The organism is Streptomyces sp. AC555_RSS877, assembly GCF_019049245.1.
GTDB lineage: Bacteria > Actinomycetota > Actinomycetes > Streptomycetales > Streptomycetaceae > Streptomyces.
Map to the genome: position 1 here is coordinate 1 of NZ_JAGMUK010000074.1, position 57062 is coordinate 57062.

Annotated in this window: 52 protein-coding genes and 4 pseudogenes (1 of these 56 running past the window's edge); 32 read left to right on the plus strand and 24 right to left on the minus strand. The window is 70.2% G+C overall.

Annotated features, from left to right (window positions below; translation table 11 throughout):
• The 13 genes from KUM49_RS30095 to KUM49_RS30155 form a co-directional block, all read left to right on the plus strand.
• Window positions 1-962: ABC transporter substrate-binding protein (locus KUM49_RS30095; protein ID WP_308406799.1), on the plus strand; the 962-nt coding region annotated here is incomplete at its 5' end.
• On the plus strand, window positions 955-2100 hold the full coding sequence (locus KUM49_RS30100) for an ABC transporter ATP-binding protein (protein WP_217240123.1): 1146 nt from the start codon (window positions 955-957) through the stop codon (window positions 2098-2100). The genes KUM49_RS30095 and KUM49_RS30100, both read left to right, overlap by 8 nt.
• Window position 2101: 1 nt before the next feature.
• Window positions 2102-3034 (plus strand): ABC transporter permease, encoded by a 933-nt coding sequence (locus tag KUM49_RS30105; protein ID WP_217240124.1) that lies wholly within the window; start codon window positions 2102-2104, stop codon window positions 3032-3034.
• Window positions 3031-3897 carry an ABC transporter permease gene (locus tag KUM49_RS30110; RefSeq protein ID WP_217240125.1) on the plus strand — a complete coding sequence of 289 codons (867 nt, stop codon included), beginning with the start codon at window positions 3031-3033 and terminating at the stop codon, window positions 3895-3897. Before KUM49_RS30105 ends, KUM49_RS30110 begins: the two co-directional genes overlap by 4 nt.
• Window positions 3894-5285 carry an aminotransferase class III-fold pyridoxal phosphate-dependent enzyme gene (locus tag KUM49_RS30115; RefSeq protein ID WP_217240126.1) on the plus strand — a complete coding sequence of 464 codons (1392 nt, stop codon included), beginning with the start codon at window positions 3894-3896 and terminating at the stop codon, window positions 5283-5285. Before KUM49_RS30110 ends, KUM49_RS30115 begins: the two co-directional genes overlap by 4 nt.
• Window positions 5286-5309: 24 nt before the next feature.
• On the plus strand, window positions 5310-6263 hold the full coding sequence (locus tag KUM49_RS30120; protein ID WP_217240127.1) for a succinylglutamate desuccinylase/aspartoacylase family protein: 954 nt from the start codon (window positions 5310-5312) through the stop codon (window positions 6261-6263).
• Window positions 6260-7720: an aldehyde dehydrogenase gene (locus KUM49_RS30125; RefSeq protein WP_217240128.1), complete on the plus strand. Its 1461-nt coding sequence runs from the start codon at window positions 6260-6262 to the stop codon at window positions 7718-7720. Before KUM49_RS30120 ends, KUM49_RS30125 begins: the two co-directional genes overlap by 4 nt.
• Window positions 7717-8655 (plus strand): aldo/keto reductase, encoded by a 939-nt coding sequence (locus KUM49_RS30130; RefSeq protein WP_217240129.1) that lies wholly within the window; start codon window positions 7717-7719, stop codon window positions 8653-8655. Before KUM49_RS30125 ends, KUM49_RS30130 begins: the two co-directional genes overlap by 4 nt.
• A gap of 57 nt (window positions 8656-8712) precedes the next feature.
• Window positions 8713-9384, plus strand: a complete 672-nt coding sequence (locus KUM49_RS30135; RefSeq protein ID WP_217240130.1) for a haloacid dehalogenase type II — start codon at window positions 8713-8715, stop codon at window positions 9382-9384.
• Window positions 9385-9432: 48 nt separating this feature from the next.
• A complete protein-coding gene (locus KUM49_RS30140; RefSeq protein WP_217240131.1) occupies window positions 9433-10716 on the plus strand; it encodes an FAD-binding oxidoreductase in 1284 nt (427 codons plus the stop codon).
• A gap of 233 nt (window positions 10717-10949) precedes the next feature.
• Complete coding sequence (locus KUM49_RS30145; RefSeq protein ID WP_217240132.1) at window positions 10950-12155, plus strand: NAD(P)/FAD-dependent oxidoreductase; 1206 nt, start codon at window positions 10950-10952, stop codon at window positions 12153-12155.
• Window positions 12156-12300: 145 nt separating this feature from the next.
• A complete protein-coding gene (locus tag KUM49_RS30150; RefSeq protein WP_217240133.1) occupies window positions 12301-13197 on the plus strand; it encodes an RNA polymerase sigma-70 factor in 897 nt (298 codons plus the stop codon).
• Between the two features lie 134 nt (window positions 13198-13331).
• On the plus strand, window positions 13332-14198 hold the full coding sequence (locus KUM49_RS30155) for an AraC family transcriptional regulator (protein ID WP_217240134.1): 867 nt from the start codon (window positions 13332-13334) through the stop codon (window positions 14196-14198).
• Between the two features lie 163 nt (window positions 14199-14361).
• Here the strand turns inward: KUM49_RS30155 and KUM49_RS30160 are convergent, their stop codons facing one another.
• Window positions 14362-14829 (minus strand): nuclear transport factor 2 family protein, encoded by a 468-nt coding sequence (locus tag KUM49_RS30160; RefSeq protein WP_217240135.1) that lies wholly within the window; start codon window positions 14827-14829, stop codon window positions 14362-14364.
• Window positions 14830-15269: 440 nt separating this feature from the next.
• Between KUM49_RS30160 and pnuC the strand changes: the two genes are divergently transcribed.
• Window positions 15270-15950, plus strand: a complete 681-nt coding sequence (gene pnuC / locus KUM49_RS30165; RefSeq protein ID WP_217240136.1) for a nicotinamide riboside transporter PnuC — start codon at window positions 15270-15272, stop codon at window positions 15948-15950.
• Between the two features lie 97 nt (window positions 15951-16047).
• Here the strand turns inward: pnuC and KUM49_RS30170 are convergent, their stop codons facing one another.
• The gene (locus tag KUM49_RS30170; protein WP_217240137.1) at window positions 16048-16596 is read right to left on the minus strand and encodes a hypothetical protein; all 549 of its coding nucleotides are present in this window, start codon (window positions 16594-16596) and stop codon (window positions 16048-16050) included.
• Window positions 16597-16835: 239 nt separating this feature from the next.
• Between KUM49_RS30170 and KUM49_RS30175 the strand changes: the two genes are divergently transcribed.
• Window positions 16836-17729, plus strand: a complete 894-nt coding sequence (locus tag KUM49_RS30175; RefSeq protein ID WP_217240138.1) for an alpha/beta hydrolase — start codon at window positions 16836-16838, stop codon at window positions 17727-17729.
• Between the two features lie 91 nt (window positions 17730-17820).
• On the opposite strand, the gene KUM49_RS30180 is transcribed toward KUM49_RS30175, so the two are convergent.
• Window positions 17821-18093, minus strand: a complete 273-nt coding sequence (locus tag KUM49_RS30180; protein WP_217240139.1) for a hypothetical protein — start codon at window positions 18091-18093, stop codon at window positions 17821-17823.
• Entirely contained in the window at window positions 18093-18326 is a 234-nt protein-coding gene (locus KUM49_RS30185) for a hypothetical protein (protein ID WP_217240140.1), read from the minus strand. Before KUM49_RS30185 ends, KUM49_RS30180 begins: the two co-directional genes overlap by 1 nt.
• 406 nt (window positions 18327-18732) lie before the next feature.
• On the opposite strand from KUM49_RS30185, the pseudogene KUM49_RS48730 reads away from it, so the two are divergent.
• Window positions 18733-18987: pseudogene (locus tag KUM49_RS48730) on the plus strand (ABC transporter permease); the annotation flags it as partial.
• Here KUM49_RS48730 and KUM49_RS30190 read toward each other — a convergent pair.
• Window positions 18968-19585, minus strand: a complete 618-nt coding sequence (locus KUM49_RS30190; RefSeq protein ID WP_374200216.1) for a TetR/AcrR family transcriptional regulator — start codon at window positions 19583-19585, stop codon at window positions 18968-18970. The pseudogene KUM49_RS48730 and the gene KUM49_RS30190 sit on opposite strands and share 20 nt — an antisense overlap.
• 93 nt (window positions 19586-19678) lie before the next feature.
• Between KUM49_RS30190 and KUM49_RS30195 the strand changes: the two genes are divergently transcribed.
• From KUM49_RS30195 to KUM49_RS30215, 5 genes and pseudogenes are all read left to right on the plus strand, one after another.
• Window positions 19679-20128, plus strand: coding sequence for a VOC family protein (locus KUM49_RS30195; protein WP_254402014.1), 450 nt, complete (start codon window positions 19679-19681; stop codon window positions 20126-20128).
• 164 nt (window positions 20129-20292) lie between these two features.
• Window positions 20293-21321 (plus strand): annotated as a pseudogene (locus KUM49_RS30200) (TerC family protein); the annotation flags it as partial.
• Window positions 21322-22020: 699 nt separating this feature from the next.
• Complete coding sequence (locus tag KUM49_RS30205; RefSeq protein WP_217240141.1) at window positions 22021-22248, plus strand: hypothetical protein; 228 nt, start codon at window positions 22021-22023, stop codon at window positions 22246-22248.
• Between the two features lie 348 nt (window positions 22249-22596).
• Window positions 22597-23292: a DUF485 domain-containing protein gene (locus KUM49_RS30210; protein WP_217240142.1), complete on the plus strand. Its 696-nt coding sequence runs from the start codon at window positions 22597-22599 to the stop codon at window positions 23290-23292.
• Entirely contained in the window at window positions 23289-24893 is a 1605-nt protein-coding gene (locus tag KUM49_RS30215) for a cation acetate symporter (RefSeq protein ID WP_217240143.1), read from the plus strand. The genes KUM49_RS30210 and KUM49_RS30215 overlap by 4 nt, the downstream gene beginning before the upstream one ends.
• Before the next feature lie 132 nt (window positions 24894-25025).
• On the opposite strand, the gene KUM49_RS30220 is transcribed toward KUM49_RS30215, so the two are convergent.
• From KUM49_RS30220 to KUM49_RS30275, 12 genes are all read right to left on the minus strand, one after another.
• Window positions 25026-26276, minus strand: a complete 1251-nt coding sequence (locus KUM49_RS30220; protein WP_308406801.1) for a diacylglycerol kinase family protein — start codon at window positions 26274-26276, stop codon at window positions 25026-25028.
• A 139-nt stretch (window positions 26277-26415) separates the two neighbouring features.
• On the minus strand, window positions 26416-26901 hold the full coding sequence (locus tag KUM49_RS30225; RefSeq protein WP_217240145.1) for a hypothetical protein: 486 nt from the start codon (window positions 26899-26901) through the stop codon (window positions 26416-26418).
• 37 nt (window positions 26902-26938) lie between these two features.
• On the minus strand, window positions 26939-27403 hold the full coding sequence (locus tag KUM49_RS30230) for an SHOCT domain-containing protein (protein WP_217240146.1): 465 nt from the start codon (window positions 27401-27403) through the stop codon (window positions 26939-26941).
• A gap of 146 nt (window positions 27404-27549) precedes the next feature.
• Window positions 27550-28413 (minus strand): YhjD/YihY/BrkB family envelope integrity protein, encoded by an 864-nt coding sequence (locus KUM49_RS30235; protein WP_217240147.1) that lies wholly within the window; start codon window positions 28411-28413, stop codon window positions 27550-27552.
• A 3-nt stretch (window positions 28414-28416) separates the two neighbouring features.
• On the minus strand, window positions 28417-29766 hold the full coding sequence (locus KUM49_RS30240; protein ID WP_217240148.1) for a hypothetical protein: 1350 nt from the start codon (window positions 29764-29766) through the stop codon (window positions 28417-28419).
• A 119-nt stretch (window positions 29767-29885) separates the two neighbouring features.
• Entirely contained in the window at window positions 29886-30545 is a 660-nt protein-coding gene (locus KUM49_RS30245; RefSeq protein ID WP_217240149.1) for an HdeD family acid-resistance protein, read from the minus strand.
• 596 nt (window positions 30546-31141) lie between these two features.
• Window positions 31142-31339 carry a hypothetical protein gene (locus tag KUM49_RS30250; protein ID WP_069925412.1) on the minus strand — a complete coding sequence of 66 codons (198 nt, stop codon included), beginning with the start codon at window positions 31337-31339 and terminating at the stop codon, window positions 31142-31144.
• Window positions 31340-31501: 162 nt separating this feature from the next.
• Complete coding sequence (locus tag KUM49_RS30255) at window positions 31502-32035, minus strand: hypothetical protein (RefSeq protein ID WP_217240150.1); 534 nt, start codon at window positions 32033-32035, stop codon at window positions 31502-31504.
• A gap of 18 nt (window positions 32036-32053) precedes the next feature.
• Window positions 32054-33682, minus strand: coding sequence for an MFS transporter (locus KUM49_RS30260; protein ID WP_217240151.1), 1629 nt, complete (start codon window positions 33680-33682; stop codon window positions 32054-32056).
• Window positions 33683-33873: 191 nt separating this feature from the next.
• A complete protein-coding gene (locus KUM49_RS30265; RefSeq protein ID WP_217240152.1) occupies window positions 33874-36570 on the minus strand; it encodes a LuxR C-terminal-related transcriptional regulator in 2697 nt (898 codons plus the stop codon).
• Between the two features lie 213 nt (window positions 36571-36783).
• Window positions 36784-38220: a DUF2252 domain-containing protein gene (locus tag KUM49_RS30270; protein WP_217240153.1), complete on the minus strand. Its 1437-nt coding sequence runs from the start codon at window positions 38218-38220 to the stop codon at window positions 36784-36786.
• A gap of 141 nt (window positions 38221-38361) precedes the next feature.
• The gene (locus KUM49_RS30275; RefSeq protein ID WP_217240154.1) at window positions 38362-38688 is read right to left on the minus strand and encodes a carboxymuconolactone decarboxylase family protein; all 327 of its coding nucleotides are present in this window, start codon (window positions 38686-38688) and stop codon (window positions 38362-38364) included.
• A gap of 357 nt (window positions 38689-39045) precedes the next feature.
• Here KUM49_RS30275 and KUM49_RS30280 point away from each other — a divergent pair, with 357 nt between their 5' ends.
• Both KUM49_RS30280 and KUM49_RS30285 read left to right on the plus strand, forming a co-directional pair.
• Window positions 39046-39201, plus strand: coding sequence for a hypothetical protein (locus KUM49_RS30280; RefSeq protein WP_217240155.1), 156 nt, complete (start codon window positions 39046-39048; stop codon window positions 39199-39201).
• A gap of 81 nt (window positions 39202-39282) precedes the next feature.
• A complete protein-coding gene (locus KUM49_RS30285; protein ID WP_217240156.1) occupies window positions 39283-39651 on the plus strand; it encodes an amphi-Trp domain-containing protein in 369 nt (122 codons plus the stop codon).
• Between the two features lie 255 nt (window positions 39652-39906).
• On the opposite strand, the gene KUM49_RS30290 is transcribed toward KUM49_RS30285, so the two are convergent.
• Window positions 39907-41208, minus strand: coding sequence for an MFS transporter (locus KUM49_RS30290; protein WP_217240157.1), 1302 nt, complete (start codon window positions 41206-41208; stop codon window positions 39907-39909).
• A 97-nt stretch (window positions 41209-41305) separates the two neighbouring features.
• Between KUM49_RS30290 and KUM49_RS30295 the strand changes: the two genes are divergently transcribed.
• From KUM49_RS30295 to KUM49_RS30320, 6 genes are all read left to right on the plus strand, one after another.
• Window positions 41306-41686 (plus strand): helix-turn-helix transcriptional regulator, encoded by a 381-nt coding sequence (locus KUM49_RS30295; protein ID WP_217240158.1) that lies wholly within the window; start codon window positions 41306-41308, stop codon window positions 41684-41686.
• A 587-nt stretch (window positions 41687-42273) separates the two neighbouring features.
• Window positions 42274-43179 (plus strand): NADP-dependent oxidoreductase, encoded by a 906-nt coding sequence (locus KUM49_RS30300; protein ID WP_217240159.1) that lies wholly within the window; start codon window positions 42274-42276, stop codon window positions 43177-43179.
• A gap of 89 nt (window positions 43180-43268) precedes the next feature.
• On the plus strand, window positions 43269-44330 hold the full coding sequence (locus tag KUM49_RS30305) for an alkene reductase (protein ID WP_217240160.1): 1062 nt from the start codon (window positions 43269-43271) through the stop codon (window positions 44328-44330).
• A gap of 11 nt (window positions 44331-44341) precedes the next feature.
• Window positions 44342-44821 (plus strand): MarR family winged helix-turn-helix transcriptional regulator, encoded by a 480-nt coding sequence (locus KUM49_RS30310; protein ID WP_217240161.1) that lies wholly within the window; start codon window positions 44342-44344, stop codon window positions 44819-44821.
• Between the two features lie 234 nt (window positions 44822-45055).
• Entirely contained in the window at window positions 45056-45967 is a 912-nt protein-coding gene (locus KUM49_RS30315) for an SDR family oxidoreductase (protein WP_217240162.1), read from the plus strand.
• Window positions 45968-46159: 192 nt separating this feature from the next.
• Window positions 46160-46525 (plus strand): VOC family protein, encoded by a 366-nt coding sequence (locus KUM49_RS30320; RefSeq protein WP_254402015.1) that lies wholly within the window; start codon window positions 46160-46162, stop codon window positions 46523-46525.
• Window positions 46526-46643: 118 nt separating this feature from the next.
• Here the strand turns inward: KUM49_RS30320 and KUM49_RS48740 are convergent.
• A pseudogene (locus KUM49_RS48740) lies at window positions 46644-47210 on the minus strand (beta-galactosidase); the annotation flags it as partial.
• 235 nt (window positions 47211-47445) lie between these two features.
• Here KUM49_RS48740 and KUM49_RS30330 point away from each other — a divergent pair.
• Window positions 47446-48357: a MerR family transcriptional regulator gene (locus KUM49_RS30330; RefSeq protein ID WP_217240164.1), complete on the plus strand. Its 912-nt coding sequence runs from the start codon at window positions 47446-47448 to the stop codon at window positions 48355-48357.
• A 241-nt stretch (window positions 48358-48598) separates the two neighbouring features.
• Here KUM49_RS30330 and KUM49_RS30335 read toward each other — a convergent pair whose 3' ends face one another.
• Both KUM49_RS30335 and KUM49_RS30340 read right to left on the minus strand, forming a co-directional pair.
• Entirely contained in the window at window positions 48599-50080 is a 1482-nt protein-coding gene (locus KUM49_RS30335; protein ID WP_217240165.1) for a ricin-type beta-trefoil lectin domain protein, read from the minus strand.
• A gap of 426 nt (window positions 50081-50506) precedes the next feature.
• Window positions 50507-51538, minus strand: a complete 1032-nt coding sequence (locus KUM49_RS30340; RefSeq protein WP_217240220.1) for a LysR family transcriptional regulator — start codon at window positions 51536-51538, stop codon at window positions 50507-50509.
• Window positions 51539-51632: 94 nt separating this feature from the next.
• On the opposite strand from KUM49_RS30340, the gene KUM49_RS30345 reads away from it, so the two are divergent.
• On the plus strand, window positions 51633-52790 hold the full coding sequence (locus tag KUM49_RS30345; protein ID WP_217240166.1) for a nuclear transport factor 2 family protein: 1158 nt from the start codon (window positions 51633-51635) through the stop codon (window positions 52788-52790).
• 181 nt (window positions 52791-52971) lie between these two features.
• On the opposite strand, the gene KUM49_RS50330 is transcribed toward KUM49_RS30345, so the two are convergent.
• Together KUM49_RS50330 and KUM49_RS50335 are read right to left on the minus strand one after the other, a co-directional pair.
• Window positions 52972-53778: a VCBS repeat-containing protein gene (locus tag KUM49_RS50330; protein ID WP_308406809.1), complete on the minus strand. Its 807-nt coding sequence runs from the start codon at window positions 53776-53778 to the stop codon at window positions 52972-52974.
• Between the two features lie 86 nt (window positions 53779-53864).
• The gene (locus KUM49_RS50335) at window positions 53865-54923 is read right to left on the minus strand and encodes a serine protease (RefSeq protein ID WP_308406802.1); all 1059 of its coding nucleotides are present in this window, start codon (window positions 54921-54923) and stop codon (window positions 53865-53867) included.
• 237 nt (window positions 54924-55160) lie between these two features.
• On the opposite strand from KUM49_RS50335, the pseudogene KUM49_RS30355 reads away from it, so the two are divergent.
• Window positions 55161-55283: pseudogene (locus KUM49_RS30355) on the plus strand (IS5/IS1182 family transposase); the annotation flags it as partial.
• A gap of 220 nt (window positions 55284-55503) precedes the next feature.
• On the opposite strand, the gene KUM49_RS30360 reads toward KUM49_RS30355, so the two are convergent.
• Window positions 55504-57062 carry the 3' portion of a PQQ-binding-like beta-propeller repeat protein gene (locus KUM49_RS30360; RefSeq protein ID WP_217240167.1) on the minus strand. Its footprint extends 829 nt past the window's final position, so 1559 of the gene's 2388 nt are visible here — the last part of the coding sequence; the start codon falls outside the window, past its right edge; its stop codon occupies window positions 55504-55506.

Below are 57062 nucleotides of genomic sequence, written 5' to 3' on the forward strand. Positions count from 1 at the left end.
CGCTGGTCGTGCGCAACAGCGGTGGCACGTACGGCGAGGCCAACCAGAAGGCGGTCTACGACGCGTTCACCAAGGAGACGGGCATCCAGATCAAGGTGGTGAACATCGCGTACGCCCAGTTGCTCGCCCAGATCAACCAGGGCCGCCCGCAGTTCGACGTGATCGACACCTCGATGGCCGACGTGGTGCGCTTCAAGGACGAGGACGCGACCGAGGCACTCGACTACGACCGGTTGAAGAGCACCAAGAACGCGGGCATCGCCGAGTCCCTGATGATGTCCCACGGCATCGGCAAGAACTACTGGGCCAGCGTCATGGCGTACCGTACGGACGCCTTCGACGGCAAGAAGCCTGAAAACTGGGCCGACTTCTGGGACACCAAGACGTTCAAGGGCAGCCGCGCCCTCCAGGCCCGCGACGCCGACCTGCCCGAACTGGAGTTCGCCCTCCTGGCCGACGGCGTGCCCCTGGACAAGCTGTACCCCCTTGACGTGGAGCGCGCCTTCAAGTCCCTCGACAACATCAGGGGTTCCGTCCGTAAGTACTGGGACACCGGTGCCCTGCCCGGCGTCCTGCTGGGCCGCCAGGAGGTCGTCGCCACCAGCGTCTGGCACGGCCGTCTCGACGCCCTGATCAAGGGCGGCTCGCCGCTCGCCTACCAGTGGAACGGTGCCCGCCGGCAGAGCAACGGCTTCTGCATCCCCAAGGGGACCGCGAACCTCGACGCCGCCTACCAGCTCGTCGACTTCGCGCTGCGTCCCGACATCCAGGCCGCCTACGCCGAGGTCTATCCGATGGCCCCGGTGGTGCCCGCCGCCTACAAGAAGCTCTCCTCGGCCGCCGCCGGGAACCTGGCCAGCTCACCCGAGCACCTGAAGTCCGGGTTCGACCTGGACGTCGAGTGGTGGATCAAGAACGAGGCGGCCGTGTCCAAGCGCTGGCAGGAGTGGGTCAATGCCTGAGCTGCACCTGAAGTCCCCGCACCAGTCGTCCCCGGCGGTCTCCCCGCCGGCGGGGACCGGCACCGGAAAACCCCTCACTGTCACGGACCTGCGCAAGACGTACAGCGGCGTGACCGCTGTCGACACGGTCTCGATGGAGATCGCGGGCGGCGAGTTCGTCACCTTCCTGGGGTCCTCCGGTTCCGGCAAGACCACCACACTGATGATGATCGCCGGGTTCTGCGAGCCCGACTCCGGCAGCATCGTCGTCGGCGGCCGTGACGTGACCCGCCTCGCGCCGCAGAAGCGCGGCCTCGGCTTCGTCTTCCAGCAGTACCTGCTCTTCCCGCACATGACGGTCTGGGAGAACGTCGCCTTCCCGCTCCAGCTGCGGGGTGTGCCCAAGGCGGAGCTGCGCCGCCGGGTGGGGGAGACCCTGGAGATCGCCGGGCTCTCGGCCATGGCCCGGCGCCGGCCGCGTGAGCTGTCCGGTGGCCAGCAGCAGCGTGTCGCGCTGTGCCGGGCGCTGGTCTACCGGCCGCCGGTGATCCTCATGGACGAGCCGCTCGGTGCCCTGGACAAGAAGCTGCGCGACCAGCTCCAGACCGAGATCAAGCGTATCCAGCAGGAACTCGGCCTCACCGTCATCTATGTGACGCACGATCAGGAGGAGGCGCTGGTCCTGTCCGACCGGATCGCGGTGATGCGGGACGGGCGCATCGACCAGTTCGACACCCCGCGTGAGCTCTTCGAGCGCCCGCGCACCCCGTTCGTCGCCGACTTCCTCGGCGCGGCCAACTTCCTGCCCGGCACCGTCCAGCAGCAGACCTCCGAGCGCACCGTCGTGAAGCTCGACACGGGAGGCCTGCTCAAGGCCCGCCCGCAGTCGGGAGTGGAGGGAGCACGGGTACGGGCCGCGGTGCAGCCCGGCCGGCTCCGGCTGTGCACGCCGGGCGACGGGTTCTGTACCGGGACCGTCGAGACGGTCACCTATGTCGGCACCCTCGTCCGCGTCACCGTCCGCCCCGCGGGCGACGCCGACACCGGCCTGGTACGGCTGGAACTCCCGGCCGGACAGGCCCCGGTCATCGGCGAACAGGTCAGCCTGACCGCCCACCCCGACGACGTCAGCGTGTTCGCGGTGGAAGGAGGCGGGTGACATGGCCGGATCCGTTCTCGCCCCCGCGCCTCCCGCCCCGGGCCCCAAGGCCCCCGCCGCTTCCCAGGGACGGCTGCGCCGTGCGCTGTCCGAGCGCCGCACCCGCTTCGGACTGCTCAACGCCGCCCCCGTGGTCATCTATCTGCTGGTGCTGTTCGTCTACCCGATCTTCAGCACCCTGCTCCTCAGCCTCAAGGGCGAGGACGGCGGCTGGACTCTGCACTGGTACGCGAACGCCCTCCAGGGGTCCAACCTGCAGGTCCTTTTCACCACCCTGCGGATCTCCGCCGAGACTTCGCTGTTCAGCCTCGTCATCGGATTCCTGCTGGCCGCCGCCGTCTCCCGGCTCAAGCCGCTGTGGGCAGGCCTGGTGATGATCATCGTCATCGTGCCGCACTTCATCAGTGCCCTGGTCCGCACCTACGGCTGGATCATCCTGCTCGGTGAACACGGCGTCATCAACAACGCCCTGACGGACCTGGACGTCCCGGGTGCTCCGTTCCAGATGCTCTACAACGAACTCGGCGTGGTCATCGGCACCACCTCGGTGATGCTGCCCTACACCGTGCTGCTGCTGTACGCGGTGATGCGCGGCATCGACCGCAGGCTGCCGGCCGCCGCGGCCAGCATGGGCGCGGGCAGGCTGACGATCTTCCGCCGGGTCTACCTCCCGATGGTCGCTCCCGGCCTGGTCAACGCGGGCATCCTGTGCTTCATCCTCTGCCTCGGCTACTACCTGACCCCCGCCCTCATGGGTGGTCCGAAGCAGACCATGGTCGCCTCGCTCATCAGTGAGCAGGTGATGAAGCAGAACCAGTGGAACGGCGCTGCCGCGCTCGGCATCATCCTGCTGCTCCTCACCTTCGGAGGTCTGCTCCTGCTGCGGCTGATCAAGGCCGTGAGCGAAGCCGCGAAGAACCGAGGTATCTCATGATCGCGCTGCGCTCGACACTGGCCGGACGGATCTTCCTGACCGTCGCCTCCACGGTGATCCTGCTGTTCCTCGCCCTGCCGATCGTCCTCATCGTCGTCACCTCCTTCGGCAAGGACGCCTTCGGCGCCTTCCCGCCGGACTCCTGGACGCTGGGCTGGTACAAGGTGCTGTTCGCCGACGGCAGCAAGTGGCCGGCCGCGCTGTCGCTGAGCGCCCTGATCGCCTCACTGACCACCGTGTTCTCGCTCCTCCTGGGCATCACGGCGGCCACGGCACTGGTCCGCAGCAACCTGCCGCTGCGCTCGGCGGTGTACGGACTGGTCCTCGCCCCGCTGGTGATCCCCCAAGTGGTCATCGCCCTCGGCCTGTTCCTGCTCTTCGAGCCGGCCGCCATGCTCGGCAGTCCGATCGCCATCGCCCTCGGCCACACCGTGCTCGCCTCACCGATCGCCGTGATGATCCTCATGGCCACACTGAAGGGCATCGACGAACGGCTGGAGGACGCGGCGGCCAGCATGGGCGCGAACCGGCTCACCGTCGCCCGGCGCATCACGCTCCCCCTGGCGATGCCCGGCATGATCGCCGCCGCGGTCTTCTCCTTCATCACCAGCTTCGACGAGTTCTTCATCTCGCAGTTCCTGTCCTCGGTGGACACCACGACCCTGCCCGTCCAGGTATTCAACGTCCTCCAGTTCGATGTCGACCCGTCCGTGACGGCCATCAGCGCGGTGCTCATCGCGATCGCCGTCCTGGCCCTCGTCCTGGTCGCCGCCGTGCGCCGACTCGGCGGTGGCGGAAAGCAGGAGGGTCTGCTGCCGACGGAGCCCGCGGTGGGCCTGTCCACCGGGAGTGAGACCTCATGACCACCAGCACCCGCACCCCGGCCGGTGAACTGTCCGCCACCGCGGCCAGACACCTGCTGCTCAACATGACCCCCAACGGCTCGCTCGGCCCGGAAGGCGAGAACCTCCTCGTCATCCGGCGGGGCGAGGGCCCGTACGTCGACGACGCCGACGGCAGGCGCTACATCGACGGCCTGTCCGGGCTGTACTGCTGCCAGCTCGGCTACTCCTACGGCCCCGAGTTCGCCGAGGCGGCGGAGAAGCAACTGCGTGAGCTGTGCTACAGCCCGCTGTGGACCTCCTCCGCGCACCCGACGGCGATCGAACTCGCCGAGCGGCTGTCCCGGATCGCCCCCGTGGACATCGAGCACACCTTTTTCTCCAGCGGCGGCGCCGAAGCCGTCGAGACCGCCTGGAAGATCGCCCGCCGCTACCACGCGCTGCGCGGCGAACCGGGCCGCACCAAGGCCATCTCTCGGCGCGGCGCCTACCACGGCCTGACCATCGGCACCCTGTCCCTGACCGACGACCCCGGCCTGACGGAGCCGTACGGCCCGCCGCCGATCGACACCCGGTTCGTGGCCAACACCAACCGCTTCGGTCTCGCACCGGAATACGCGGACGACGGCCTGTACACGGCCCGGCTGCTCGCCGAGCTGGAGGACGCGATCCTGGCCGAGGGCCCGGAGACCGTCGCCATGCTCATCGCCGAGCCGGTGCAGAACCGGGGCGGCTGCATCACCCCGCCCCAGGGTTACTGGCAGGGTCTGCGGGCGCTGGCCGACCGGTACGGCTTCCTGCTCGTCGCCGACGAGGTGATCACGGCTTTCGGCCGGGTCGGGGAGTGGTTCGGCGGGGACCGCTACGGCGCCCGCCCGGACATGGTCACCGTCGCCAAGGGCATCACCGCCGGTTACGCCCCCATGGGGGCAACGCTGGTCAGCAATGGCGTCGTCGAGGTCATCAACCGGCCCGGCGTGGTCCTCAACCACGGCTACACCTTCGGCGGGCACCCGCTGAGCGCGGCCATCGCCCTGCGCAACCTGGAGATCATGGAGCGGGACCGGATCCTGGAGAACGTCCGTGACCTCCAGGACCACCTGGCGGGCCGGATGGCATCCCTCGCGGACCTGCCGATCGTCGGCGACGTCCGGGGCGCCGGGTTCTTCTACGCCTGCGAACTCGTCGGCGACCACGAGGACGGCGGCTTCGGCGACACCGCCCGCGCCGACCTGATCGCCGACCTGATCCCGCGCCGGCTGCGTGAGGCCGGCCTCCTCGCCCGCGTCTACAACCGGTCCGCGCCACTGGTCCAGATCGCGCCCCCGCTGATCAGCGACCGGGCCCTTCTCGACCGTATCGCCGACATCCTCGCGGAGACCCTCGCCGAGGCGTCCGCCCGCATCTGATCCATGTTTCGGAAAGGAAACGACATGTACTCCATCGGTCCACTGACCGTCGCCCCCGGCGAGCGCGCCCAAGGCCTCATCCCGGTCGGCACCAGCAGCTACGGTGTGGAACTCGGCATCCCACTGATCGTCGTCAACGGCGCCCAGGACGGCCCGGTCCTGTGTGTGGACGCCGGCGTGCACGGCGACGAGTACGACGGCCAGGAAGCCGTCCGCCGCGTGGTCGCCGAGATCGACCCGGCCACCCTGCGCGGCACGCTCGTCGCCATCCCCTGCATGAACACCCCGGCCTTCGAGGCGGCGGCCCGCACCAGCGGCCTGGACCACCTCAACCTCAACCGCATCTTCCCCGGTGACGCGGACGGCTCGTACTCGCTGCGCCTGGCCGCCACCTTCGTCGAACAGGTCGTCCCCGCCATCGACGCCCTGGTCGACCTGCACACCGGCGGCACGTTCGGTGAGATCGCCCCGCTGGTCATCCTTCAGGGCGGCTACGAGGAACTGGCGACGGACATGGCCCTCGCGGCCGGGCACGAGCTGGTCTGGAAGGGCGGCAAGTGGGGCGGCACGGTGCGCCACCCCACCCTCGCGGCCGGCAAGCCCGCCATCACCATCGAGGTCGGCGGCGGCACCTACCGCGAGGAGAACGTCACCCTGCACATGCACTCCATCCGCAACATCCTCCGGCAACTCGGCATGATCGACGGTGCGGCGGAGTTGCGGGACACCTACACCGCTGTCTCCGGCACTTTCGCCCGCTCCGACGCCGGCGGCTTCTTCGTCGGCCACGCCGAGCCGGGAGACACCTGCAAGGAAGGCGACCTGATCGCCCACATCGTCGACCACTACGGCAACACGCTGGAGGAGGTCCGCGCCCCGCAGGACGGCATCGTGCTCTGGGTCCGCCGGATCCGTACCGTCCGCCCCGGCGACGAAGTCGTCATCTTCGGCGAGGTGCAGGGGGAGATCCGGCCATGACCGGCGAACTGCGGTTGACCGAGCTGCTGATCGACGGCAAGCAGGTGCCCGCCGCCGACGGACGCTCCTTCACGGTCCTCGACCCGTCCGACGGTACGGTCATCACCCATGTCGCGCTGGCCGGCAAGGCGGACGTGGACCAGGCGGTCGCGGCGGCACGCTCGGCCCTCACCTCTCCCGAATGGGCCCGCATGCGGGCCGCCGACCGGGGCCGCATCCTCTACCGGATCGCGGAGGCCATCCGCTACCAGGGCGAGCGGCTGGCCCGCCTGGAGAGCCAGGACGTCGGCAAGCCGCTCCGCCAGGCCAAGGCCGATGTCGAGGCCGCCGCCCGCTACTTCGAGTTCTACGCCGGCGTCGCCGACAAGCTCGGCGGCACGACGATCCCTCTCGGGCCCGGCCTGATCGACTACACCGTGCGCGAGCCGATCGGTGTGTCCGGCCAGATCATCCCGTTCAACTACCCGCTGCAGAACACCGCGAGGGGCTCCGCCCCGGCGCTGGCGGCAGGGTGCACGGTCGTGCTCAAGCCGTCGCCGGAGGCGCCGCTCAGCCCTCTGGAGATTGGCAGGATCGCCCTGGAGTGCGGTCTCCCGCCGGGCGTTCTCAACGTCGTCCCCGGTGACGGCGAGACCGGCGCGGCCCTCGCCGGGCACCCGGACATCGACCAGGTCACTTTCACCGGCTCGGTGCCGACCGGCATCAAGGTCGCCCAGGCCGCCGCCGCCAACGTGGTGCCGTCCGTCACCGAGCTGGGCGGCAAATCCCCGGTCGTCGTCTTCGCCGACGCCGACTTCGACCTGGCGCTGACCGCCGTCGCGGCCTCGGCCTTCGGCAACGCCGGCCAGACCTGCTCGGCCGGCACCCGGCTGCTGCTCCAGCGCGGCGCCGAGAAGTTCCTTGACAAGCTGGTCGCGTACGCCGCCTCGCTGCGCATCGGCCCGGGTCTCACCGACCCGGACATCGGCCCGCTCGTCGCCGGCAGGCAGCGCGACCGGGTGCTGGGCTACCTGGACCTGGCCCGCGAGGAGGGCGCCGTGGCACTGGCCGGCGGCAGTGCGCCGTCCGACCCGGCCCTGGCCGACGGCTACTACGTCGAGCCGACCGTCCTCACCGGCCTGACCAACGACGCCCGCTGCGCCCGCGAGGAGATCTTCGGCCCCGTCGTCACCGTCATCGAGTTCGACGACGCCGACGAGGCCCTGGACATCGCGAACGACAGCCCGTACGGCCTCGCGTCCTACGTCTGGACCCGTGACATCGACAAAGCGATGCGGCTGGCCGAGGGCATCCGGGCCGGCCAGGTCTACGTCAACGCCACCGGCGTCGGCACCGGCGTCGAACTCCCCTTCGGTGGCTACAAGCACAGCGGCTGGGGCCGGGAGAAGGGCCTCGCGGCCCTCGACAGCTACACGCAGACCAAGAACGTCTGCATCGGATTCGGGAGCCGGTCATGAGATACCGCTCGCTCGGCGAGCGCGGGCCGGCCGTCTCCGTGGTCGGCGTCGGCGGCAACAACTTCGGCGCCCGTCTGGACGAGGAGGGCACGAAGGCCGTCGTCCACGCGGCCCTCGACGCCGGGATCACTCTGTTCGACACGGCCGACATGTACGGCGGCTTCGGCGAACAGGGCGGCTCGCGCGGCGACGGCGAACGCCTTCTCGGCGCTGCCCTCAAGGGACGCCGGGACGAGGTCGTCCTGGCGACCAAGTTCGGTATGGAGATGGGGCCGGAGGCGGACCTCCACGGCCGGCGCGGTGCCCGCTCCTACATCCGGTATGCCGTCGAGGCGTCCCTGCGCCGGCTCGGCACCGACCGGATCGACCTGTACCAGTACCACGAGCCGGACGGCGTCACCCCGCTGGAGGAGACCGTCGCCGCGCTCCGTGAACTGGTCGACGAGGGCAAGATCGGTCACATCGGCTGCTCCAACCTCCCACCCGAGCAGCTCACCGGCGCCTTCGTGTCGACCCAGGCCCGCTACCACCTGCTCGACCGCGGCGTGGAGCGGGACCTGATCCCGGCCTGTCTGCACAGCGGCGTGGGCCTGCTGCCGTACTACCCGCTGGCCAACGGCCTGCTCAGCGGAAAGTACCGGCGCGGTGAGCAGCCCCCGGCCGGCAGCCGGCTGTCCTGGCGGCAGGGCTGGCTCACCGACGCGGCCCTCGACAAGGTTGAGGCGCTCTCCGGCTACGGCGCCGAACGAGGACTCACCCTCCTGGAGGTCGCCGTGGGCGCACTGGCCGCGCTCCCCGCCGTCGGCTCCGTCATCTGCGGCGCCATGACCCCCGAACAGGTCACCGCCAACGCGGCGGCGGCCGAATGGATCCCCGACCCGGCCGACCTGGCCGCACTCGACGCGATCGTCACCCCCGGCGAACGCGTCGTCTGAAGCCCCCCACCCCGCCCCCTGGAAATCCGGAAACCCGCGAGACTGAGGCTGAACACCATGCGAGAGATCGTCACCTTCGACGCCTATGGAACCCTGGTCGACTTCCAGCTCGGCCCCACCACCCTGAAGATCCTTGCCGACTCCGGCCGGCTGGACCTGGACAACCTGGACGTCGACGAGTTCCTCGACGACTTCCGCGTCATGCGCTTCCAGGCCGTCCTGGAGGCCTACCGTCCGTACCACGAGATCCTGCACTCCAGCCTGCGCAACGCCATGCGCCTGCACGGCCTGGAGTACCGGGACTCCGACGGTGACGCCCTCGTCGAGGCCGTCCCCACCTTCGGTCCCTTCCCGGAGGTCCCGGACGCGCTGCGCGCCCTGAAGACCAAGTACGAGATCGCCATCATCTCCAACACCGACGACAACCTGATCGCGCGGAACGTCGAGAACATCGGCGTCGAGTTCGACCACGTCATCACCGCCCAGCAGGCGGGCGCCTACAAGCCGGACCGCCAGACCTTCGAGCACGCCTTCAAGACCATGGGCGTCGAGCCGTCCCAGGTCATCCACACCGCCCAGGGCTGGGAGTACGACCACATCCCGACCCGCGACCTCGGCCTGAAGCGCCGGGTGTGGATCAACCGCTACGGACGCCCCGGCAGCGCCGACTACCAGCCGTACGACGAGCTGCCCGACCTGTCGGGCCTGCCGAAGCTGCTCGGCTGCTGACCGACGGCGCACCGGCGAAACAGACCGAGAACACAGAGGACGCACGCCATGAAGCAGATCCCCTACTGGCTGGACACAGCCCCCGCCTTCCCCGACCGTTCCGGAAAGGACCTGCCCGACGAGGCGGACGTGGTGGTGATCGGCGGCGGTCTCACCGGCCTGTCCACCGCCTACCACGCTGCCCGTAAGGGCGCCCGGGTCGTCCTGGTGGAGAAGGACAAGGTGGGCTCGGGCGCCTCCGGGCGCAACGGCAGCATGTGCACCCAGGGCATCACCATCAGCCCCGCCGAGGCGCGCAAGCGTTTCGGGCAGGAGCGGGCCCGCGAACTGTACGACTCCTTCCGCGAGGCGGTCGACGTCGTCGAGGAGCTCACCCGCACCGAGAACATCGACTGCGACTTCAACCGCTCCGGGCGCCTCGGCGCGGTCTGCAAGCCCGGGCACTTCGATGGCCTGCGGGCCAAGCAGCGCGATCTGGCCGACAACTTCGGCCACGAGACGATCGTCCTGAGCAAGAGCGAACTGCGGGCCGAGCTCGGCACGGACTACTACCACGGTGCCCTGCTCGACCCGCTCAGCGCGGGCCTGCACGTGGGCAAGTTCGTCGGCGGCCTGGCAGACGCCGCCGAGCGTGCCGGCGCCGAGATCCACGAGCGCAACGCCGCCACCGGCCTCACCCGCCTCCCCGGTGGCGGCTTCCTGGTGGAGACCATGAACGGCACCATCCGTGCCAAGCAGGTCATGGCGGCGACGGACGCCTACACCGACAAGTCGATGCCGTGGTTCCGCAAGCGGCTGATCAACGTCGGCAGCTTCATCATCGTCACCGAGCCACTGGGGGAGCAGCGCGCCAAGGAGCTCATCCCCAACGGCCGCCTGCTGGTCGCCCACAAGAACGTCGGCCACTACGTCCGCCTCACCCCCGACAACCGCCTCGCCTTCGGCGGCCGGGCCCGCTTCGCCCCCTCAAATCCGGCTTCCGACATCAAGAGCGGCGACATCCTCAAGCGGGAGATGACGGAGATCTTCCCGCAGCTGGCCGGGACGCGGATCGACTACGTCTGGGGCGGCATGGTCGGCTTCTCCTGGGACCGTATCCCGCACGCGGGTGACGTCAACGGCCTGTACTACTCCATGGGTTACTGCGGCCACGGCGTCCAGATGGCCACGTACATGGGCCGCGCCATCGCCGAGATGATGGACGGCAGGCCGGAGGCCAACCCGCTGCGCGGCTTCGGCTTCCCGAAGGTGCCCGTCCCCTTCTACAACGGCACCCCCTGGTTCCTGCCGTTCGGCGGCGCCTACTACAAGGCCAAGGACAAGCTGCTCTGAGCCGATGCCGATGCCGATGCCGACGGCGTCGAAGCCGCGGGGACTTCCCCAGCAAGGGTCCTGGGACGTCCCCGCGGCTTTCCGGTCTCGCGGCGGAATGACCGCCGTCACCCAGGCCGATGGTCTCGCCGTCCAGGCGGTCACGCCCGGGGAAGTGACCTGCATCACACGCTGTCACAGCGGTCGATGAGCCGGTGTCTTGTGTCCGAACCCCTTGAAGCGGAGGAGACACCATGGCTGAGAACACCGATGTGGTCGTGATCGGCGGCGGGTACGCCGGCGTCATGGCGGCCAACCGACTGACGCAGCGCGAGGACGTGACGGTGACGCTGATCAACCCGCGCCCGACCTTCGTTCATCGGGTCCGCCTGCACCAACTGGTGGGCGGGTCCCACGGCGCGGTCGTCGACTACCGGGAGGTCCTGGGCGAGCGCGTCCGCCTGGTGGTCGACACCGTGGCACGGATCGACGCGGCCGGGCGCAGTGTGACGTTGGCGGACGGAGGGACGGTCGGCTACGACTACCTGGTGTACGCGGTGGGCAGTGGCAGCGCCGACCCGGGGGTGCCCGGGGCGGCCGAGTTCGCCTACCCGATTGCCACCTTCGAGGAGGCGGGGCGGCTGCGGCCGGTCCTCGACGCAGCCCCCGCGACGGCCGCGGTGACAGTCGTTGGAGCCGGTCCGACCGGCATCGAGACCGCCGCCGAGCTGGCGGAGGCCGGCCGCGCCGTGACCCTGGTCTGCGGAGGGGTGCTCGGCCCGTACCTGCACCCTCGGGGCCGACGCTCGGTGGCCGGGCGGCTGGCCAAGCTCGGTGTGACCGTGCTCGACGGCCCCGAGACGAAGGTGACGGCGGTGACCCGCGATGCCGTGCGGCTCGCTGACGGCCGCGAGCTGCCGAGCCAGGTGACCATCTGGACCGCCGGATTCGGCGTGCCGGACCTGGCTGTGCGCAGCGGGCTGAGCACCGACGCCCTGGGCCGTCTGCTCACGGACGAGACCCTGACCAGCACGGACGACGCGCGCATCGTTGCGGCCGGGGACTCGGCGGCGCCGTCAGGCCTGCCGCTGCGGATGAGCTGCCAGGCAGCGATACCGCTGGGCGCGCGGGCCGCCGACACAGTGCTCAGCCGTATCGCGGGTGAGCAGCCCGCGACCCTCAACCAGACGTTCGCGGGCCAGTGCGTCAGCCTGGGCCGACGCGCCGGCATCTTCCAGTTCGCCCACCGGTACGACGTCGCGGTGTGGTTCCACATCGACGGCCGCCTGGGGGCCAGGATCAAGGAGTTCGTGTGCAAGGGCATCACCACGCACCTGGCCGACGAGGCAGGCAAGCCGGGTTCGTACAGGCTGCACCTCGTGTCAGGAGGTGCCAAGCGCCGGCAGTTGCTGCAGGCCGAGCGCGGCGAGGTGCCGGCCACCGCTGAACGGGCAGCCTAGGCAAGCACTCGTGGTGTCCCACTCTCGATCGCAACGGACAGGTGGGGCAAGATCGAACGGCTGCCAACGGAAAGGACCTTGTTGTGGATGCACGCTTAAAGGCCTTGGGCACCCTGGGCCGGCCGCGAAGGAGAGGGGGCGAGAGATGAGCGACAACGCCGCCGACCCGGCGACCGAGACGTTCGTCGCCCACCGCAACCTGCTCTTCACCGTCGCGTACGAAATGCTCGGCTCGGTCGCCGACGCCGAAGACGTCCTCCAGGAAACCTGGCTGCGATGGGTCAAGGTCGACCTGGAGCAGGTGCGCGACCACCGCGCCTACCTGGTCCGGATCACGACCCGGCAGGCCCTCAACCGGTTGCGCACCATGACGCGCCGCAAGGAGGCGTACGTCGGGCCCTGGCTGCCCGAGCCGCTGCTCACCGCGCCGGACGTGGCCGAGGACGTGGAGCTCGCCGAGAGTGTGTCGATGGCGATGATGCTCGTCCTGGAGACGCTGTCACCGACGGAGCGCGCCGTGTTCGTGCTGCGCGAGGCCTTCGATGTCGGCTACGAGGAGATCGCGGCCGCCGTCGACAAGAGCCCCTCGGCCGTCCGCCAGATCGCCCACCGCGCCCGCCGGCACGTCGACGCCCGCCGCCCTCGCAAGGTGGTCTCCCCGGGAGAGACCCGGGCGGCCTTGGAGTCGTTCCAGCGCGCGCTCGAAACCGGGGACCTTCAGGGGCTCCTCGACGTGCTCGCCCCCGAGGTCGTCTACATGGGCGACGGCGGCGGCGTCAAGCACGCTGCGCTGCGGCCGATCATCGGCGCCGACAAGGTGGCCCGCCTCATCGTCGGCGGAACCGGCAAGCCCGGAATCTCGCTCACCCTCGACCCCACCGTGGTCAACGGCAACCCCGCACTCCTCGTACACCTGAACGGCGAGATCGACGGCATCATCGCGATCCGGGTCGAGGACGCTCGCATCACGGGCCTCTACTTCGTCCGCAACCCGGAGAAGCTGTCCCGCGTCGACTCCGAGACTCCGCTCACCCTGCGATGAAGCGAATGAGAGTCCTTCGAGACGACGTCGTTATGGATTTCATGCTGCACCCGACCTGATCGGGCACAGGATGTCGGGTCCGTCAGGATGGGTGCTGCCTAGCGTGGTGATCGTAAAGAGGAAGGAGACCGGGCGTGCTGGAGCGGCTCAACCAGACCATGGAGCACATCGATCGCCACCTCGACCAGCCCATCGACGTGGCCGACTTGGCCCGCATGGCGGCCACCTCGGAGTACCACCTGCGCCGGATGTTCTCCGCGCTCGCGGGGATGCCGCTGTCGGAGTACATCCGGCGCCGTCGGCTCACCGTCGCGGGTGCCGAAGTACTTGCCCGGCGCGAGTCGTTGTTGGAGATCGCGGTGCGCTACGGCTACGGCTCGGGCGAGACCTTCGCCCGGGCGTTTCGCGCCATGCACGGTGTCGGGCCGGGCGAGGCCCGGCGCAGCGGCACCGCGCTCGTCTCCCAGCCCCGGTTGGCCTTCCGTCTCACCGTCGAGGGGAGCAGTAGCATGCGCTATCGCGTAGTGGACAAGCCGGCCTTCACCGTCGTCGGCCTCAAGGCCAGGGTGCCACTGGTGCACGCGGGGCCGAACCAGGCGATCATCGACTTCGTTCGCGGGATCGAACCGCAGGCCTCGGAGCGCCTGGAGAAGCTGTCGGACCAGGAGCCGCAGGGCATCGTATCGGTCTGCGACGACCTGGACCCCAGCCGTGCCGAAGGGACCGAACTCGACTACTACCACGGGGTGATCACGTCGGCATCCGCTCCGGAAGGCACGACCGTCCTGCCTGTCCCGGCCGGGATCTGGGCGGTCTTCACCACCTCCGGGCCGGCGCCGCAGGCCATCCAGGAGCTGTGGCGGGACGTGTTCACGCAATGGTTCCCGTCCAACCCGTACCGCAGCCGTCCAGGCCCCGAGATCCTGCGCACCCGCCTGTCACCGGACAAGACCGAAGCCGACGCCGAGCTGTGGCTTCCCGTGGAGCGAGAACGGGGCTGAGGAAGGCGCCAAGCTGAACGGCGCCGAACGAACCCTTTAGGTGCTTCAGTTGGCCGGACAGGCCAACTGAAGCACCCAGCCACACGCGTGTGACCGCTCAGGCTTGTGGGCGGTGCTTCACCGGAGTTGGCGAGCTCTCGCTCAACGCCAAGTGGGCGGATCTTCAGAGGCCGAGTTCGCTCAGGCTCGGGTGGTCGTCGGGGCGGCGTCCTTGGGGCCAGTGGAACTTCCGCTCCGACTCCCGGATCGGTAAATCGTTGATGCTGGCGTGTCTGGTTCGCATGAGGCCGTCCTCGTCGAACTCCCAGTTCTCGTTTCCGTACGAGCGGAACCAGTTGCCGGCGTCGTCACGCCACTCGTAGGCGAACCGAACCGCAATCCGGTTGTCGGTGAAGGCCCACAGTTCCTTGACCAGCCGGTAGTCGAGTTCCCTGGCCCACTTCCGTCGCAGGAGGGCCACGATTTCGTCGCGCCCGGTGGCGAACTCGGCCCGGTTCCGCCAGCGTGAATCCTGCGTATAGGCCAGAGCCACCCGTTCGGGGTCCCTGGTGTTCCAGCCGTCCTCCGCCAGCCGGACCTTCTCTATGGCCGTCTCACGGGTGAACGGGGGAAGGGGTGGGCGACGAGTCATCAGTTCCTCTTCTCGTGCTTGCTGAGGGCGTAGGGGAAGGGGATCGGGCTGGTGATCCGGTCCTGTCACAGGCCCTTTGCGAGGGTGTCGAAGTACGCGGCGATGTCTTTGGGGCGGGACCACATCGGGCCATGGCCGGTGTCCCACTCCGCTGTGACCTGCGCTGCAGATCAGCCCCACTACTTCCCCCTGTGCCGGATCGAACCGCACCCTCTCATGACCCGCCCCTGGGGCGCCTGCCGGTTCTCGGAGGGGCGCACCGATCCGGCGGAGCGGGTCCCCTTTTTCTGTAAATATGGCCTTTTCAGGTGTGAGTCTAGACAGCGGGGGTACAAAGGGCCGAAGCTGTGGCGTATGGATCGGTTCCGAAACCTGATATTTGACGACCTGCCGGACGGCAGGCTCACGCCCCTTTCGTATGAACCCAGCGTGGCCGCCCGGTGAACTGGCTGAACTCCGAGGCGTTCGTCCTGTTCGACCAGCACATCCTGTGGTCGGACATGGTCGGCAACATCCTCGGCCTGGTCGCCCTCGCCCTCGGCTGGCGCCGCTCCATCTGGAGCTGGCCCGTCCAGTTCCTGTCCGGCCTCGTCCTGTTCGGGGCCTTCTTCGGCCACCTGACCGGCAGCGCCGGCAAGCAGGCCGTCGTCATGACCGTGGCCCTGTACGGCTGGTGGCGGTGGAACCGCGACAAGGACCGGTCCGAGGACGGCCAGATCACCCCGCGGTTCGCCACCTGGCGCGAGCGCGGGGCGATGATCGGCGCCGCCGCCGTCGGCACGGTCGCGGTGGCCCTCCTCTTCAAGGCCTACCCGACCCTGTCCTGGGACCCCTGGCCGGACGCGTACATCTTCGTCGGCACCGTCGTCGCCATGTACGCCCAGGCCCGCGGCATGGTCGAGTTCTGGTTCGCCTGGCTGCTGGTCGACCTGGTCGGCGTCCCGCTGAACTTCGCCAACGGCTACGCCTTCTCCGGCTTCGTCTACGTCATCTACGGCGCGCTCGTCCTGTGGGGCATGCGCGACTGGTGGCTGCGCTCCCGCAAGGGACCGCAGGACCCCGGTGCGGCTCGGGCAGTCGAGCCGCCCGGCAGGCACATGTCCGAGGGGGCGCCAAAGTAAAGGGGCGGCCGGCCCGGCCACTCGACCAGCCACTCGACCTGGCCGGCGCGCAGCCGTGTCTGCCACGACGGGGCGAGGGATGGGATGCCCCGGTGCCCTATGAGACGTGCGGCTGGACCGGGGTGGCCACGGTCGGCGCGTCGGCCGGGCTGACGCCCCACTGCACCGCCTGGCGCGGCCCGAAGCGCGCGCCGACCGCCTGCTGATCGACCGGCACCGCGGCCTCGGGGACACTGCCCCGCATACGCAGCGCGCCCGCCTGTAGCGGTTGGAAGTCCGTGTTGATCTCGTCGACCAGGGCCGCCGACATCATGTCCGCACGGACGCAGAACGTGTAGTCCTTGCGGTCCCGGCTGATCCGGACGCCGAAGGTACGGAGAGGCAACCGGTCAGGATCCACCCGCTCGTACTGGACACGGAACTCTGGCGGGTCGGCCGCCAGCTCGGGGCGCAGCACGTACAGGTTCGAGTGCGCCAGGTGCCGGAAGAACTCGTCCAGCTCCGCCAGCAGCGTGGGAGAGACATGCCCCGCGAGGATGAGGTGATCGCTGCGGATGCCACTCGGCACGGGAGTCCAGAGGGCTTGCACGAGGTGCGAGTCCGGGAGCGCGTCAGCTATCTGCCAGAAGGTTCTGAACCGGGGCATGTGCCCAAGAGTGCTCCGCTTCAGCCCGATGTGTCTAGTGTTGCCGTCCCCGCTGCGCGAGTACGAACAGCGTGACGCCGCTTGAACGACGCTCTCGGCACCCCGATCCCCCGCAGGTTCGCCGCCCCCTCGTGGACTCACCTGTCACAGGACCCTGCGCCACTCTTGCGCGACGCAGGGCGGGCACCCATTATCAGGAATCCTGTTATTTCAAAGTTGTAGTGACGAACGGACCAGGCATGTCATTCAGTCAGCGAGTCCAGGCCAGGGGGATCCAGCTGTTCCTCGGCGGCGTGATGTCCCGCGTCCACAAGGACCTGCGCTTCACCGACATCCCGAAGCGCACCGAACCCCTCCAGGTGGAGACCGGCGCCGGACCGGTGACCTGCACCGTCTATCGCCCGTCGGCCGTCACGGGAACCCTCGCCCCCGTGTACGTCAACTTCCACGGTGGTGGCTTCGTCGTCGGCCGCCCTGAGCAGGACGACCACATCTGCCGCTACATAGCTGACAGAGCCGGCTGTGTCGTCGTCAACGTGGACTACGCCGTCGCCCCGCAACGGCCGTTCCCCGCGGCCGTCACCCAGGCGTACGACGTCACCGCATGGATCGCCGAGAACGGCCACGCGAACAACTGGGACGGCTCGCGACTCGCCGTGGGCGGACACAGCGCCGGGGCCAACCTCACCGCCGCGGTCTGCCGCATGGCCCGGGACCGTGGCACCTTCGCGCCCCGGCTCCAGATCATCGACTCCGCACCGCTCGACCAGCTCGCCGACCCCTCCACCAAGTTCTCCCCCCTCGCCAAACCGCTGCTCAGTCCCGCCCTCATGCGGCTCTTCACTGCCGCCTACGTCCCCGATCCGGACGACCGCGCCGACCCGCTCGTCTCGCCCGCGCTGGCCGACGACCTTGCCGGGCTGCCGCCCGCCCTGGTCATCACCGCGGAGTACGACCGCCTGCGCGACGAGGGCGACGCCTACGCCAAGGCCCTTGAGGCCGCGGGCGTCCCGGTCACGCACCGCGTCTTCGAGGGCGTCGATCACTACTTCACCCACACGGGCCCGGTGCCGTCCGGCAAGGAGGCCATGGAGCTGATGGCCACCACCCTGCGCACCGCACTCAGCACATGAGCAGAGCCGGTCTGGTCAGGGCGGGAAGCACCGCTGGGCTTGTGGAGCGGACGCCGGATGGGGGGCGCGGTTGCGCACTGGCCTGCGTGGGCTAGACCTCGATGTACGCGACGACCACGACGGTGCGCAGCGCGGTGACGAAGTACAGGACGCGGACGGACTCGAATTCGTCGGTGTACTGGCGCAGCTGGGGGCCGGCGGGGTCGTCGGGGATCGGTTCGCCGGCGTCCGGATCGACGGAGATGACGACCAGGGCGCGGTCCAGGGCGTGCATCTCCGCCTCGCTGGTGATGTTCTCCAGCTGCTTCGCGGCGGAGTCGGAGAAGGCGATCCTGGCGCGGCGTGGGCCCTGGTGTGGGGCCATCAGGCGATGGCCGGACGCTGACGAGCGAGGCGGGTGAGGTGGGCCTCGCGCAGTTCCTCCCACGGCGTGCAGTCCTCCACCGGAGGCAGGCCGTTTTCCGCGATGTCCTCGAGGACGGCGGCGAACTGGTCGGCGTTCTCACGGGTCTTGGCGGCGTACGCGCGGACCGCGTCGGCGGCCGCGGGCTCCAACTGCTGCCGGGCGTGGTCGGCGGGGGCCGGCTGTTCGCTCATCGAGGGCTCCAGGAGGGCGGAACTGGCTTCTGCTCCAACGGTATCGGCCGCCCCGGCGCATGGGGACCACTCCGGACGAACCCGACAGCACGAAGGCGCGGGACTCAGGGCCCCAGGTGGAGCCAGCAGTCGTCACGGACCGTGTCCGCCGGTGAAGACGTCATCTCGGGCCCCAGCGACGCGCGTTCTGGAGGCCCGTTGCTGGGTCCACCCGGGTCCCGCTCACACGGACGCACGCTCTGCGGCGATCACCTGCCAGGGGCGCCTCGGATTTCGCCGGGTCGGCCTGCGTGGGCAGCGGTACGGCCAGGAGTGCGCCGGTGGGGCGACGGACTTCTCGACGGGCTTCTCGACGACGAGCTGGCCGACGGGAGTTGAGCAAGGTGTGCGCCACCCTCTCGGGCTGGCCGGCGGCTACACATTCTTCGTCAGCTTCCTTCCCTGCCCCAGCAGTGCTTTCGTCCCGACCGACACGATGCCCGGCTGGCTCCAGGGCTTCGCAGCCCATCAGCCGGTGACCCAGGTGATCGAGGCGCTTCGGGGGCTACTGCTCGGGCAGCCGGTGGGAGCCACACCGTGGGTGGCGCTGGCTTGGTGTGCGGGGATCCTGGTGGTTTCGACAGGGACGTCGGGGGTTTTGTTCAGGAGGCGCACGGTGTGACGGCGCGAGATTCCCCGGCCGGGGTGCGCAGCCCAGCCAGGAGCCGGTCGAGGGCCTGCTCCGCGGCCTGGGGGTCTCCTCCCCGCGCGATCCAGAGCGCGGCCTCGTTCATCGCCCCCGAGAGCAGCCGGGCCAGGGGCTCCACTGGCTGATCGGCGATGATCCCGGCCGCGGCGAGCGCCGTCAGGGCCTCCGCCAGGTGCCGGGCGGCGGACTCCTCGTCCAGCGCGCGCCACTCATCCCAGCCCATCACGGTGGGCGCGTCGACCAGCAGAATCTGTCGCACCGCCGGGTCGGTGCCCGCGGCAAGGAAGGCCCGGCAGCCGGCCCGCAGCTGCTCCCAGAGATCCTCGTACCGCTCGGCCGCGGTCGCGACCCGATCGCCCAGCTCTCCCTGGACCTCGGCCACAACGGCACGGAAAAGCCCCGCTTTGCTGTCGAAGTGGTGGTAGGCGGCCCCCTTGGTCACCCCGGCGGCCCGCGCCACTTCGGCCAGCACCACGTGGTGGTAACCGTCGGCGGCGAACCGGCGCCGCCCTTCGGCCAGCAGCGCCTGCCGCGTGGCCGCCCGCTGCTCTGCTCGGTTGACCGCCGTCACGCGCACCGCCCTTTCCGTTTCGCGTACCGGGGGTATGCTAACGCCGTCGTTCACATACCCAGGGTATGTGAAATGAACTGAAGGACCTCTGACATGACGAACGGACTCACGACCATGCCCACAGTCAAGCTCGGCGGCTTCTACCCGGTGCTCGCCACCCGGGACGTGGCGGCCTCCCGCGACTTCTACACACGTCACCTCGGGTTCGAGGTGACCTTCGAGGCGGACTGGTATGTCAGTCTGCGCCGCCCCGACGCTCCGCAGTACGAGCTGGCCCTCCTCGACCACGCTCACCCGACCGTCCCCGAGGGCCACCGGATCGCGCTGCGGGGCGGCTTGCTGCTGAACTTCGAGGTGGACGACGTGGACTCCGAGCACCAGCGGCTCGTGGCGGAGGCCGGCCTGCCCGAGGTACTGCCACTGCGTACGGAGGAGTTCGGCCAGCGCCACTTCATCGTCGCCGCCCCCGACGGCGTGCTGATCGACGTCATCACCGTCGTCCCGCCCAGCCAGGAGTACGCCGCCCAATACATCGACGTCTGACTTTCTGGCGGGCTTCACCGGGCTGTCCTTCCTCGTCGAACCGCTCGGCGACGCGGTCAAGGCCGCTCGGCGTATCCGCTCCAGGTGCTCCGGAAGGCGTAATGCCGCACACTCCGGTATAGGGGCTGGCGTACTGCGCGCGGGCCACGTCGAGGGTGTTTGGTGTGCTTGAGGTCCCGCTGTGGCTGTGGGGGGCTTTCGCCGCGACGGTTGTCGTGTCGCTGGCGGTGGACCTGCTGTCCCACCGCACGGCGCACGTCATCGGGTTCAAGGAGGCCGCCGCCTGGAGTGGCCTGTGGATCAGTCTCGCCTTGATCTTCGGCGCGGTCGTGTTTCTCGTCCTGGGGGCGACGGCGGGCACCGAGTACACGACGGCCTGGCTGCTCGAGAAGAGCCTGTCGGTCGACAATCTCTTCGTCTTCGCCGTGATCTTCGCCTACTTCAAGGTGCCCCGGGCCTACCAGCACCGCGTGCTGTTCTTCGGCGTCATCGGTGCCCTCGTCTTCCGCGGCATCTTCCTATCCCTCGGCGTGGCCGTGGTCAGCCGCTTCACTGCCGTGCTCTTCGGGTTCGCGGCGGTGCTCTTCTACAGCACCTACAAACTCCTCAAGGACGAGCAGGAGAGCTTCGACCCCGGCAAGAGCTTCGCCGTACGAATGCTCCGCAAGATCATCCCGGTCCGGGACGACTACGCCGGAGCCCGGTTCTTCGTCAGGGAAGCCGGCAAGCTCGTGGGGACCCCGCTGCTCGCGGTCGTCGCCGCGATCGAGGCCGCCGACCTGATCTTCGCCGTCGACAGCGTGCCCGCTGTCCTCGCGGTAAGCGACGACGCGTTCATCGTCTACACCAGCAACGCGTTCGCCATCCTCGGTCTGCGGGCCCTCTACTTCATGCTCGCAGGGCTCCTGGACCGCTTCCATTACCTGAGCAAGGGGCTGGCGATCATCCTCGCCTTCATCGGCGTCAAGCTCATTCTCCAGGCGTCCCACAAGATGATCAGCTCCGATATCCCGGAGATCGCTTCACCGATCAGCCTCGCGGTCATCGTCGTCGTCCTGACGGGTTCCGTCGTGCTCAGTATCAGAAGGCCGGCTCCGGCAGGCGTTCCGGAAGAGATGGACGAGCAGATGGATGTCTCCGCGGCCGGCGAGCCGTCTGAGGCGCGCACGGCACCGCCTGGGGTGGATGGCCCTGAGCACCCAACCGGTTCAGCGGGTCGGGACGGCGAAACCCGCCCGAACCCGGGGCGGCAAGGAAGCCGGGCACTTCCCGACGCGCCCATACGGGCATATCGTAAAAATATGGTCAAGACGAAGCGTGAGGTCGACGCGTACGTGTGTCCGACCTGTAAGAAGTCCGTGCCGGCCGAGGCCCACCGCCACAAGACCCTCGGGGTCTTCGTTCCTGTGTGGGGCCCGGGGGCATGCCAGAACCGCGACTGTCCCGACTACCGGCTGGACCCCAGGCACAAGCATCCTCCGGCCCAATAGGAGATCGACAGCGCGCTGTTGGACCGCCGGACTGGACCGGTGGTGGTCCGCCCTCTGCCCCGCCGAGCCCCTGGGCCCTGCGGGGCACGTCAATGCGGGACGCCCCCTGGGCGCCTCGCCGAAGGCACGCTGAGCACAGGCGGCAGCGGCGGCTATCCAGGCTGCCGAAGAGCGTGACGTCGCCGGGGGATGGGCCGGGCCGGGCGCGGTGACAGCGGGCAGGCGCCGCCAGCGCCCGGGCGCATTCCCGAGCTACTCAGTAGCAGCGCCAGAGCCGCTCGGCCTCCACGAGACCAGGGCCGCAGGCCGTCCCGCGCCGGATCGCCCGCCCACCCCGGGTGGCGTTCGTGAGCCGCTGTTCCAGCGTGGTGACCACGACCGCTTTCCACCCGATCAACGCTGATGGTGGGCGGCCGGCCCGGCCGACTGGCCGCCGAGTCCGCGGCCGTCGCCGCCGGCATCGAGTACGACGTGTGGCGCGACAAGGTAGTGAGACTGACCGACCGCCTGGGCGACATGTCCGCGGTCACCGCGATCGGCCCCCAACAACTCGATCCGGATCTTCCGTGCTCGCTGCGGGTGACCTCGGCTCGGCCATGCCGTCATCGTCCGCCGAAGACGAGCCCGTGATCGCCTACTTGCTCGATGAAACGACCAGTCCGTCACGTGGTGAACGCAATGCACGCAAGTACCTCGGATCGTTGCCGTTCGCCACCTTGTCGGCCCAATGATCACTGCGGCACGGTGGGGGCCGATGAAGCGAGGACGCCGAAAGGGCCCGGGACGGCTCCGCCGGCGAACCGTGCGCATGGTGTCGGGTCACGCCCGGTCCGTTTCGATTCCATGCCTCACCGAGTGTCTTCGTCACTGACGTCGGCCATGCGGGCGCTCACTTGTCGACCGGGAGGAGCCGTACGGCCAAAAGCCCTCGTACGACGTGCTCTCCACATCCACGCCACTTCCTGCCGAGGACGACTTATGGATTCCCGCGATCGCTTTCCTGATCACGACCCTCCCGCGACCGCCGCGCTCTATCTCAGTGCTCTGAGCCACGACCACCACTACTCCGCCGCGGAGCTGCGGCAGGCCGTCTCCCGCGCTCATGTGGCCTTCGGTGGGCCGGCCGAACTCCCGGAGCTGTACCGGCAGTCCATGCAGGGGGCCGACAACTCCGAGCACGACGTCCGCGTGAGACGAAGATCCTGGGCCCTTCGCATGGCCCGGCACCTGGCCCTGGACGACGGCCGGCCCGCCGCCGCGGCTCCGGAGTGGGCGGCCCGGCCAAAGCCGGTCACCGCTGCCTCCGAGTTCCCCCCGCGCATGCCCGCCCCGTTTCCGTCCCCCTACGCGTCCCATCAAGCGGACATCGAGTCATTCGGACTCAGGCAGACGACCGCGTTGCGCGAACTGCGTGCCGCACGCCGCCGCCCGGCCCAGGTCGCCGCCGCGGTCGTCGCCGCCCAGATGGCCGGCGTCATCCTGGCCAACGAAGCACCCGGTGTCATGGCGAGCGTCTGGGCTGGACCGCTCAACATCGGGCTCACCCTGGTTCTGGTGCAAGTGGCGTTCACCGGCTGGGCGGTGCTGTGGTACTCACGGTATGCGGCACGCTCTCTGGAGCCCCTCGTCAAGCGTCACCGCGCCTCCTTCCCGCACCTGGAGAGCGACCGGTGAACTTCGTCCTCGCACTCTCCGACTCCGGTGGCGCCTTCCCGCTCCTCGCCGTCTTCGGCCTCTGTGTCGTGTGCACACTGCTCCTTTCGATCGGGTCGATCCTCCCCGAGAAGGACGAACTGAGCGGGTTCTACCTCGGCCAGCGGCGACTGCCCTCGGTCGTCAACGGTCTGGCCATCTTCGGCAGTTACATGTCCGCGGCAGGTATGTTGGGCAATCCCGGTCTGATCGCGCTCACCGGTTACGACGGAATCGCCTACGTGCTGGCGCCGATGGTCGCCTGGTCCGTACTGGTGCTGCTGGTCGCCGAGCCCTACCACAGCACCTCACGGTTCACCATCGGCGACTCCCTCGCCCTGCGGTTGCAGGCCCGACCCGCGCACCTGGCGGCAGGCATCACGAGCGTGGTCGTCTGTCTGCTGTACCTGACCGCCCAACTCGTCGGTGCCGGAGCGCTCGCGGCGACAGTCCTGGGTATCGACGGAAACGGCGCCCAGCGGGTCGTCGTGGCCGGCCTCGGTCTGCTGATGGTCCTGTACGTGGTCGTCGGCGGCATGCGGGCCGCGACCCTGGTTCAGGGCATCAAGGCCGTGCTCCTCCTCGCCACAGGTCTGTTCGTCGTCCTGGCCGTTCTGTCCGAGTTCGGCTGGAGCGCGGCTCGCCTGCTGGACGCCGCCGTCGCTCACAGCGGCTTCGGTGGTCCCTTCCTGGAACCCGGCATCCGCTTCCACGACCGCACCAGCAAGATCGACTCGATCAGTCTGCAACTGGCGTTCGTGCTGGGAGCGGCCGCCCTGCCGCACGTCCTGATGCGTATCGGAACGGTCTCCAGCGGACGCAGAGCCCGCAAGTCGGCCGGGTGGGCGGCCTGCCTGGTCATCGTCTTCACCCTGTTCGAGGTGGCCACGGGCCTGGGTTCCGCGGCACTGATCGGCTCGAAGACCATCGCGGCGGACGCCGCCTCCGGCAACACGGCGGTACTCCTGCTGGCCGAGCGCTTGGGCGGGTCGTTCCTGCTCACGGTGATCGCCTGCGTCGCGTTCGTCACGATCGTGGCCGTCGTCGCGGCTCTCACGCTGACCGCGGCGGCGGCCCTGGCCCACGACGTCTACGGTGCGACGATCATGCGCGGCAAAGTGTCCGAGAAGCGTGAACTCGGCGTGGCGCGGGCGGGCGTCGGGCTGATCGGCGTGGCGGCGATCGCCTTGTCGATGCTCGCCCAGCACCTCAACATCGCCTTCCTGGTCAGCCTCGCCTTCGCCATCGCGGCGTCCGCGATCCTGCCCGCTCTGCTGTTCAACCTGTGGTGGAAGGGCTTCACGACCCAGGGAGCGGTCTGGAGCATGTACGGCGGCCTGCTGGTCGCCCTCCTGCTGACGACGCTGTCCCCGGCGGTCTCGGGGAACCCGACGGCACTGCTGCCCGGTGAGGACTTCGCGGTGTTCCCCTTGCGGAACCCGGGGTTGGTCTCCATTCCTGTGGGATTCCTGCTCGCCTGGGCCGGGTCGGTACTGGACCGGCGCCAGGGAGGCGGGGCGGACTACACGGAAACCGAAATACGTGTCCTCACCGGAGCAGGCACCGACCGTCGCGGCGGCTGACCCGCCGGCCGGGCCCGGCCCCCGCCACGTCGGCAGCCGACGCGGCGGGGCCCGGGCCCAGGAGGCACGGGGGGCGTAGGCCCGGACGCCGTGGCCGAGCTCCACGTCTCCTGCGACCGGCGAGCTGATGGATCACGTGGGGGACACCTGCCGTTCCGGCATCTGACGGCCCAGCGCCAGCCGTGCCACGCGCGGCCAGTCGGCCGCCGCCCCACGCGCCCGAGACGCACCGGGGCGACGGCGCGGCACGCGGACCCGGAGCGCTCCGGGCGTGCTGCGGCACACGACGGGTGACGGCAGAACAACGTGCTCTCCGTCGATGCCGACCGGGAGGGTGTCGGTGTCGGCTTCGACGACAACCTCCTTTGCACTCAGCCGGATCAATCCCCCGGAGCTCGGACCGCGCGCCAGGCGGGCGGCCTGAGCGGTGTTGCCGATCCGCACGCACACCACGCCGAGCAGTCCCGAGTCCAGCCGCTCCCTGCGCCCCGGACGGGCCGCGTCGACGGCACGTCCGTAGGGATTGTTGCTGACGAGCAGCGCCTGAAGTCCATCGACGTACCTTCCGTCGGTGCGCGTCCGCAGCCTGGGCGCCTCCTCGCCGGTGAGGAGGCCGGGGAGGTTTCGCAGGGTCGTGCGGGTCTTGGCGTCCCGGTACGCGGGGTCGGTGACGACGGACGCGTACGTTCCGAACGAGGCGTTGTTGACGAAGACCCGGTCCGCGGCGTACCCGAGGTCGACGCGGAGCTCGATGGCGTCGGACAGGGACTGAAGGGCGGCCGCCGGGTCGTCGCGGTCGAGGCCGAGGTCGAGGGCGAGGTGGTTGCGGGTACCGGCGGGAATCACCACGAACGGCAGGTCGTGCTGCGCCGCCACCTCGGCCACCAGAGCCTGGGTGCCGTCGCCGCCCGCCACCGCCAGGAGGTCGGCCCCCTCGGCGACGGCCTGCCGGGCCAGTCCGGCGACGTCCTGGTGCCCGTCGAGCACGACCACCCGGCAGCCCGCCGCCCGGGCCTTCTCCACCAGCTGGAAACGGCCCACCTTGCCGCCGCCGGAGCGGGGATTCATGAGGATCCAGGGCGTGTGGGGCGCTTCGGTGACGGCCTCTTCGGTGGCGGTGCGACCGCGTGGCAATGCCGTACGTGCCATCGCGACGGCCAGCACCCACAGGGCCAGGGCGAGCAGGGCCGGCCCCAGCATGCCGAACGTGGCGTACAGCGCGAGGGCAGCGACGGGTGCGGTCACCGACAGAGCCACCCCGAGGGCACGGACCGCTCCGGTGTGCGCCAGGGTCCACCACACCCCGACGGCGGCGAGCGCCAGTCCGGCGATGCCGACCAGCGCCCACAGCACGCTCCGCAGACCGGCGGCGACGAGCGGCACGAGGATGCTTCCCAGCAGGGCGAGCAATGCGAGGCGAGCCCGTCCGGGACTGTCCTCGCGTACGGCTGCGGCCCCTGCCTCTCCCGATCCCCTCGTGTTCCCGCCGTGTCGTCCCACCGGCCGGCCCTTCTCTCCTGCCTCACACCTTGTGCGACCGGCGCTCTTCGGACGGTTGGCGCTCCTCGGACAGTGGACGCTCCCCGGACAGGTCCGAGAGGTTGCCGCGCTGAACCACGCACAGGGCCCAGATGATGAAGCCGGAGAGCGCGATCATCACGACCGACCACACCGGGTAGTACGGCAGGGACAGGAAGTTGGCGATGATGACGAGTCCGGCGATGGCCACACCGGCGACGCGCGCCCACGTCGCGGTCTGGAGCAGCCCGATACTGACGATCACGGCGACCACGCCCAGAGCGAGGTGGACCCAGCCCCAGCCGGTCAGGTCGAACTCGAACACGTAATTGCGCGTCGTGACGAAGATGTCGTCCTCGGCGATGGCCATGATGCCCCGGAAAATGTCGAGCAGGCCGACAAGGAAGAGCATCACGGCCGCGAATGCCGTCAGGCCGGTTGCCCATTCCTGCTTCGCCGTGTGTGCCTGCCGCGTGTGTGTCGCGGTCATCTTGCGCCTCGATTCATGGTGGGGGCACGCGGGATGCTCAGCGACCGGGAGTGCGGGCGGTGGAGCCGGCGTGTTCCGCCGGGCCATGGCCGGTCAGGACCAGTTCCTTCGCCCTGCGGAACTCCTCGTCCGTGATGTCGCCGCGGGCGCGAATTTCGGACAGCTTGCTGAGTTCGTCGGCGCTGCTGGGTCGGCCGGCGCCTGCGGCCTCCTTGATGTGGGCGTCGAATGCTTCCTGCTGTGCCCGGGCCTGCGCTATTTCCCTGCGGCCCATGTTCTTGCCGCGGGCGATCACGTAGACGAAGACGCCCAGGAAGGGCAGCACGATGGTGAGCACCAGCCAGCCTGCTTTCGCCCACCCGCTCATCTCGTCGTCGCGGAAGATGTCGACGACGATGCGGAAGAGCAGGACGAACCACATGATCCACAGGAAGAACAGGAGCATGCTCCAGAAGACGCTCAGCAAGGGGTAGTCGTACGCCAAATACGTCTGCGCGCTCATGTCTTTTCTCCGTTCCGGGCGCTCGCCCGGCCGCCGTTGCGTGCTGGTTTCAGCGTGGACACGGTCAGGGGCGGACGGCCTCACCCGACGCGGGTGAACCTGGGGGCGGCCCGGCACTCGACGGACACGCTCCCGTGGGGCAGCAATCAGGGCTCGGCCCGCGTACGGCGGGGGACGGCGGCGGTCCGGTACCAGTCGGAGGAGGCCACGTACTGGCCGAGGGCGAGGCCCGAGACGGCCACCAGGAACACGGCGATCAACCAGGACAGGAACGTGAAAACGGGCCCCAGCAAACCGAACTCCTGCAGGCTGCGCTCCATGGCCGTAGGCACGAACAGGCCGGCGGCCCAGCTCAGCACGACGGTGCCCGTGCCCGCCAGCAGGGCTCCCGGCAGCAGGTCCCGCCAGCCGATCCTGCCGCCCAGCAGCAGATGCTGGGACCACCACCACAGCAGGGTCGCCGACAGCAAGGACAGAATCCCTCCGATCACCACGCTGCCGCCGAACCCGCTGCGCAGCGGTGCCTGGACCAGAAGGACACCCAGCCAGACGAGCAGCCAGAGCAGCCAGCGCCAGACCGCGGCCCGCACCGGTGCCCGGGGCAGGTGCCAGCACCGCTCGCAGACCGCTTGAAGCGCCCGGCTGAAGGCCGTGGCGGACACGAGAGTCACCACCACGCCCACAGCTCCGGAGGCGTCCCGTGGTGTGCCGGTGGCGGCAAAGGCACGGCGTACCTCGTCGAGCGTGTCACCGCGCACTCCCAGCACCGCACGGAGGGAGTCGGCCAACAGATCCTGCACCCCTCGGGGGGCGAACGCCGCGACGGTCATCAGCAGCGGGAGCGCGGTGATGAAGGCCTGCGCGGCCAGCCTGACGGAGCCCTCCACGACGTTGAGCGCCGAAAGACGGGGCAGCAGCCGGGCCACCGGACCGGCCCGCAGGCTCGCCCGGACCCGCTCCACCGCCGTGTGCCTGCGGGACGCCGGGGCGGGGCCGTGGGTCCTTGCCATGGCTCACGGTGCCGCCGCTCGGTCCTCGTGCCCGGCGGTCGGGCCCGCGGCGGCAGCGAGGGCCGCCACCACGATCAGGACGGCCACGGCGATGCCCAGAACGAGCGCCACCGCTCCGACCGAGGGGTGGTTCCAGAGCAGCAGAGCCAGCGCTCCGGCCGCGATGACGCCGCCGGTGGTCCATGCCCGGTGGTCCGCCAGCCAGCGTCCGGTGGACCCGGTGTGCACTCCGAGGCGCCGCAGGCCCTGGCCGGCGGCCGTTGTGCCCCTGTTCGTCGCCGTGCGGACGGCGCGGGCGGGACGGCCGGGACCGTACAGATAGGCGACCAGTGCCGTGATCACCGAGACGACCAGCAGGGTGCGCGTGCTGTCGCGCAGGAACCGGACGAACGTGTCGTAGATCGCCGCGGCCGCGTCGGTGGGCAGTGCCGTGGACGGGACCGAGTCCAGATAGACCCGTCGGACCACGGCCAGCGCGACGAGCAGCACCACCATCATCACGCCGACACCCGTCGCGGTGATCATCAGCATCACCCGGTGCGCCGGAGCGGTCCACACGGCGAGCGCGGCGAGTACGACGGTCAGGACGGGCAGCCAGGTGCCGAGGATGTCCAGCAGCCGCATGGTGTCCTGCGCCTTGCCCAGTTCCTCGGTGTGGAACAGCGTGATGGTCCGGTCGGTGTCCGGGATGGCGGCGGCCTTGTCGAAGCCCGCGTCGACGAGCCGCTCCCGTACCTCGTTGACGACCTCTCCCACGTCCAGTTGGACGGTGTCGCCCTCGGCGCGCACGGCACCCTCGCGCTCTCCGGTGAGCATGTTCACCACCGCGGCGTGCGACCGCCGGTTGGCGCCCTCCCACACCTGCTGGAAGGCGTCGCTGGTGATCACGCGGGTCACGGTGCGGTCCACGACGGACCTGACCGCGCTGCGCAGCGGACCCTCGAGAGACTCGGCCCCCTCCACGACGCGGGGTGGTGCCCCGGCGTCCCGGAGGACCCTGGTGAGCGAGTCCGTCACCGCTTTGACGTCCACGTTGGCCACCACACGGTCCGTGAGCCGGTTGATCACCACCTCCTGAACGGGCGGCTCGGACGCCAGCGGCGCGACGGTCTCCACGTACCGGTCGGTGTCGGAGACCGTGTCCTGAACCCAGGCCGCGACCACGGCCAGGGGCGCGAGCAGCAGGGCCAGCAGGAGGAGGACCGAGGCGCCGGCCCTGCGTACCCGCCGGTGGCGCACCGCCGCGTGACGGCGCAGTCGCTCGTATTCCGCTCGCTCCTCGGCGGTCATGGCGTGCTTCTGGTGTGAGGTTCCGCCGGAGTCCGGCGAATCCGGTGTCGCGGCCGGGTTCATGGGTGCTCCCTTCCTTGTGCGCCGCTCAGGCCGTGACGGTCGCCGCGCGGGATGACGTTGGGGGAGGCGATCACGGGTCCGGTGTGTCCGGCGCGCCCGCCGGAGGGGCGGGTGCGGTGTCAGGCCGTCTCGGCGGAGGGCCGCGGCTCCGTGGGGTGCGTCTTTCGAAGCGCGGCCCGCCACGCGAGGGCGACCACCGCCTCACCCAGGCCGAGCAGGACGAGCCACAGGCCGAGCAGCCGGGTCAGGGCACGGGCCGACTCGGCCGGCAGCGCGAGCACCACGATCCCCGCGACGATGCCGAGCACCGCGATGCCCAGGACGACGCCCCGGTGCGGCAGGTCCTCGGCGGCGAGGGCCGTGTAGAGGGTGAGGATGCCGGACACCAGCCAGACGATCCCGACGATGAGTGAGAGCGCGTTGATCGTCTGCAGCGGGTTCCGCAGGCACAGCACTCCGGCGAGGACGTACAGCACGGCCAGGAGCAGGCCCGGGAGCCGTTCGTGCCCCGCCCGCGCGAAGACGTCCACGAACCGGAAGGCCCCGCCCACCAGCAGGTGCAGGCCGATGAGGACGGCCACGACGTGCAGGGTCGCCTCCGGCCAGACCAGTACCAGGACACCCAGCACCAGCGTCGCGACGGCCGAGCCCAGGAGCCAGGTCCAGGAACGGCCGAGCCGCCCAAGTGCCTGTGCGGGGTCGGCCGTCGGGCCGGGGGCCGCTCCGTCGGGCTCGTGTTCCTGTCCGGTGCGCGATGCCGGACCACGCGGCATGGTCATGGCTCCTCCTCGCGTGATCGAGCGGTCGTTTCCGGATCGCCGACGGGGCGGTGTGTGAGGGGGCGGTGTGCGGGGACCTGACCGCTCCAGGGTTACGCCTGTCACCCGGTGCCGGGGTCACCCACCACGGGTGACCTCCGGCGACGTGGCCGTGGCGGTGCGGCGGGCATCTCGCGCATCCCGCGGTGCCCGTCCCTTCGGCCTTCCGGCCGGACAGAACGAAGAGGCTCTGTTCCGTGCGCCGACTGTGGACGGGAAGGCATCGCTCGCCCGGCTCTCCCTCTCGGCCGGCTGTGCGGGGTGTCCCGGCCGCGTGCCCACGCCCGCTCGGGCGATCCCGTCGCCCTCGCCACCTGTCTGGGCGGCAGCGACCGCCTCGACCGCGCGGTCGCTGCCCGTTCGCCCCGTCTCACGCCGACCAGAGACAGCTGAGCTACGAGGCCCGGGCGCGGGAAGCCGCATGCCGCTCCGGCCGGATCAAGGGCGGCGCGGCGGGCGCTGGGGCTCCCCCGGCCACCACGCGAAGCCGTCCGGCACCGCGCACCGTCCGGCACGCGCCCCGCACACCGCCCCGCCCCGCACACCGCCCGTTCCCGTCACTCCGGCAGCTGCCGCATCTCCATGACACGCAGTCCCAGTGACTGGCAGCGTGCCAGCAGCCCGTACAGGTGTGCTTCGTCCACGACGGGGCCGAACAGGACGGTCTGGCCGGACATCACCACATGGCCCAGCTCAGGGAAGGCCTTGGCCAGCGTTTCCGACAGGTGTCCCTCGACTCGGATCTCGTAGCGCACGAGCTGTCCTCCCGTGGGCTGCCTGGGACAGGCGGACGGCACTGCTCCTACGATCGTGCGCTCCCGTGTCCCTTCGGGCCTCACCCGGTACAGGTGACCCGTGGCCCGGTCGCGGACCGCGCGGACCGCGCGGACCGCACGACCGCACGGACCAAGGCGTTCTCAGTGCGTCAGAACGATCTTGAAGGAGATGATCAGCAGGCCGAGCACCAGGTTGACCGACGCGGTGGCGGCCACGAGCCGCCGGGAAGCACCGGCGCGGTGTGCCGCGGCCACGGACCAGCCGATCTGTCCGGCCACGGCGACGAAGAGGGCCAGCCACAGGGCACCTCGCACGTCCAGGCCCAGGAGCGGGCTGACGGCCACCGCGGCGGCCGGCGGGAGAGCGGCGTTGACGATCGGCCATTCGTCACGGCACACCTGGAGCACCACCCGGCGGTCCGGGGTCTGCTGCGCCAGACGCGCCCCGAACAGCTGGGCATGCACGTGCGCGATCCAGAACACCACGCCGGTGAGCAACAGCAGCAGCACCAGTTCGGTGCGGGGGAACGAGCCCAAGGAGCCTGAGCCGATCACCACGGAGGCCGCGAGCATGGATCCGTAGACGCCGCCCGTGTAGTCCTCGCGGCCCCGCTGCTCGGCGCGGCGCCCCCTGCGGGCCGTGGTCGGTCCGGTCCTGGTTCGGCTCCTGGACACCGGTGACTCCCTCTCGAATCAGCGCTTCGATCCGGTCGCACTGGCCGGAGCATCGGCGTCCTGCTGTCGCGGACGGCCGTCCCGGCCGGTCGGCAGGTGTGGAGTGACCAGGAAACTGGCGAGGGCGATGCCGCCGGTGGCCAGGATCGCCGCCTTGAGGCCGTCCAGCTGTGCGGAGGCGTAGGAGTCGGCGACGGCCTCGACCTCGGACGGCGGCAGCCCGGCACGCTGCGCCGCCGAGCGCACCTGATCGGTGGTGACGAAGGCGACCCCGGCCTGGAGAGCGACACCGACCTGCTCACGGGTCTCCTCGGACAGCTGCGGGTTGTCGTCCACCTGCGAGGTGAAGGCGTGCGCCAGCGCGCCGATGAGGATCGACCCGATGAGCGCGGTGCCCAGCGCCGAGCCCAGGTTCTGTGCCGTGAACTGGAGCCCTCCGGCCTCACTGCGTTCCTCCTCCCCGACGCTGGACTGGACGACGTTGCCCAGCTGCGAGGCGAGCAGGCCGACACCTACGCCCAGCAGAGCCATGGCTCCGGCGAACTGCGCGTCGTCGATGACCGGGTCGATGGTGGCCAGCAGCCACACGATGGCCGCCGTCAGGGTCACCAGGGCCAGCCGGACCACCCGGCGCGGCCCCATCACCCGACCCAGCAGCGACCCGCACAGCGAGGTCACGAGCATGGTGACGGACACCGGCAGCAGGCGCAGCCCCGTCTCGAAGGCGTCGAACCCCTGGACCACCTGCAAGTACAGCGGGATGGTGAAGAACAGCCCCAGCAGGATGAGGTTCTGGCTCAGCAGCGTCATCAGGCCGGACCGCAGCACCGGCCTGCCCAGCAGGGACAGGTGCACGAGCGGGTCGGTCCGCCGGTCCTCCCGCCGTCGCTCCCACCACCGGAAGACGGCCAGGACGGCGCCCCCCAAGCCGACGACGAACAGCGTCGGGGCGAAGCCGAAGACGGTGAAGGGAGGGTTGCGTGGCTGCACCCATCCCCAGGTGCTGCTCTGCAGCACCCCGAGCACGCCCAGTCCCAGTCCTGCCGCCGAGAGCACGGCACCGACGCCGTCCAGCCGGGGGCGCGGGCCGGTCCGGGGGGAATCCACGATCACCCGGCGGCACAGCAGGACGGCCACGACGACCACGACCTCGCCGGCGAAGACCAGCCGCCAGGTGAGGTACGTCGTCACCCAGCCGCCCAGCAGCGGGCCGACCGCGATCCCGGCGCCGGCGAGCCCGCCGATGACCGCGTAGGCGATGGCCCGGTCCTTCCCGCGGTAGGCCTCCGCGACGAGGGCGGCCATGGCCGGCAGCACCATGGCGGCGCCCAGTCCCTCGATGACGGACCAGCCCAGTGTGAGGACCCACAGCGTGGGTGCCACGGCGGTCAGGGCCGACCCCACGCCGTAGACGGTCAGCCCCAGGAGGAACATGCGGCGGCGCCCCAGGATGTCCCCGAACCTGCCGCCGATGATCATGAACGCCGCCATGACCAGCGCGTACAGCGTGATCACGGCCTGGATGGCGGTGACCTCCGTGTCGAAGTCCTCGACCAGCTGACTGATGGACACGTTCATGACCGAGGTGTCCAGAACCATGAGGAACTGGGCCGTACCGAGGACGATCAGAGCCCGCCAGTGCTTCACGCTGTTCTCCTCGCCAAGTCGGCCGGTACGTCGGCGGAGCCGGCCGAGCAGTGGCCTGCACACGCCCCGCCGCTCTTGCCCATCGCATCCGAAGTACGCGCCTCGTGCCTCACCCGCCACGGGGGAGCGGCGGCGCCCCGTGATGTCCGGCAGGTGGGAGCACGAGGGTCGCCCCTCTCACCTACGCGTGTTCACAGCAGTCGGAGGTCGCGCGCGCGGCGCACCGCGTCGCCTCGCCGGTTCACCGCCAGCTTCCGGTAGACGCTCTTGAGATGGGTCTTCACCGTGTTCACCGACACGTAGAGGTCGGCGGCGACCTCCTCCGTCGACATCATCCGGGCCAGCCGCTCCAGGACGTCGCGCTCGCGCCCGCTCAGCTCCACCGCGACGAGCGGCGGGGACAGCGACTCCGGCCGAGGTCGCTCCCCGTGTCGCGAAGGGCCGGGCTTGAGCCAGCCCGCTGCCAGCTCGTGGAGCGGAGGCGTGGCCAGGAGGGGCCGGATCCACGCTCCCGCATCGAGGAACGGACGCCGCAGCCGCTCCCGCCGAGCGTCGAGGAGTGCATGCGCCACGAGCTTGCGGGCGGTGGCGGTGTCTCCTGCCCCCTCCGCGGCCTGAGCCCTCACCAGCGCTGCCCGCACGGTCACCGCCGGCCCGGGCCGGCCCTCGGTGCGGATGCTGTCGAGCAGGTCGATGGCCGCCCCGGCACGGCCTGCGGCCACCTGGATCGCCGCGGCCTCCACGGCGCACACCGGCTGGTCGCCGGACACGCCCTGGAGCAGCTCGGCGGCTTCGTCCGGCCGTCCTTCGGCCAGGCGGGCGGCAGAGGCGAAGAGTGTTTCGTAGCCTGCCGCCCAGGGGGAGGCCACGGCGGCGGCGACGGCCGGGCCCGCCGCCTCGACGGCGGCTCGTGCCTTGCCCCTGACCGACAGGAGGCGAGCTGTGGCGAGGGCTCGTCCCGCCGCCACCACCGGATCACGCGGTCCCGAGGAGAACCGGGCCGTCTCGTCGAGGAGGGCTTGGGCCCGGTCCAGTTCATGGCGGTCGACCGCCACGGCGGCCAGGACCAGCTGCCCGATGCCGGAGCCGGACGGCTGTGGCCGGCCGACCCCCTCCGCCTCGGGCACCGCTGCCAGGGCCTCGCGCTCCGCCCGGCCGAGCCAGCCGTTCAGATAGTCGAGCAGGGCCAGGTGCTCCATCGACTCCTCACGGGGCAGCACGGTGGAGGTCCCGCCGGGAGCGTCGGCCGCCGCGGTCAGGGCGGCACGCGCGTCCTCGAAACGTCCGGCCCACAGACGGGCCGAGCCCAGATGGGTCAGCAGGAGAGCAGTGAGTTCGGGATGCTTGTCCAGGAGATGTGCCGGGACCTCCTGCGACAGTTCAGCGGCCCTTTCAGCGGCCCTTTCGGCCCGTGGGGGACATCCGGTCAGCCGGGCGGCCAGTGCCTCGAGCAGCGCACAGCTCAGCTGGACGGTCGCCGGCCCGGGCGCGTCGTCGGCCAGCCGCTCCCGGGCGCGGCGCAGGTGGGCCAGTCCACGGTCGAGGTCGTGGCGGGACAGGTCGCGGGCCGCGCGCACGAGATCCGCCGCGGGACTCGTGGCCTCGGGCCCCATGGGGGAGAACAACTCGGTCAGGTCACCTGAGCGCAGCCCGGTGAAGAGCTGTCCGATCGCCAGGTCGTCGACGAGGGCACCGGCGGCGAAATCCCAGTCGCCCGCGGCGGCGCCGTGGACGAGTGTCTCCCGCAGGAATCCGGAACGGCGCAGCCACCGCGCGGCCAGTCGGTGGAGTTCCGGCTCCAGGCCGGGCAGGCGCTCGCGCAGGTGGGCCCGGAGTATCTCCCCGAACAGCGGGTGGAGCTGGTACCACGAGTGCCCGAGGTGCTCGACGAACGCGTTGTCGCGGTGCAGCCCGGCGAGAATGGGCTCGGCATCGGTCCGGAGGGTCAGCTCGTTGGCCAGATCGGGACAGAAACGCTTGAGGACGCTGACCCGCAGCAGGAGGCCCTGGGTCTCCTCCGGCTGTCCCTTGAGCACCTCGGCCAGCAGGAAGTCCGCGACCGTACTGCGGTCCGCCTCGAACTCCTTCAGGTAGCGCTCCGGGTCGGCGCTCTCCAGAGCGGCCAGGGCGGACAGGCGCAATCCGGCGGCCCACCCCCGAGTACGGTCCACCAGGGCGCCCGCGGCCTGGACCGGCAGGCTCAGACCGTGCAGCTCAAGGAGTGCGACGGCCTCCTCGGAGGTGAACGCCAGCTCGGCGGCGCGGATCTCCGTCAGCTCGCCGGCCGCCCGGTAACGGTGCAGCGGCAGCAGCGGTTCGGTGCGGGTGACGAGAACGAGGCGCAGGCCACGCCCCGCGTGCTGCAGGACGAAACCCAGCTGTTCTGTGACCTCTGGATCGGTGATGCGGTCGTACTCGTCGAGTACGAGGATCACGGGCCGGTCGCGATCGTTCAGTTCGGCGGCGAGCGTTGCCAGCAGCCTTTGGTCCACCCCGGTCGCGTCCGCGGGGACCCCGACCGCGTCCGATGCCGGTGCACCGCAGGCGCGCAGGGCCTGAAGGACGTAGGCCCAGAACACCCCGGGGTGCCGGTCCCCCGCTTCGACGGTGAGCCAGGCGACCGGTGGCGGCAGTCCGGCGGCCCAGTCGGCGGCGAGCAGGGTTTTGCCGGCCCCGGCTGCCCCGTTGACCAGTGTCAACGGAGTCCCGAGAGCCTGGTCGAGGTGGTCGACGAGCCGCTGCCGCCGCAGGAACGTGGCGGGCCTCGACGGGAGGGCGAACCGGGTGCGCAGGAAGGGGTCTCCCTGGGGATCGGCGCACGGAACATCCGGAATCGTCGGAACGGCTGGCCCTTGGGCGTTCTCGTTGATCTCGGCCACGGCGCTCATCACCCCTGTCCGCCAGGGTCACGTCACGGGCGGCGCTCCCTCCACCAGCATCCCAGCCTCTCCGCCACGGCGCGCGGCACACCGAGCCACTGGCGCGCTCACCAGCCCTTACGCTCCTGCCGCCGGGCTCCTCGTGCCAGGCGCCGGCGAGGACGCCCAGCGGTTCGCACACGACGAGGCACGTTCGGGGCGAGCCGGGTGTCCCCTGCCGGGTCAGGCTGCCGGCAGCTCCTCCGCGGGGAGCCGGCCCGCGCGCACCGCGTCGACCAGGGCCTGGTGGTCACGCTCGTTCTGGTCGGCGTATGCCTCCGCGAAGGTGGCGAGTGCGCGGTCGAACGAGTCGCCGCCGCCCAGGTACGCGGCCATCGCGATGCGGTCGCCGGACCGCGCGTGCGCACGAGCCAGAGTGACCCCGCACAGTTCGCCGAACGCCTGCATGTCCTTCGGCCGCATCCGCTCCGGCATGGCGATGCCCTTCCAGTCGCGCAGCTGGCGGACGTAGAAGTCGCGCTGCTTGCCGTCGATCCCGTCCACCCGCTCCCAGCCGAGGAAGATGTCACTCGAAGCCTGCATCAACCGCTGGCCCGAGACCACGCGCTCGCCCTGGTTGGGGTAACGGCTGGTGCCGACGTGTGCCGCGAGCACGGAGGCGTCGGCTTCCTTGGCCTGGAGGAAGAGCGGGTCGCGGTCGTCCCGGCCGAGCAGGAGAAAGATCCAGCAGCGGGTGCCGACGCTGCCGACGCCGACCACCTTGCGGGCGACATCGGCCAGACGGTAGTCCGCCAGGAGCGTGCGCCGGTCGGAAGCGAGAGTGCGGCTGTACCGCTCGATCAGCCCGTGGAACCGGTGCTCCAGCGCGCTGCGCTCGACGTCCGGCAGCAGGTCGCCGGCCGGGACGAGCAGCGGGGGATCCGCCGCGATCCTGGGCAGGCCGTCGACCGTCTCGGTGAGCTTGTCGAAAGCCTGGAGGCTGTCGCGGGTGCGGGCCTTGGCCATGGCGCGGGCCAGGTTCTTCTGACCGCGCTTCGTTCCCTGGAGCCGGCTCGCGACCAGGGACTCGAGGAGGTCCGCGTCGATCTTCGCGTACCAGACGTCGAGGTTGCCCATGCCCGCGAAGCGGATCATCGCCTCGCGGTACGAACGGACCGTCGAGCTCACGATGCGGGAGCGCTCGGCGTCATCGAAGCCGTTCGCCCGGCCCGCGATGACCAGACTCGCCGACAGTCGCTTGACGTCCCACTCCCACGGCCCCGGCAGCGTCTCGTCGAAGTCGTTGATGTCGAACACCAACCGCCGCTCCGGTGAGGCGAGCAGGCGGAAGTTCAGCAGGTGCGCGTCGCCGCACAGTTGCGCCCTGAGTCCCGAGGCCGGGCTGCCGGCCAGGTCGGACGCCATGATCGCGGCGGCGCCCCGGTAGAAGCGGAACGGGGACTCCATCATCCGGCCGTAGCGGATCGGGACGAGTTCGGGCACCCGCGCCGCGGACTGCGCCTCCAGGATCGCCAGCGGGTCCGGCCGGTCGGGAGACGGCCCGTACACGGCGTGATCCGACCGCGGCGAGCGGCGCCGTGCCTCCTTGCCGAGAGCCGCGCGCTCCTCGGGCGTGGTGTGTGGCGACGCGCGCATGGCCGTGGTCGCCTTCTGGGACATCACAGGCGCTCCTGCCCGATCCTGCGACCATGGGACGCCCGCCACAGAACACGTCGGACCCGTCGGACCCGACGGGCAGTTCGTTGGCCTTCTGTCCGATGTCGGCCGCGCGGATCATCGGTGCGGGGTGGGCGGCTGCTCTCAGCCCTGGGCTTCGATCTCGGCATCGGCGACGGCGATGGCGATGCCGAACGCCGTGGCGATGTTGCCCGCCGCCGTCATGACGCGGGCGGTGCCCACGATGGGTGCGATGGCGACCAGGACGTCCTGCAGCTGTTCGGCGGTCAGGCCGGCGTTGAGGGCGGGGTCGATATGGGCCGCGTAGGAGATGGGCGGGGCGTCCGAGGCGGCGAGTGCCGCGATGCGCGTGAGGATGAGCATGTCCGGGGCCAGCCCGCACCGCTCGATCGAGTCGACCGTCATGGCGGCGAGGGTGTCCAGGACAGGGGTGTCGGATGCAGTGGACATGGCGTATGGCCTCCTGGTGACTTTCGAGTCCGAGGGACATATGGGGGGGAGGAGCCGAGGTACGCGAGTGTGGGGCCCCTCAACCGTAGAACCCATTCCGGCCTCGCGCATGGCGCGCTCATGGTTCGCCGTGCCATGGCGGCGGGCGTGAAGCGGCCGACAGGGTCAGGGTTGTACAGATGGCGTGCGACCTGCTCATCGAGAACCGCCGATCGGGCACCCCGACGTGCGCAGCGGACCCGGGAGGACGAGATTGGAGGTAGCCCGACCGGCCGGACGTGAACGCGCGGTTGTGCGGGCCGTTCGACACGAAGGAGCCGGTGATGGCCAGTCCGGTGAGGCTGGATCCATCCGGTCATGGGCGTGGTCGTCGGCCTCGCCGGTGCCGTCCTGGTCCAGGGCGCCGCCTGGGCCGGGGCCGTCGGCTTGGGGCTGGTCGGCCTGGCCATGCTCGCGATCAACGCCTCCGTGATCTGGGCACTGTGCACCGCGCCAACTCCGACAAGGCGATGAATCCGTCAAAGCGATGAAGCAGGGGATGGTCCCGGGCTGCGGGCCCGCGAGGACGGCCGTCTCCGGATCGGAGAGACACCCATGAAAGACCTCAAGTTCGAGCAGAAGCGCTCGTTGTCACGCTTTGAGGCGGCTGACCAGCTCACGGCACTCGCGGCCGCGCTGAGGGAGGGCGGGGAGGCCGAGCTGGAACTCGGCCCCGGAACGCTGAGCCTGCAGATCCCCGACGACCTTCGTGGCGAGATGGAGGTCGAGATCGGTGACGGGGAGATCGAGTTGGAGATCGAGTTCAAGTGGCCGACCGCGTCGACCCGGCCAGCGCCCGCGCGGGGGGCCGCAGACACGGAGGAGGACACCAGGCACAAGAACGTGCCCACGAAGTCAGAACGCAGCGGTACGAGCACCAGCAGGAGCAAGGGCGCGAAGCGGTCCGTCGCGAAGAAGCCCTGAGTCGTGCCGGGGACCTTGGAGATCTGCTCAGGTGTCGCGTCACGCCGGCTCCGGGGCGAAGACCGCCGTGCCGGTCGACGACAGCCCATGAGTGCCTGGGTGCCCGCCGGCCCCGGGCTGCCACCGTGGTGCACTGCCTGAAGCGTGCGCCGCAGCGGACCGCACCGCACTCCGAGCAGGAAGGCCGACCGGCGACGCGTCGGGCAGCACACCTTTGATCCGTGGTCGGCATGCGGGTCGGCCGTCGGGCCCGACTCACGGATTGCCGCATCCGGCGCCGGACCGCGTCAGACGGGCTCCGGCCACCCGGCGCCGACCGGCGACGACCACGAGGCCGCCCATGACCGCGACGCTCATCAGGGCGGTGGCGAAGACGGTCGCTCCAGTGGTCAGCCCCACCGCGTCGCTGAGGTACCCGGCCGACACCGGCAGGATGCCCGCCGGAACGTAACCGCCCACGTTGAGCGCTGCGTTGGCCTCGGCCAGCCGCTGCGGCGGAACCGTGGAATTGAGCAGGGACAGGCCGCCGAGCTGGCCCATGCCCTGGCCGGCGCCGGCCAGCAACGCGGAGGCGATGAGTACCGGGACCGAGGACATGTGCACGGCGATGATGAGCGTCACCATGCCGACGGTGGTGCTGACCGCCCCAGCGGTCAGGATCGTGCGCCGCCGCAGCTTCTGGACCGCGAACTGCACGCCCGTGGCGGAGAGGAACATGACGAACGCCATGGCCCCGGCGACGATCCGGCTGGTGGTGCCGAGCAGGCCGGACAGCAGAGAGGGACCGAGCGAGAGCACGAACGAGGTCGCGGTGATGCCGGGCGCGAACACGGCGATGCCCAGGACCAGTTGCCTGCCGGTGCCGTCCGGTACACCGGGTACCCGTACCCAGGCGCCGTTCGAGCGCGTCGCGGGCCGCCGTACGGGCATGCGCAGCACGGCGAGGATCGCGGTGGCCAGCAGGACGATCTCGACGACGAAGACGGTGACGGTCGGCCCGGGCAGCGTCTCGGAAAGGAGGCCCGCGAGCAGCGGGCCCAGCCCGGCCCCGAAGACCATCGCGCACGAGGCGAGCAGGGCGGCGAGCCGCTTGCGGTCCTGGCCTGCCACATCTGTCACGGCGGCCATGCCCGCTGTAACGACAGCGCCCACGGCGACACCGGTGAACAGCCGGGCCACGACGAGCGCGGCCACCGTTGACGCGGTCGTGAAGATCACGCACGCCGCCACGGCGAGGGCGAGCGCGGGCAGCAGGACGGGCTTACGCCCGAGCCGGTCGGACACCACCCCGGAGACGAGCAGGGAACCGAGCAGCCCGACGATGTAGCAGGCGAAGATCACGGTCAGGGTGCCCTTGGAGAACCCGATGTCGCGCTGCCACAGCACATACAGGGGGGTTGCCGCGTTGGACAGGATGAAGACCGCGGTCACCGGCCACGCGGCCAGCCACACCCACCAGGTGGGAGCCGCGGAGGTGCTCACCTCCGGCCGTTCACTCGCTGCGGGCCGCTGCTGTTCGCCCACTGTCTTCACTGGCACCGTACGACTCTCCGACATGGTCGCTCCCTCCGGGGCGTTCAGTACGAGTTGAGTCGAACTTAACAGGCAGTACGATTGAAGTCGTACAGAGGGTTCGGGTTATGGGGAGCTGTATATGTCGTCGACGGTGCGTCCGACGCCGGTGATCAAGGTGCTGCCGGAGCCCACGGGGCTGCCCGAGCCGCTGCCCGAGCCGGCAGTCGAGGACCTGCGCCTGGAGGCGGTGCTGGGTGCGCTGAGCGATCCTCTGCGTCTTGGCGTCGTGCGCAAACTCCTTCTGGAATCGGAGCGGTTCGACCATCCCTGCGGCTGGTTCGGCCTCGACCGCCCCAAGTCCTCCCTCACCCACCACTTCAAGGCCCTGCGCGTGGCTGGCATCACCCGCCAGCGCCAATACGGCCTGGAACGCCGTAGTCACGTCCGAGTCGACGACCTCAATGCGCGTTTCCCCGGCCTTCTGGATCTGGTGGCGGCGTGGACTCCGGACTCACAGTGAGCTGACGTGGAGGGGTGCGGGGGTGTGGGCGCGGTCCGCGACGGCGTAGCGGGGTGCCCGTGTCCGTCCTCCCGGCGAGCGCGTCGGCTCGCTCCAAGGTCAATCTCGGTGACGTGACGGCTGAGAGACGGGCTCAGATCGGCGAGGCTGTCGCCGTCGTGCGCCGCAGCCGGAGCGTGATGCTGGGCATGCCGCGCATCGGCCGGCCTCTGCCCGACGTGCACACCACGGGGTCCGTATGGGCGGGGTCATAGCGGACGGGCCGCCGCATCGACGGTGAGCGCCGCGCCGTCGGTGAGGACCGCGCCGTCGGTGAGCGCCGCCGCCACCGCGATTTGTCCGCCCCCACCCATACCGCCGGACGGCGACCCTCTGATCCTCGGGTCCGGGGTGGGGTCTCCTCGGCCGGCATGGGGCTTTGAGGGGTGGTGAGGGACCGGCGCGACTGGTGCACGGAGCAGGCGGGCTGACCGGGACCGATCTTGAGCGGGCCTCACGGAAACCAATAGTTGGCTAGCCACATGTTTGCTGCTACCTTACTTATGTGTCCAGCCACCTAAATGGGTGGGGGCACGAGAGGAGTCGTCATGAAAGCCATCCTGTTCGACCGTTTCGGAGGCACGGAAGTGCTCCGCGAGGCGGACATCGAGGTCCCGCAGCCCGGCCCCGGGCAGATCCGCGTCCGCGTCAAGGCGGCCGGGCTGAACGCGCTGGACGGCAAGATCCGTTCCGGGGCCCTGGAGGCCGTGTTCCCCACTGCGTTCCCCTCCGTCCCCGGTGGCGAGCTCGCCGGCGTGGTGGACGCCCTCGGTGAGGGCGTGCAGGACGTGCAGGTGGGTGACGAGGTGCTGGGCTGGTCGGACAGCGGCTCGTACGCCCAGTACGCGCTGGCCACCACCGTGGCCCCCAAGCCCGCCGGCCTCGACTGGCAGCACGCGGTCGCGCTGCCGGTGGCGGGCGCGACGGCCGAGCGGGTCCTGAACCTGCTCGGCGTCACCGCCGGTGAGACCGTCCTGATGCACGGCGCGGCCGGATCGGTCGGCACCCTGGCGGTCCAGCTCGCCACGGCCCGTGGAGCGCGTGTCATCGCCACCGCCGGCCCCGCGAACCAGGACTACCTCACCTCGCTCGGCGCCACCGCGACCCTCTACGGCGAGGGCCTGGTCGAGCGGGTCCGGGCACTGGCCCCCGACGGGGTGGACGCGGTGTTCGACGTGGCCGGGAAGGGGGCCCTGGAGGACTCCATCACCCTGCGCGGCGGCACCGAGCGCATCGTCACCATCGCCGACTTCAGCGCGTACCAGCTCGGCATCACCTTCTCCAGCAGTCCCCGGGAACGCTCCGCTGTCGACCTGACCACGCTGGCCCAGGACGCCGCGACCGGCAAGGTCGTCACCACCGTCACCGCCTACCCGCTCGCCGAGGCCGCCACGGCGCAGCAGGTCAGCGACGCCGGGCATGTCCGGGGAAAGCTCGTCCTCACGCTCGACTGACCACGCCCGCCACACCTTCCGCCACACCCTCTCGCTCTCCCCATCACCACCTGTTCGCCACCTGTCATCACCGCACCGAAGGACCATTCATGCTGAACTCCCTGTGGACATCGACCACCGTCGGGGACATCTCCCTCCCGCACCGCCTGGTCATGGCCCCCATGACCCGTGACCGCTCCACCCCCGAAGGCGTACCGACCGAGCTGAACGCCGAGTACTACGCCCAACGGGCCTCGCACGCGCTCGTGATCACCGAGGGAACCCAGCCCTCCGCCGACGGCCAGGGCTACCTGCTCACCCCCGGCATCCACAATGACGAGCAGATCGCCGGGTGGCGCAAGGTCACCGACGCCGTGCACGCGGCCGACGGCCGCATCGTCATCCAGCTGATGCACACCGGACGCATCGCCCACCCCGACAACACCCCCCACGGTCGCCAGCCGGTCGCCCCCTCGGCGATCCGGCCGGAGGGCGCGATGTTCACCGCGTCCGGGCCCCAGGAGATGCCGACACCCCGTGCTCTGTCGACGCAGGAGGCCGCGGCGACCGTCGACGACTTCCGCCGCGCGGCAGCGGCCGCCGTCGCGGCAGGCGCCGACGGTGTGGAGATCCACGGCGCCAACGGTTACCTGCTGCACCAGTTCCTGTCCGACAACACCAACCGGCGGACCGATGGCTACGGCGGCTCGATCGAGGGCCGTATCCGCTTCGCCGTCGAGGTCGCCACCGCCGTGGCCGAGGAGATCGGCGCCGGCCGCACCGGTATCCGTATCTCTCCCGGCAACCCCTTCAACGACATCGCCGAGTCCGACACCGCCGAGCTGTATCCGGCGCTGGTGCGCGCCCTCAGCCCGCTCGGTCTCGCCTACCTCCACGTGATGCACGCGGGTGACGACGCGCTGCTGGGCACCCTGCGCGCGCTGTGGCCGACCACGCTGATCCTCAACCGGGGCGGCACCGACCTGCCCACCCGCGCCAAGGACATCGACAACGGCACGGCCGACCTCGTCTCAGTCGGCGCCCTCGCGCTCGCCAACCCGGACCTGGTCGAACGGCTACGCTCTGACGCGCCGCTGAACACCCCCGACCCGGCGACGTTCTACGGCGGCGGAGCGGCCGGCTACACCGACTACCCCACCCACACTGTTTGAGGAACCGCATCATGCCCGCCTCCACGCACAGCACCCCCTCTACGGCCGGCGAGGGTCCGATGAGCTACGCGATCTTCCAGCTCGCCCGCGCTCACCGCGCCCGCGCGGCCGCCATGCTCCGCGAGATGGACCTGCATCCCGGACAGGAACTGCTGCTGATGCAACTCCTGGACCAGGACGGCCAGACCCAGTCCGAGCTGCTCGAAAGCGTCGGCCTGGACCACTCCACCGTGTCCAAGTCCCTGCGCCGCATGCAGGACGCCGGCCTGCTCGTCCGCGAGCCGGCCGCACACGACCGGCGCGTCATGGTCGTCCACCTCACGGACAAGGGCCGTGCCATGCGCGAGCCCATCGCAGCCATGTGGCGGGCCCTGGAGGAGACCTCCGCGCGGAACCTGTCGGCGCAACAGGCAGAGGCATTCGTCAGCACCGCCTACGCCATCGCCGACGCGATCAACAGCCGCGCTCTGCCGCAAGAAGAGTCCGAGTAACTCCCCTCGGCCTGCACCCGGGTTCCTGCCTGGAGTGCCCATCGTTTCCGGCGTTTCTGCGAAGTGGACAGTGCTGCAGCGCACTCGGCTCACGCAGGCCCGAGCTGAACCGAGCCGGGTTCCTCGACTGCCGGAAGGAACCCGGCGAGCTGAGCTGGAGCATGCGGCGGAACCCGCCTACTCACTCCCATACGTCATCCCCCCACTACTGACCTGATGGAAAGTGAGACCCCCATGACGACCACCACCCTCCCCGTCCTCGTCGTCGGCGCGACCGGCTCCCTCGGCGGCAAGGTCGTCGACGAACTGCTGGGGCGCGGCAAGAACGTCCGCGCCCTGGTCCGGCCGACCACCGACGCGAGCAGGCTTGAAAAGCGGGGTGTCGAGATCGCCCGCGGCGACATGCTCGACCTCGACTCGCTCGTCGCCGCCATGAACGGTGTCGATGCCGTCATCACCACCGCAGCCGGCTACACCCGCGGCGGCAAGAACGCGAACGACATCGACACCGTCGGCAACGCCAACCTCGCCGAGGCCGCCCACCGCGCCGGCATCCGGCGGTTCGTCCTTACCAGCATCCTCACCAGCGACCAGACGCCGCATGTCCCGCACTTCTGGCACAAGAAGATCGCCGAGGACAAGCTCGAACAGCTCGGCGTCCCGTTCGTCGCCCTGCGCCCGGGGGCGTTCCTCGACCAGGTCGCGACCATGGCGGGCAATCCGATCGACAAGGGCCGACTGATATGGATGGCCAAGAGCACCGTCCCGCTGACCTGGGTCCATACCTCGGATCTCGCGGCCTACCTGGCGGCCGCCGTCGACGCCGAGGCCGACAACGGCGAGCGCATCGACATCGGCTGGGACCGTCCGGTCAGCATGCGCGAGGTGGCCGACCTGATGGGCAGCCGGGCCGGAAAGAAGATCAAGGTGTGGGCCATCCCCTCCGTCGTCGTCCGCGCCGCAGGAGCCGTCGTCGGCCGCTTCAACCCGGTGGTCAAGGACATGGCCGCGATGTTCGGCTGGTTCGACACCGGCCGCTACGTCGCCGACCCCCGCCGACAGGAGCAGCTGTTCGGCCCCGCCCCCACGGCCGAAGACGCCCTCGCCCGGTACACCGACGAACTGGGCACGGCGCAACACCGGTGACCGGCGGGCCCGGCGCAACTCGTCCGAGAACCGCAGACGTCCTCGCCATCCGGGATGGGCCTTGCCACCGCGACACACCCACCGCAACACCGACCGGTCAAGCCCTGCCGACTCAAGATGCTTCCGGAATGTCTCCGGGAGCCGCGGGCCTGCTCTGCGATCACTACAGTGGCATGCATGCACCGGTCACGAATGTACGCGCTGATCGTGGACGCTCCGGAGCCGGAAGCCTCGACAGCAGCCCGGTTCTGGTCGGCGGCTCTGGGCGTGCCCGCTCGAGTCGACTCGGCGGAGCCCCAGTTCACGTCGCTGGTCGGCGCTGTGGACGGACTGGCTACCGTGGTCCAGTCGGTTGCTGATACGCCGCGCATGCACATCGATATCGAAACCGACGACGTCGAGGCCGAAGTCGACCGCCTTATGGGGCTCGGTGCCACCGAGGTGTCTCGTTGGCTTCAGTGCCATGTGCTGCAGGCACCGGGCGGACACCTGCTGTGCGTCATTCCCGTCCACAGCGATCCGGACCTCTTCGCGGCGACCGCGCGGACCTGGGAGTGACCTGTCCGACGCTCGCTCGTCTGCTGCCCTGTGGAGGGCTGCCCGCCCGACACGCGGTGTCCGTGTCGGGCGGGCAGCTGTGGCCTTGGCGGCGTGCTACTTGATGCCGATCTCGGCCAGCTGCAGGCGGTACTTGGTGGCTTCGCCCGGTGTGGTCGATGAGGAACAGGAAGTCGGCCTCCGTGCCACGGCGCCGGACGACCTCGACTCCGGCGGGCACCTGGTGTTCGGGGGCGACGCCGGCGTCCTGGCGGATGCGGTGGAGCAGGGCGGCCAGGGTCTCCTGGTCGGGGTGGGTCGCCAGATACCAGGCGGTGCCGCTGCCCTATCCATGGCGAGTGACGGCAGGCAGGCCGGTCAACGGGCCGTCGGCGCAGGAGACGACCTTCAGGGCGCCGGTGAGCCGGACCCGTTCCGACCACAGGCCGGCCCTGGCACCCGGGGGTACTTCACCGGCCAGCCCCGTTGTCTCTCCCGGCAGCAGGGGGAAGAGCTCGTCGGCGACCACCCCGAGGACGTCGCGGAATGCGCCGGGATGGCCGCCGAGGCGTATGTGGCCGTTCTCGTCGACCATGCCGCTGTGGAAGCCGACGGCCAGCGTGCCCCCGCCTGCGGTGAAGGCGGTGAGGTTGTCCGCTGCCGCGTCCGTCACCAGGTACGGCGACGGGACGAGGACGAGTTGGTAGCGGTCTCGGCTTCTTCCGCAGAGCCTCCTGCCAGCGCGGGGTCGCAGGGCGACCCGTGTGTCAGGAGGCTCTGCGCCGCGATGCTGATGGCCCATCCGCCCACGGCCCCGGCGTTCGTGTTCCGGTTCGGCCCGGCGGGAGATCGGTGCACATCGGAGAAACGGCACCGGCTGACCCCGCTCGCGCGCCCGGGCGCTTGAGTCTCCAGCGACTGGAAGGTCCAAGATCTCGCCCATGGAAGACGAACGCCCCGACGTGCTCACCATCGGCCAGCTCGCGCGCCGGACCGGACTTTCGGTGCGGACCCTGCGCTTCTGGTCCGACGAGGGAGCGGTGCCGCCCGTGGCCCGCTCCGCAAGCGGCTACCGGCTGTACGACGCCGCCTCCGTGGCCCGCGTCGAACTGGTCCGCACCCTGCGGGAGCTGGGCCTCGGGCTCGACGACGTGTGCCGTGTCCTGAGCGGCCGCACCACGGTCGCCGAGGCCGCCGACGCGCACGTGGCCGCGCTCGACGCGCAGATCCGCTCCCTCAAGGTGAGCCGGGCCGTCCTGTCGACCGTGGCGAAACGTGGTTCGACCGCTGAGGAGACAGCACTGATGAACCGGTTGGCGCGGCTGTCCGCCGCCGAACGCAAGCAGATCATCGACGAGTTCAAGGAGGAGGTGTTCGGCGGTCTCCCCGTCGAGCCGCGCCTGCGTGACCGCCTGCGCACCTACGGCATCGAACTGCCCGACGACCCCACACCCGAGCAGGTCGACGCCTGGATCGAACTGGCCGAGCTGGTGCGGGACCCCGGTTTCCGCGCCCGGATGCGCACCATGCTGGAGCTGAGCACCCCCGTCCCCGGCCAGAGTCGTCCCCCCGGGGCTTCCATCTGGTGGGCCAGGCAAGCCGTGCAGACCGTCGCAGAGGTCAGAAAGCGCGGGATCGCCCCTGAGGGACCGGCCGCGGCCGAAGTACTGTCCGAGCTGTTCGGCGACGCCGATCGGGCCGCCGTGCTGTTGTGCCTGGAGGCCGGGATCGGGGCAGGGGCGGAACGCTACCGCAGGCTCGTCGCCCGCGTGCGCGGACAGTATGCGTCCCCCGACGCGACCGAGGAGCTGGAGTGGCTGGCGCGAGCCCTGCGGGCCGCCGATCAAGCCTGACCGGACGTGCCGACCTGCCTGGCCTTCGGCTTCGAGACCCTCGGGTCGTCGGAGGGCGTTGCGTCGACAACCGTCAACACCCTGCTCCCAGGCAGCGATGCGCGGCGGGCACGACCAGGCCGGCTTGCCGTTGGCGCCGGCGAAGCGCGGCGGCGCCGACGCGCACGGGCCCGGCGAGGGTACTCGCCGGGCCCGTGCGGCTCGGATCAGTGGTCGAGGTCGAGGCGAACAGGTGCCGGCGTCAGCTTCTGGTCCACTGCTGGTTGCTGCTTCCGTTGCAGAACCAGACATCGACCGCCGTGCCGTTGCCGGTGCCGCCTCCGGCCGCGTCCAGGCAGAGCTCCGGGTTCGCGACGCTGGTCACCGTGAGGTCCGCGTTCACGTTCCACTGTTGCGCCGCCGCGCCGGTGCAGTCGTCGATGACCACGGGGTCTCCCGCCGTGGCTCCGGTGCCTCCCACCGTCATGCACTTGTTGCCGTAGACCGTGAGTTGCTTCTCCGCGTTCCAGTTCCAGGACTGGTTGCCGCCGTCGTTGCAGTCCCAGAGGTCGAGTTGGGTGCCGTTGGTCGTGCTGAAGCCGGGCACGTCGACGCAGCGGTTGGAGCCCACTCCCCGCAGGACCTCGCCGGGAGGCGCGGGCGGCAGGTCGTTGACGGGCGGGGTCGTGCCGAAGCCGTAGCCCCAGCGCAGCTGCGCGACTCCGCTGGCGTTGTTGTCCACCAGGTTGCCCTCGGAGTCCAGCGACTCGATCGAGTAGGCGTCGCCGAACCTCAGCCCCGGCCAGTACACCAGCCCCATCCCCTTGCTACGGGCGGTGTTGGTGACGGCCGCGAGATACGACGTGTAGATGTTGCCGTCCCAGGCGCCGTAGTTCAGACCGGTGGTCATCGGGGAGCCGGCCTCGTCGATGATGGTCCGGCCGGCGTACTCGCCGATCCGGGCTTCGAGGTCGGCGACCCAGTCCGCCTGCTGGGTGTGGCTGGCCCAGAAGCCGTAGAAGTGCAGCGACAGCAGCGTTCCCCGCAGTGCGCGGGCAGCGCCGACACCGGTGACGTTGTCGTTGTAGCCGGTACCGCTGATCACGACACGGCCGCGCGGGACATCCTTGTGCTGGGCCAGCCAACCGCTGGTGACGGACACCCACTGGTCCAGGGTGTAGCCGTGCGGCTCGTTCATGGGCTCGAAGTACACCCGCGGGTTGTGCTTGTACTCCCGCACCACGGTGTTCCACATCGTCTTCCAGGCGGCCGTGTCGTCGACCAGGCCGTCCTTGCTGGTGTTGGCCTCCCAGTAGCTGACGATGACCTTGTCACCGTAGGCCGTGGCCGCGTCGATCGTCGCCCGGTACGACTTCCACCAGTTGGTGCCCACGCTTGCCGGGTTGATCGGCAGTCGCAGCGTGTTGGCGCCCAGATTCTTCTTGAACCCGCGCACCATCTGACCCGTGGTGCGGTACACGGTGCGGTAGTCGTCGGTCACCGACAGCCCGCTGGGCACCACGGCGTCACTGGCGTAGTTGTCCCGCGGGTCTGCCCAGTTCACCCCGCGGAAGTCACTGGTACCGCCCTTCGTCGCAGGCTTCACCGGCGTGTACGAGGCTGACGTCTCGGCGGCCGACTGGGCGAGGGCGGGGGCGGGGGCGGTCAGGAACATGAGTGTCGCGCCGAAGCCGGCCATGAGCACACTGGCCAGTCTTCTCGACCTCGTCCGGGTCTTGGGCATGTCGTCTCCAGTGACGGGAATCGCGGAGGGCGGGGTTCGTCACCTGAGCCGAGGCAGAGATGAACCAGGGTCTGGATCAGACACCCGGACCCGTGTGAACCGCCAATGGTTACGTAACCATGGCCCGGACACTGGCACGACGCCCGCCCTGGTGACAAGACTTGTGACGCTTCCGAAATGCGCCAGACTCTTTCCACGGGAACCGGAGCGACCCATGCCCCGGTGGAGTCGAGGGCGGCTGTTCGGCAGGCCGTCGGCGGGCCAACGTGCTTTCCGAACACTGGGAGAACGACTCGGAGTCCTTTCTGGCTGATTGCCATCGCGGGTTCGTGCGGGACTCGGCCCGTCACAGGCGGGCAACCGACTATCTCCTCGGGGCTTGTGCATCAGAGGGATGGCCAGGAAGTGGCGGGTGCTGCTCGCCCGTCACGTATCCACCGCAGGGCGAGACTGGCTGGACTTTTCCTGGCGGCGGAGTTTGTCGTGGGGCGTTGCCGTGTTGCCATCGTGAAGTGCCGACGCAGCGGCGTGGGCGTCCGTCTCGGTCGGCGGGTGAGCGGCCTGGGCCGGACGGGCCGAGGCGAAGGCGGTGGCGAGCTGGGCGAGCAGGGGCGCTGCGGAGGGGTGGGGGTGGCGACGTGGTGTGATCGCGTAGATGCCGCGGGTCGGGGGATCGACGAGGTCCACTGTGGTCACGTCGGTCCGCAGCGCGCATGTCAGTACCCCGGGTATCAGCGCGATGGCGTGGCCGGTCGCGACCAGGGCCAGCTTGCCGAGCAGATCAGCCGCGGTGAGATCGATACGGGCGCTGACTCCGGCGCGGGCGGCATGCTGGCGCAGGAGCGCCGCCGAGCCGTCGTTGTCCTCGACCCAGGTCTGGTCGGCCAGCGTTTGCATGTGCACGGGGCCGTGCCCGGCCTGTGGATGACCGACGGGCAGGACGACGACCATGTCGTCAAGGCCGAGGAACCGTCGGTCGATCCGCGGGTCATTGGGGAGCCCCGGGGGCGCATCGGTGACGACAGCGAGGTCGAGATCGCCGCCGACCACGCGGCTGTGCAGGTGTGCGCTCAGGCCGGGCAGCAGGCTCCACCGGAGGGATGCGGTTCGCTCCAGCAGGCTCCGGATGGCTTCAGGGACGATCCCTGCGGCAAGAGAGGGCGTGGCACCGACGGCCAGGGGTCGATTGGATGCCCCGTCACCGGCCTCTCGTGCGGCGCGAACTGCGCGGTCGGCTTCGTTGAGCGTGGCCAGGGCGTGGCTCCGGAACACCACGCCGGCATGCGTCGGACGCACCCCGCGCGCATGGCGCTCCATCAGAGCCACGCCGAGCTGCCGCTCCAGTCCCGCGATCTGTCGGGAGACGGCCGACTGCGTGTGGTTGAGCTCGGCGGCCGCCGCCGACAGCGACCCGAGTCGGCACACGGTCACGAAGGTCCGCCACACAGTCAATTCCACAGCACCAGTATCCCGGCCGGTATGCGAGCACCGCAGGTCTGGCCTGCGAAATCTGCGCTTGTCGCAACCACCACGGTGCACCACTCTGGCCCGCATGACCACACCGCACACGATCACCGTCCTCGGCCTGGGACGCATGGGCGACGCGATCGCGACGCGCCTCGCTGCCCAGGGCTGGGACGTCGTCGGCTGGACACGCTCCGGGCGCACATCAGACGCCGTCAAGAGGGCCGACGATCCACACGAGGCAGTGGTGGAGGCGGACTTCGTACTCCTGGCGTTGTTCGACGGCCCGGCCTGCCGGCAGGTCATCGACGACGTCCGTGACTCGCTGCGACCGGACACGATCGTGCTGAACACCAGCACCATCGCCCCCGCCGAAGCGTCGTATCTGGCCCGGCAACTCGGCCCGTCCTACGTCCACGCGCCCGTGCTCGGCTCAACTCCGGCTGCCGCCGCCGGTGCCCTGCAGATTCTCGCCGCCGCCGACCAGGACGCGCTCGATCGAGTCCGACCGGTTCTGGACACCCTCGGCACCGTGCGGCGCGTCGACGACGCCTCCACCGCAGCCGCTCTCAAGCTGATCGCCAACAGCAGCCTCGCCGGCGCGGTCCTCGCGCTGCGCGATGCACTGCGGCAAGCCGACGCCCTCGGCCTGCCCCGTGCCCAGGTGCTGGACGTTCTCGAACTCGGCCAGCTCGGCGGGCTCGTGGCCCGCAAACGGCCCTTCCTCGTCGGCCAACCCACCGCCGACACGGCCGAATTCACGATCGGTGCGTTGATCAAGGACATGACTCTGCTGGCCGCCGCGTCGAACACCCCCCTGCGCAGCGCAGCCGACCTGGCGGACACCACTGCCGACCCTGAAGCCGACATCGCCGCTGCCGCCACGGTCCCCGCCGTGGAGGACACCGTGCTCGAACCGCTCCGCGCCTACATCCGCGGACACGCCACCGGCGACCCCGCCCACTTCCGCGACGCGTTCCTGCCCACCGCCCACATCGAGGGAATCCGGGAGGGTGCATTCGTCTCGTGGCGCCTGGACGCATACTGCGCTCTCTTCCAGGACCGGCCGGCCCTGGATGAACCGACCCGCTCCCGCCGCATCGACGCCATCGACGTCCACGGCACCGTCGCGACCGCAACCATGACGCTCTCGCACGGCGCGGACACCTTCACCGACGTCTTCCTGCTGGTCCGCGTCGACGACGGTTGGCGCATCGCCAACAAGGCCTACCACCGGCACTCCTGATAGGGCGGGAAGCCTCCGGTGACGCAGCCGACGACGATGTCGCCAGAGTGCTGGATTCTGCGGAGCGCGCGCCGCCGGGCTCGGACCCGGTCTTCCGGGCCGATCCCGACGAACTCGCGGAGCTTGAACAACTCGGCTGACCCACCCGATTACCCCGAGGGAGCCCGGCTCAGCTGCGGGTTCAGCCCCAGATGTCGTACTGCTGGAAGCCGGTGCCGACCGCGATCGGGGTGGCGAAGATTTCGGTGGTCGCCTTCCCGGTGCCCTTGTAGAGGTAGAGCGTGCCGCCGGGGGTGCGGGCCAGGAAGTCGGCCTTGCCGTCGCCGCTGATGTCGCCGACCGCGTCGAAGGCGTTGTAGCCGGTCCAGGCGCTGCGCACCTTGATCCTGGAGGAGAAGGCCTCGGAGCCGGCCTTGCCGGTGCCCTTGTACAGGTACAGGTCGCCGGTGCTGGACTGGCGGGCGAGCAGGTCGGCTTTGCCGTCACCGGTGAGGTCGCCGTGGCCGCGCACGGAGTTGTACTGGTTCCAGCCGGTGCGGACCGAGAAGCGGGAGCCCAAGGTGCCGTTGCCCTTGCCCGGGTAGATCCACAGTGTCCCGCTGGAGTCCACCGAGAGGATGTCGGGCAGGTAGTCGCCGGTGACGTCGCCCGGCGCGATGATCCTGGTGCGGGTCTTCCAGCCGGTGAAGATCTTCGTGTCGGTCCACGAACCGTTCGTGCGGGCGCTGTTGAGCACGAAATGCTTCCAGTACACGTCACCGGTGGAGCTGACCCGGTCGATCAAGTCCTGGTAGCCGTCCCGGTTGAGGTCTGTCTGGAGGACCAGGTTGGCGCCGCCCCAGTTGCCCCAGGAGGCGCGGGCACCGAATGAGCTGCCGTTGGAGTCCTTCTCGTAGCCGGTCTTCGTGGAGGAGTTCCGGACGAAGATGTCGGCCTTGCCGTCGGCCTTGCTGTTGAAGGTGCTCAGGTTCGTGTCGTCGATCTGCATCTGCCGCGCTGCCGTTTCCACAACGGCATCCGCCTCACCGACGCGCAGATCGGCACGGATCTGCTGCTCAACCAGTCGATCGTCCATTAGGCGGATCCGACGTAGGCACTCACCTTGGTGAAGACGCTGTGGTAGCCCTTCGCCACACAGTCGTTGTAATAGCCGAAGGACGCCACGCCGGCGATCCTGCCGCCCACCACGAGCGGGCCGCCGAAGTCACCGTCGCACATCGCGCTGGTACCGGTGTCGCTTCCGCTCTGGGTGCCCGCGCAGACCATGCTTCCCGCGACGAAGGCGGAATCGTAGACGCCGGAGCAGGTGCTGTCGGACTGCAGGGTCAGGGTGGCCGTCCGCAGCGTCTGGGAGGTGTCCTGGCTGGTGGAGCTGGTACGGCCCCAGCCGTAGACCTTGGCCTGGGTGCCGGCGGCGTACGAGCCGGTGTCGCCGTGGCCGACCATGCGGATCGGCGTGGCCTTGACCGGGACGGCCAGGGTGAGCAGGCCGAGGTCGCTCGCGTTCCTCCCCGTCTCCTTGTCCACGGGGTCGTATCCCGGCTGCCACCACTGGCGCAGCACGGCCGTGGCCTGCCCACCGTGCAGGTCCGTGGTGCCGGTGGAGCTGGTGGTGGGCAACTGGTCGGTACCCGTGACGACGGCGCCGTGGGCCTGCCAGTTGTAGTTCCTGTTGTCGTTCCTGAGGCAGTGGGCGGCGGTGAGGATCTTCGTCGGCGCCACGACCGCGCCGCCGCAGAAGAGGTCCACGTCGTCGCTGGTGTCGCTGGTGTTCCTGTCGTCGTGGTACCAGAGCTGGGCCATCCACGGGGCCGTGCTGATGGTGGTCTCGCTGCCACCGATGATCATCGGTTCGACGCCCGCCGTGTTCGGGGCGGAGCTCGGCGACGCCTCCCTGGTCGTCTGATCCGCGGTCTCCTTGTCGGCGAGGGCGCCCGCGATGCGCTTCTCCAGGATGGAGAGCGAGGGCGAGCCGATGGCCGGCTTGACCGTCGGGGTCGGCACGGCGGTGGCCGCACCGGCGGAGGAGGTCATCATCACGGCGGCGACGGTCGCGGCGACACCGGCGGCGGCGACGGGCAGGGCGATGCGTATCCGGCGTCTGCGACGGCCGCCGGACGGTGTCGTGGTCAAGGGAGTCCCCCAGAGGAGCGTGAGACGGAAGGGGCGCGAGGGCGTCCCTCCCTGTCAGCGCCCCGAAGCCGACCTCCGTCACTGATGACGGAGGTCGGCTTCAAAGGCTCGGCGAGCCGAGCCGACCGTGCCATGTCCGGACGCCGGCCCGATGGGTGACGGCACCGGTCTGGCTCCCTCCGGGCGACGGCCAGTTACCGACACGTGCACGGTCAACCACGCGGGCTCCGCGGCTGGGCACCGGTGGAGCGGGCTGAGGTCCGTCTGAAAGCCTGGCGGATCTTCCGTAGGTCCCGGTGCAGCCCGAATCGGGTGTCGTCAATCGCCACGACGGTACTCACCCTGACGCGGCAACGCTGAAAGAGCTCAGTGGCTCCAGGCGCCCGGTCGCGCGCTCCTGTTCAGGACGAACGCTCGCGCCTCTCGATGTCGTCCCGCACGAGCGACAGGTCGGCTCGTCGGGGTTTCACCGGCACTGCAAGTCCTCGTTCCGGTAGTGCACGTTGTACTGGAAGTACGCGTAGTACAGGTGGAACGGGTAGTACGGGTGCGATACGGCTGTCCGGGGCCCGGTCGGTCCTCAGGTGACGGTCAGTCCGTAGGTCCGGTCGAAGTGCTGGGCCACGAGGTGTCCGGCCCCGTCGCAGGAGAGCTGCCAGTCGTTGACGCCGGTCTCGCGGCCGTCGGTGAAGTTCCACAGCAGACGGCCGGAGGCGGCGCCGATCGCGTAGAAGCCGTTCCTGTTCTCGAAGGCCGGCACGTGGACGGCGTCCGCCCCCACCGCGATCGGGTGGTCGACGTTGAGGCGGGGGGTCTCGCAGAACCAGCGCCGGGCGCCGGTCGCCGCGTTGAAGGCGTGGACGCCGTAGGGATCGGTGCCCGTGGCGTAGACCGTGTTGCCGCCCGTCCCGAGGGAGGCGAACATGCCGCGTTCCGCCTTCGCCTTCCAGCGGAGCTTTCCGGTGGCGAGGTCCAGGGCGATGACCTCGGAGCCGATGGCGAAGACGGTTGCGCCGAGCACCGCCAGACCCGGCCGCAGGTCGTAGCCCACCGGGTACCGCCAGCGCAGGCCACCGGTGTCGCGGGTGCTGCGGACCGTGACGTTGCGCAGCCCGTCGGCGTAGACGAAGTAGTCGGAAGTGATGACGGGCTTGAGGGACACGCCGACGTCCGCGGGGTCGATCGGGATGACGACGGCCCGGCGGGCCTTGAGGTCGACGCCGAAGACCGCGCTGGTGGAGGTCGCGACGCCCTCCTCCTCTGACCGGCGGTCCAGCTTGGCGCCGAGGACCGAGACGACGTAGCCGTCGTATCCACCGAGGAGTTGATCGAACTGGAAGTTCCGGCCGAAGTCGAGGGTGAACTTCTCGGCGCCGCCGGCCAGGTCGACGCCGATCAGAGTCGCACCGGTGCCGAGGGCGACCGCGGCGTCGTTGGCCAGCAGGACGGGGCTGGGCGAGAGGCTGATGCCCTGGTAGACCCATTCGGGCTGGGAGCCGTTCCTCAGGTCGAGGCAGATCATGTTGCCCGGGCGGCTCTTGAGCAGGGCCGTGCCGTCGTTGAAGACGGCCGGGGTCTGGAGCAGCGGGCCGCCGCGGTAGACCCAGGTCGGTTCGGGGGCGGGGCCGGGCCGACGCGCCCGCTGCCCGCTGGTTCTTCCTCTGACGACGAGGGCGGTGCCACCGGCGAGGGCCGCGCCCGCGGTCGCGGCGAGGAGGGTGCGCCGGCCGACACGGGAGCGTTCGGGGGTACGGCGGTGCGCGGGTGCGGCGGAACGGTCCGTCGCGGGTTGCGCCGGCTCCGCCGATTCGGCCGCGGCCGCCGGGGGTCTCCGCTCCGGCGGCTCGGCCGTGGGCGGCGCTCCACCGGTGGATCCGGTTCCACCGGCGGTGCGGTTGTCGGCGTCCCCGGCCGGGAGGACGTGGTCCGGGTCCGCCGCCGCGCTGTTTCCGCCGTCGGTCCCGTGCGACGACGGTCCCACCGGCAGCCGGCCCGACCCGTATCGGCCGGACGCGGTGGGAGCCCCGGCGCCCGCTGCGTCGGCCGCGGGTCGTGCGGACGTCAGGGTCCGCGCGAGGCGGTCGAGATCCGTCGCGGCCGCCCGGCGGTCGTCGATCATGGTGAGCACCCGCGCGGGCA

Bases quoted from the DNA above. Each gene is read 5' to 3' on its own strand.
- KUM49_RS30100 (WP_217240123.1), top strand. From the start codon at position 955: ATGCCTGAGCTGCACCTGAAGTCCCCGCACCAGTCGTCCCCGGCGGTC.
- KUM49_RS30105 (WP_217240124.1), top strand. From the start codon at position 2,102: ATGGCCGGATCCGTTCTCGCCCCCGCGCCTCCCGCCCCGGGCCCCAAG.
- KUM49_RS30110 (WP_217240125.1), top strand. From the start codon at position 3,031: ATGATCGCGCTGCGCTCGACACTGGCCGGACGGATCTTCCTGACCGTC.
- KUM49_RS30115 (WP_217240126.1), top strand. From the start codon at position 3,894: ATGACCACCAGCACCCGCACCCCGGCCGGTGAACTGTCCGCCACCGCG.
- KUM49_RS30120 (WP_217240127.1), top strand. From the start codon at position 5,310: ATGTACTCCATCGGTCCACTGACCGTCGCCCCCGGCGAGCGCGCCCAA.
- KUM49_RS30125 (WP_217240128.1), top strand. From the start codon at position 6,260: ATGACCGGCGAACTGCGGTTGACCGAGCTGCTGATCGACGGCAAGCAG.
- KUM49_RS30130 (WP_217240129.1), top strand. From the start codon at position 7,717: ATGAGATACCGCTCGCTCGGCGAGCGCGGGCCGGCCGTCTCCGTGGTC.
- KUM49_RS30135 (WP_217240130.1), top strand. From the start codon at position 8,713: ATGCGAGAGATCGTCACCTTCGACGCCTATGGAACCCTGGTCGACTTC.
- KUM49_RS30140 (WP_217240131.1), top strand. From the start codon at position 9,433: ATGAAGCAGATCCCCTACTGGCTGGACACAGCCCCCGCCTTCCCCGAC.
- KUM49_RS30145 (WP_217240132.1), top strand. From the start codon at position 10,950: ATGGCTGAGAACACCGATGTGGTCGTGATCGGCGGCGGGTACGCCGGC.
- KUM49_RS30150 (WP_217240133.1), top strand. From the start codon at position 12,301: ATGAGCGACAACGCCGCCGACCCGGCGACCGAGACGTTCGTCGCCCAC.
- KUM49_RS30160 (WP_217240135.1), bottom strand. From the start codon at position 14,829: ATGACTCGTCGCCCACCCCTTCCCCCGTTCACCCGTGAGACGGCCATA.
- KUM49_RS30170 (WP_217240137.1), bottom strand. From the start codon at position 16,596: ATGCCCCGGTTCAGAACCTTCTGGCAGATAGCTGACGCGCTCCCGGAC.
- KUM49_RS30175 (WP_217240138.1), top strand. From the start codon at position 16,836: ATGTCATTCAGTCAGCGAGTCCAGGCCAGGGGGATCCAGCTGTTCCTC.
- KUM49_RS30180 (WP_217240139.1), bottom strand. From the start codon at position 18,093: ATGGCCCCACACCAGGGCCCACGCCGCGCCAGGATCGCCTTCTCCGAC.
- KUM49_RS30185 (WP_217240140.1), bottom strand. From the start codon at position 18,326: ATGAGCGAACAGCCGGCCCCCGCCGACCACGCCCGGCAGCAGTTGGAG.
- KUM49_RS30195 (WP_254402014.1), top strand. From the start codon at position 19,679: ATGACGAACGGACTCACGACCATGCCCACAGTCAAGCTCGGCGGCTTC.
- KUM49_RS30205 (WP_217240141.1), top strand. From the start codon at position 22,021: ATGGTGGGCGGCCGGCCCGGCCGACTGGCCGCCGAGTCCGCGGCCGTC.
- KUM49_RS30210 (WP_217240142.1), top strand. From the start codon at position 22,597: ATGGATTCCCGCGATCGCTTTCCTGATCACGACCCTCCCGCGACCGCC.
- KUM49_RS30225 (WP_217240145.1), bottom strand. From the start codon at position 26,901: ATGACCGCGACACACACGCGGCAGGCACACACGGCGAAGCAGGAATGG.
- KUM49_RS30230 (WP_217240146.1), bottom strand. From the start codon at position 27,403: ATGAGCGCGCAGACGTATTTGGCGTACGACTACCCCTTGCTGAGCGTC.
- KUM49_RS30235 (WP_217240147.1), bottom strand. From the start codon at position 28,413: ATGGCAAGGACCCACGGCCCCGCCCCGGCGTCCCGCAGGCACACGGCG.
- KUM49_RS30240 (WP_217240148.1), bottom strand. From the start codon at position 29,766: ATGAACCCGGCCGCGACACCGGATTCGCCGGACTCCGGCGGAACCTCA.
- KUM49_RS30245 (WP_217240149.1), bottom strand. From the start codon at position 30,545: ATGACCATGCCGCGTGGTCCGGCATCGCGCACCGGACAGGAACACGAG.
- KUM49_RS30265 (WP_217240152.1), bottom strand. From the start codon at position 36,570: ATGAGCGCCGTGGCCGAGATCAACGAGAACGCCCAAGGGCCAGCCGTT.
- KUM49_RS30270 (WP_217240153.1), bottom strand. From the start codon at position 38,220: ATGTCCCAGAAGGCGACCACGGCCATGCGCGCGTCGCCACACACCACG.
- KUM49_RS30275 (WP_217240154.1), bottom strand. From the start codon at position 38,688: ATGTCCACTGCATCCGACACCCCTGTCCTGGACACCCTCGCCGCCATG.
- KUM49_RS30280 (WP_217240155.1), top strand. From the start codon at position 39,046: ATGGGCGTGGTCGTCGGCCTCGCCGGTGCCGTCCTGGTCCAGGGCGCC.
- KUM49_RS30285 (WP_217240156.1), top strand. From the start codon at position 39,283: ATGAAAGACCTCAAGTTCGAGCAGAAGCGCTCGTTGTCACGCTTTGAG.
- KUM49_RS30290 (WP_217240157.1), bottom strand. From the start codon at position 41,208: ATGTCGGAGAGTCGTACGGTGCCAGTGAAGACAGTGGGCGAACAGCAG.
- KUM49_RS30295 (WP_217240158.1), top strand. From the start codon at position 41,306: ATGTCGTCGACGGTGCGTCCGACGCCGGTGATCAAGGTGCTGCCGGAG.
- KUM49_RS30300 (WP_217240159.1), top strand. From the start codon at position 42,274: ATGAAAGCCATCCTGTTCGACCGTTTCGGAGGCACGGAAGTGCTCCGC.
- KUM49_RS30305 (WP_217240160.1), top strand. From the start codon at position 43,269: ATGCTGAACTCCCTGTGGACATCGACCACCGTCGGGGACATCTCCCTC.
- KUM49_RS30310 (WP_217240161.1), top strand. From the start codon at position 44,342: ATGCCCGCCTCCACGCACAGCACCCCCTCTACGGCCGGCGAGGGTCCG.
- KUM49_RS30315 (WP_217240162.1), top strand. From the start codon at position 45,056: ATGACGACCACCACCCTCCCCGTCCTCGTCGTCGGCGCGACCGGCTCC.
- KUM49_RS30320 (WP_254402015.1), top strand. From the start codon at position 46,160: ATGTACGCGCTGATCGTGGACGCTCCGGAGCCGGAAGCCTCGACAGCA.
- KUM49_RS30330 (WP_217240164.1), top strand. From the start codon at position 47,446: ATGGAAGACGAACGCCCCGACGTGCTCACCATCGGCCAGCTCGCGCGC.
- KUM49_RS30335 (WP_217240165.1), bottom strand. From the start codon at position 50,080: ATGCCCAAGACCCGGACGAGGTCGAGAAGACTGGCCAGTGTGCTCATG.
- KUM49_RS30345 (WP_217240166.1), top strand. From the start codon at position 51,633: ATGACCACACCGCACACGATCACCGTCCTCGGCCTGGGACGCATGGGC.
- KUM49_RS50330 (WP_308406809.1), bottom strand. From the start codon at position 53,778: ATGCAGATCGACGACACGAACCTGAGCACCTTCAACAGCAAGGCCGAC.